General features: G+C 41.3%; 40 protein-coding genes. 19 read left to right on the top strand and 21 right to left on the bottom strand.

What is annotated here, in order from left to right:
* Nucleotides 1-35: 35 nt before the first annotated feature.
* Nucleotides 36-1,238, top strand: coding sequence for an IS256 family transposase (locus AC5FX4_RS18490; RefSeq protein WP_493605020.1), 1,203 nt, complete (start codon nucleotides 36-38; stop codon nucleotides 1,236-1,238).
* A 147-nt stretch (nucleotides 1,239-1,385) separates the two neighbouring features.
* Here AC5FX4_RS18490 and AC5FX4_RS18485 read toward each other — a convergent pair whose 3' ends face one another.
* From AC5FX4_RS18485 to AC5FX4_RS18465, 5 genes are all read right to left on the bottom strand, one after another.
* Nucleotides 1,386-2,384, bottom strand: coding sequence for a cytochrome d ubiquinol oxidase subunit II (locus AC5FX4_RS18485; protein ID WP_493607892.1), 999 nt, complete (start codon nucleotides 2,382-2,384; stop codon nucleotides 1,386-1,388).
* The gene (locus AC5FX4_RS18480; RefSeq protein WP_493607891.1) at nucleotides 2,377-3,720 is read right to left on the bottom strand and encodes a cytochrome ubiquinol oxidase subunit I; all 1,344 of its coding nucleotides are present in this window, start codon (nucleotides 3,718-3,720) and stop codon (nucleotides 2,377-2,379) included. The genes AC5FX4_RS18485 and AC5FX4_RS18480 overlap by 8 nt, the downstream gene beginning before the upstream one ends.
* A gap of 15 nt (nucleotides 3,721-3,735) precedes the next feature.
* Nucleotides 3,736-4,281 (bottom strand): GbsR/MarR family transcriptional regulator, encoded by a 546-nt coding sequence (locus AC5FX4_RS18475; protein WP_493607890.1) that lies wholly within the window; start codon nucleotides 4,279-4,281, stop codon nucleotides 3,736-3,738.
* A 170-nt stretch (nucleotides 4,282-4,451) separates the two neighbouring features.
* A complete protein-coding gene (locus tag AC5FX4_RS18470; RefSeq protein WP_493607889.1) occupies nucleotides 4,452-5,390 on the bottom strand; it encodes an acetoacetate decarboxylase family protein in 939 nt (312 codons plus the stop codon).
* Nucleotides 5,391-5,534: 144 nt separating this feature from the next.
* A complete protein-coding gene (locus AC5FX4_RS18465; protein WP_493607888.1) occupies nucleotides 5,535-6,671 on the bottom strand; it encodes a Na/Pi symporter in 1,137 nt (378 codons plus the stop codon).
* Nucleotides 6,672-7,339: 668 nt separating this feature from the next.
* Between AC5FX4_RS18465 and AC5FX4_RS18460 the strand changes: the two genes are divergently transcribed.
* From AC5FX4_RS18460 to asd, 14 genes are all read left to right on the top strand, one after another.
* Nucleotides 7,340-9,445, top strand: coding sequence for a DUF7507 domain-containing protein (locus AC5FX4_RS18460; protein WP_493607887.1), 2,106 nt, complete (start codon nucleotides 7,340-7,342; stop codon nucleotides 9,443-9,445).
* 185 nt (nucleotides 9,446-9,630) lie between these two features.
* Complete coding sequence (locus AC5FX4_RS18455) at nucleotides 9,631-11,577, top strand: sensor histidine kinase (RefSeq protein WP_493607886.1); 1,947 nt, start codon at nucleotides 9,631-9,633, stop codon at nucleotides 11,575-11,577.
* 64 nt (nucleotides 11,578-11,641) lie between these two features.
* On the top strand, nucleotides 11,642-12,148 hold the full coding sequence (locus AC5FX4_RS18450; protein ID WP_493607885.1) for a YcgN family cysteine cluster protein: 507 nt from the start codon (nucleotides 11,642-11,644) through the stop codon (nucleotides 12,146-12,148).
* Nucleotides 12,149-12,406: 258 nt separating this feature from the next.
* A complete protein-coding gene (locus AC5FX4_RS18445; RefSeq protein ID WP_493607884.1) occupies nucleotides 12,407-13,675 on the top strand; it encodes a sugar MFS transporter in 1,269 nt (422 codons plus the stop codon).
* Between the two features lie 391 nt (nucleotides 13,676-14,066).
* Nucleotides 14,067-15,956, top strand: coding sequence for a methyl-accepting chemotaxis protein (locus AC5FX4_RS18440; protein ID WP_493607883.1), 1,890 nt, complete (start codon nucleotides 14,067-14,069; stop codon nucleotides 15,954-15,956).
* Between the two features lie 226 nt (nucleotides 15,957-16,182).
* A complete protein-coding gene (locus AC5FX4_RS18435; RefSeq protein ID WP_493607882.1) occupies nucleotides 16,183-16,935 on the top strand; it encodes a DUF3450 domain-containing protein in 753 nt (250 codons plus the stop codon).
* A gap of 10 nt (nucleotides 16,936-16,945) precedes the next feature.
* Nucleotides 16,946-18,313: a MotA/TolQ/ExbB proton channel family protein gene (locus AC5FX4_RS18430; RefSeq protein ID WP_493607881.1), complete on the top strand. Its 1,368-nt coding sequence runs from the start codon at nucleotides 16,946-16,948 to the stop codon at nucleotides 18,311-18,313.
* A 2-nt stretch (nucleotides 18,314-18,315) separates the two neighbouring features.
* Nucleotides 18,316-18,843, top strand: a complete 528-nt coding sequence (locus tag AC5FX4_RS18425; RefSeq protein WP_493607880.1) for a MotA/TolQ/ExbB proton channel family protein — start codon at nucleotides 18,316-18,318, stop codon at nucleotides 18,841-18,843.
* Nucleotides 18,844-18,867: 24 nt separating this feature from the next.
* The gene (locus AC5FX4_RS18420) at nucleotides 18,868-19,278 is read left to right on the top strand and encodes an ExbD/TolR family protein (RefSeq protein WP_493607879.1); all 411 of its coding nucleotides are present in this window, start codon (nucleotides 18,868-18,870) and stop codon (nucleotides 19,276-19,278) included.
* 9 nt (nucleotides 19,279-19,287) lie between these two features.
* The gene (locus AC5FX4_RS18415) at nucleotides 19,288-19,893 is read left to right on the top strand and encodes an energy transducer TonB (protein WP_493607878.1); all 606 of its coding nucleotides are present in this window, start codon (nucleotides 19,288-19,290) and stop codon (nucleotides 19,891-19,893) included.
* Nucleotides 19,894-19,914: 21 nt separating this feature from the next.
* A complete protein-coding gene (locus AC5FX4_RS18410; RefSeq protein ID WP_493607877.1) occupies nucleotides 19,915-21,225 on the top strand; it encodes a tetratricopeptide repeat protein in 1,311 nt (436 codons plus the stop codon).
* A gap of 166 nt (nucleotides 21,226-21,391) precedes the next feature.
* On the top strand, nucleotides 21,392-23,080 hold the full coding sequence (locus AC5FX4_RS18405) for a beta-helix domain-containing protein (RefSeq protein WP_493607876.1): 1,689 nt from the start codon (nucleotides 21,392-21,394) through the stop codon (nucleotides 23,078-23,080).
* 78 nt (nucleotides 23,081-23,158) lie between these two features.
* Nucleotides 23,159-25,843, top strand: coding sequence for a TonB-dependent receptor domain-containing protein (locus tag AC5FX4_RS18400; RefSeq protein ID WP_493607875.1), 2,685 nt, complete (start codon nucleotides 23,159-23,161; stop codon nucleotides 25,841-25,843).
* Nucleotides 25,844-26,472: 629 nt separating this feature from the next.
* Nucleotides 26,473-27,585 (top strand): aspartate-semialdehyde dehydrogenase, encoded by a 1,113-nt coding sequence (gene asd, locus AC5FX4_RS18395; protein WP_493607874.1) that lies wholly within the window; start codon nucleotides 26,473-26,475, stop codon nucleotides 27,583-27,585.
* A 485-nt stretch (nucleotides 27,586-28,070) separates the two neighbouring features.
* Here asd and AC5FX4_RS18390 read toward each other — a convergent pair whose 3' ends face one another.
* Nucleotides 28,071-28,577 carry a DUF4240 domain-containing protein gene (locus AC5FX4_RS18390; protein WP_493607873.1) on the bottom strand — a complete coding sequence of 169 codons (507 nt, stop codon included), beginning with the start codon at nucleotides 28,575-28,577 and terminating at the stop codon, nucleotides 28,071-28,073.
* 127 nt (nucleotides 28,578-28,704) lie between these two features.
* Between AC5FX4_RS18390 and AC5FX4_RS18385 the strand changes: the two genes are divergently transcribed.
* The gene (locus AC5FX4_RS18385; protein ID WP_493607872.1) at nucleotides 28,705-29,229 is read left to right on the top strand and encodes an RNA methyltransferase; all 525 of its coding nucleotides are present in this window, start codon (nucleotides 28,705-28,707) and stop codon (nucleotides 29,227-29,229) included.
* 9 nt (nucleotides 29,230-29,238) lie between these two features.
* Here AC5FX4_RS18385 and AC5FX4_RS18380 read toward each other — a convergent pair whose 3' ends face one another.
* Complete coding sequence (locus AC5FX4_RS18380; protein WP_493607871.1) at nucleotides 29,239-30,147, bottom strand: hypothetical protein; 909 nt, start codon at nucleotides 30,145-30,147, stop codon at nucleotides 29,239-29,241.
* 385 nt (nucleotides 30,148-30,532) lie between these two features.
* On the opposite strand from AC5FX4_RS18380, the gene AC5FX4_RS18375 reads away from it, so the two are divergent.
* A complete protein-coding gene (locus tag AC5FX4_RS18375) occupies nucleotides 30,533-31,744 on the top strand; it encodes a tyrosine-type recombinase/integrase (RefSeq protein WP_493607870.1) in 1,212 nt (403 codons plus the stop codon).
* A gap of 96 nt (nucleotides 31,745-31,840) precedes the next feature.
* Here AC5FX4_RS18375 and ydiJ read toward each other — a convergent pair whose 3' ends face one another.
* Nucleotides 31,841-34,888, bottom strand: coding sequence for a D-2-hydroxyglutarate dehydrogenase YdiJ (gene ydiJ / locus AC5FX4_RS18370; RefSeq protein ID WP_493607869.1), 3,048 nt, complete (start codon nucleotides 34,886-34,888; stop codon nucleotides 31,841-31,843).
* 151 nt (nucleotides 34,889-35,039) lie between these two features.
* Here ydiJ and AC5FX4_RS18365 point away from each other — a divergent pair, with 151 nt between their 5' ends.
* Nucleotides 35,040-35,249: a PGPGW domain-containing protein gene (locus AC5FX4_RS18365; RefSeq protein WP_493607868.1), complete on the top strand. Its 210-nt coding sequence runs from the start codon at nucleotides 35,040-35,042 to the stop codon at nucleotides 35,247-35,249.
* A 98-nt stretch (nucleotides 35,250-35,347) separates the two neighbouring features.
* Here the strand turns inward: AC5FX4_RS18365 and ppsA are convergent, their stop codons facing one another.
* The gene (gene ppsA / locus AC5FX4_RS18360) at nucleotides 35,348-37,723 is read right to left on the bottom strand and encodes a phosphoenolpyruvate synthase (protein WP_493607867.1); all 2,376 of its coding nucleotides are present in this window, start codon (nucleotides 37,721-37,723) and stop codon (nucleotides 35,348-35,350) included.
* Between the two features lie 144 nt (nucleotides 37,724-37,867).
* On the opposite strand from ppsA, the gene ppsR reads away from it, so the two are divergent.
* Nucleotides 37,868-38,677, top strand: coding sequence for a posphoenolpyruvate synthetase regulatory kinase/phosphorylase PpsR (ppsR, locus tag AC5FX4_RS18355; RefSeq protein WP_493607866.1), 810 nt, complete (start codon nucleotides 37,868-37,870; stop codon nucleotides 38,675-38,677).
* 28 nt (nucleotides 38,678-38,705) lie between these two features.
* Here the strand turns inward: ppsR and AC5FX4_RS18350 are convergent, their stop codons facing one another.
* The 12 genes from AC5FX4_RS18350 to AC5FX4_RS18295 form a co-directional block, all read right to left on the bottom strand.
* A complete protein-coding gene (locus tag AC5FX4_RS18350) occupies nucleotides 38,706-40,061 on the bottom strand; it encodes a class II 3-deoxy-7-phosphoheptulonate synthase (protein ID WP_493607865.1) in 1,356 nt (451 codons plus the stop codon).
* A gap of 1,212 nt (nucleotides 40,062-41,273) precedes the next feature.
* Nucleotides 41,274-42,053 (bottom strand): aldolase, encoded by a 780-nt coding sequence (locus AC5FX4_RS18345; RefSeq protein ID WP_493607864.1) that lies wholly within the window; start codon nucleotides 42,051-42,053, stop codon nucleotides 41,274-41,276.
* A gap of 16 nt (nucleotides 42,054-42,069) precedes the next feature.
* A complete protein-coding gene (locus tag AC5FX4_RS18340) occupies nucleotides 42,070-42,783 on the bottom strand; it encodes an iron-containing redox enzyme family protein (protein WP_493607863.1) in 714 nt (237 codons plus the stop codon).
* A 140-nt stretch (nucleotides 42,784-42,923) separates the two neighbouring features.
* On the bottom strand, nucleotides 42,924-45,371 hold the full coding sequence (locus AC5FX4_RS18335; RefSeq protein WP_493607862.1) for an AMP-binding protein: 2,448 nt from the start codon (nucleotides 45,369-45,371) through the stop codon (nucleotides 42,924-42,926).
* On the bottom strand, nucleotides 45,368-47,599 hold the full coding sequence (gene pabB / locus AC5FX4_RS18330) for an aminodeoxychorismate synthase component I (protein WP_493607861.1): 2,232 nt from the start codon (nucleotides 47,597-47,599) through the stop codon (nucleotides 45,368-45,370). The genes AC5FX4_RS18335 and pabB overlap by 4 nt, the downstream gene beginning before the upstream one ends.
* 68 nt (nucleotides 47,600-47,667) lie before the next feature.
* Entirely contained in the window at nucleotides 47,668-50,325 is a 2,658-nt protein-coding gene (locus tag AC5FX4_RS18325) for an aminotransferase class III-fold pyridoxal phosphate-dependent enzyme (protein WP_493607860.1), read from the bottom strand.
* Nucleotides 50,326-50,448: 123 nt separating this feature from the next.
* On the bottom strand, nucleotides 50,449-51,594 hold the full coding sequence (locus AC5FX4_RS18320) for an acyl-CoA dehydrogenase family protein (protein ID WP_493607859.1): 1,146 nt from the start codon (nucleotides 51,592-51,594) through the stop codon (nucleotides 50,449-50,451).
* A 154-nt stretch (nucleotides 51,595-51,748) separates the two neighbouring features.
* On the bottom strand, nucleotides 51,749-52,078 hold the full coding sequence (locus AC5FX4_RS18315; protein ID WP_493607858.1) for a DMT family transporter: 330 nt from the start codon (nucleotides 52,076-52,078) through the stop codon (nucleotides 51,749-51,751).
* Between the two features lie 58 nt (nucleotides 52,079-52,136).
* Entirely contained in the window at nucleotides 52,137-53,513 is a 1,377-nt protein-coding gene (locus tag AC5FX4_RS18310; RefSeq protein WP_493607857.1) for a condensation domain-containing protein, read from the bottom strand.
* A 39-nt stretch (nucleotides 53,514-53,552) separates the two neighbouring features.
* Nucleotides 53,553-55,229 carry a class I adenylate-forming enzyme family protein gene (locus AC5FX4_RS18305; RefSeq protein ID WP_493607856.1) on the bottom strand — a complete coding sequence of 559 codons (1,677 nt, stop codon included), beginning with the start codon at nucleotides 55,227-55,229 and terminating at the stop codon, nucleotides 53,553-53,555.
* Nucleotides 55,230-55,454: 225 nt separating this feature from the next.
* A complete protein-coding gene (gene pabC / locus AC5FX4_RS18300) occupies nucleotides 55,455-56,270 on the bottom strand; it encodes an aminodeoxychorismate lyase (protein WP_493607855.1) in 816 nt (271 codons plus the stop codon).
* 732 nt (nucleotides 56,271-57,002) lie between these two features.
* The coding region (locus tag AC5FX4_RS18295) for an outer membrane lipoprotein-sorting protein (RefSeq protein WP_493607854.1) at nucleotides 57,003-57,671 on the bottom strand (669 nt) is incomplete at its 5' end.

Genomic DNA, 57,671 nt, shown 5'->3' with positions numbered 1-57,671 from the left:
TCATTTCAGTATCATTAAGAAAACAGGAATGACACATGACCAAAGACTTCGATTTAGAACAAGCCATTAAAGCCCTTCAGTCAGGGCAAGATCTGACAGGCAAAGATGGCTTCTTAACCCCTCTTATCAAACAGATCACCGAAGCTGCCTTAAAAGCAGAGCTGGAACAGCACCTTGTAGATGACGAGCAGCCTAACCGTAAAAATGGTTCTAGTAAGAAAACCGTTAAGTCTTCAGTGGGCACTTTCGAACTGGATACCCCGCGTGACCGTGCAGGCTCATTTGAGCCAAAGCTAGTTAAGAAAAACCAGACTAAGTTAACTGATGAGATCGACCGCAAGATCTTATCCATGTTTTCGCTTGGCATGAGCTATCGTGATATCCGCGGCCATGTTGAAGATATGTATGGTATTGACGTTTCTGAGGCTACCATCACAGGCGTTACCGACTGTTTGATACCCGAATTGAAAGAATGGCAGCAACGACCATTAGATGCGCTCTATCCGTTCGTCTGGCTTGATGCTATCCACTACAAAATTAAGGAAGATGGCCGCTATGTCAGCAAAGCGGTGTACACTATCTTAGGCTTAAACGTCGAAGGCAAGAAGGAGCTGCTTGGTCTGTATCTATCCGAGTCAGAAGGCGCGAACTACTGGCTATCTGTACTAACGGATCTGCATAACCGTGGCGTTGAAGATATCCTGATAGCCTGCGTGGATGGCCTGACAGGCTTCCCTGAAGCTATTGCAACTATTTACCCAAATACAGAAGTTCAGCAATGCGTTATTCATCAGATCCGCAACTCTATGAAGTACGTCGCTTCCAAACATCAAAAGGAGTTCATGGCTGATCTAAAACCAGTTTACCGCGCTGTGAGCAAAGAAGCAGCAGAGATGGAACTTGAGCGTTTAGAGTCCAAATGGGGTCAACATTACCCGATAGTGCTCCGTTCTTGGCGAAACAAGTGGGCAAACCTGTCCGTTTATTTTAAGTATCCAGAGTACGTTCGCAAGGCCATCTATACCACGAACGCTATTGAGGCTGTACATCGCCAGTTCCGTAAACTGACCAAGACGAAAGGTGGCTTCCCAAACGAAAACAGCTTGCTTAAGCTACTGTATGCTGGGATATTGAATGCTTCTAAGAAATGGACAATGCCAATTCAAAACTGGAATATGACATTGTCTCAACTGGCGATTCATTTTGATGGGCGCTTGGATGATGTCTTAGATATCTAGCCAAAATTAGCTGACACAGAATTCTGAACGCCCTCAACAAAATGGATAAAAAAGGCAGCATTCCAACAATGCTGCCTTTTTGGTTTGGGCTATATCGCCTACAAGTGTGTATGAAATTCTTAGTTTTTGTTTTACTTAATTAAAATGTCAGTAGTATGAAAGTGGCTGAACTTTCCCCCAAAATACACGATATGAAAACGCGGTATACGCCATGATAGTGGGCACAACAATGACGACGCCGTAAAACAAAAAGCTGAGCGACTCGGGCGCGGCAAGCGCGTCAAATATAGTGAGTTTTCCCGGTACTATGTAAGGGTAGAAGCTGTAAACAAGACCAAAAAAACACAAAATAAAGATGACTGAGGCGATGACAAAAGGTAGCCAAACTCCGGCGTCAGGCCTATTTTTTAAGTGAACTAATACTCTGTCTAGCAGCACGAATAATGCAAGGCAAATGATGGGCAATGGTAGTATCAAGAAAAAGACGTTTGATTCAAACCAGCGCTCATAAACGCTGTGATTTATAACTGGATTGATAGCGGACACTGCAACGACGCCTAAAAACGCAATTCTGGCAAATATCTGGTTCCAAGCAATGGCTTTTTGTTGCAGCTCGCCCTCGGTTTTTAACACTAGCCAAGCAGCGCCTATTAAGGCGTACGCAGCACAAACCCCAATGCCACTTAAACACGCAAACAAAATTGTCAGCGCACTGTGTTCGAATGACATAACATACAAACCTAGCATATAGCCTTGCATAAACGAGGTGATGATTGAGCCGATTTTAAACAGTTTATTCCACATCGACTTTCTGTTGGTTTTGACTTTTGCTCGAAAATCAAAAGACACCCCGCGGATGATTAGTCCAATAAGCATGAAAGTAATGGGAAGGTACAAAGCTTGTAAGATCATACTATGAGCAACGGGAAACGCGATGAGTGCCAAGCCTACAGCTAATACCAGCCAGGTTTCATTGGCATCCCAAAATGGGCCAATGGAGGCTATCATGGTATCTGCCTGTTGCTCGTTATCGGTGGGAAGTAATATACCCACACCTAAGTCATAACCATCTAAAATTGCGTAAATTAGCACAGCAAGTGCCATTAGCGATGCATAAACATAAGAGAGAGTGGTTGGCTCAAGCATGCGATAGCTCCTTCACTGTTAGCGGTTCAAATTCTTCTACTTCTACTGACTTGTTAGCGGTGTAGAACACCGTGCGTACGTAGGCAATTAAAAGCAACACATAAACAGTGAGATAAATCGCTAAAGAAACTGCGACATTCTGAGGTGGCACATTGGTAACCACGTCCGACACGCGAAGCACTCCGGAAACTATGTAAGGCTGTCGTCCTACTTCTGTGACGTACCAGCCTGCGAGTGTGGCTATCCAGCCTGAAAAACTCATAGCTACCAGTACCTTAAGCTGCCAATCGGTAAGATAACTATGACGCCATAAAACGTATCTAAAAGATACTGCGACCAAGATCATGAGCATGCCCATGCCGACCATGATCCTAAAGCTGAAAAACACGGGCTTCACGGGTGGGTGTTGTTCTTTAAATTCGTTGAGTCCTTTGATTTCACCATCTTTCTCATGAGTAAGAATAATACTCGCCAGATTCGGTATTGCGATTTCATAGTCATTTGAACGCGTTTGCTCGTTCGGTATTGCAAATAATAAAAGCGGCACGCCTTTTTGTGTTTCCCAAGCGCCTTCCATTGTAGCGACTTTTTGAGGTTGATGCGCTAGCGTATTAAGTCCGTGCAAATCGCCCACAAATATTTGTAGTGGCGCCAATATCGCCGCAACAGTTAAAGCCACCTTGAGCGTGAGTTGTGGTGCACGTTTGTCGTCTCCTTTAAGCAAACGATAACTGCTTACCCCTGCAATTAAAAAGGCGGCGGTAAGCCCACTAGCTAACAGCATATGTGCTAAACGATAAGGAAATGACGGATTAAAAATCACCTCAAACCAGTCAGTTGGAAAAATCACACCGTCTCTTATTTCGAATCCTGCGGGTGTTTGCATCCAAGAGTTTAAAGATAAAATCCAAAATGCTGATAGGGTAGTGCCAATTGCCACAATTAACGTCGCCATGGTGTGAATCTTGGGGGGCACACGTTTCATGCCAAAGAGCATGACGCCTAGGAACGTTGCTTCCATAAAAAATGCGGTCAGCACTTCATATCCCAACAAAGGACCGGCAATATTGCCGACCTTTTCCATAAACCCAGGCCAATTTGTCCCAAACTGGAAAGACATAGTGATGCCACTGACCACACCGAGTGCGAATGTTAGTGCAAATATTTTCACCCAAAATCGATAGGCACGAAGCCAAATAGGGTGTCCGGTTAAGTCGTACTTTATTTTGAAGAAAACTAAAAACCATGCCAAAGCAATGGTGATAGTAGGAAATAATATATGAAAGCTAATATTGGCAGCGAACTGTATTCGTGACAACAGCAAGGTATCAAGCATGACGCACCTCAACGGCTAGGACTTCTTCAATAATTTATCCTTCAAATCAATCACTTTGCTAACAGACGAACCTAGTTTCATTAGTGTTTGCAATTGTTCTGGGGATAGGCGTTGTAACTCTGCAGACCATTTGGTGACGGTCTCTAATAAATCATGAATAGATTGGATCTGTTGCAGGGCGTACTCCTCTTCTTTAGACTCTGTACTGTCTAAAATTAAATCGCGCAATAATGAGAGTGTGGGGTCAATTTCTCTTTTTCTACGTTCTTCAAAAACGCGATTAGCAAGATCCCAAATACTGCCACTTGGCGCATAATATTCTTTTCTGTCACCAGGAATATGCGTTACTTTGACAAGCTGCCAAGATTGCAACTCTTTGATCCCCATGCTTACATTACCTCGGCTTATCTTAAGCGATTCGGCAATTTCATTGGCTGTAAGCGGTCGTTCGTGAATAACAAGTAAACCGACCATTTGGCCAATAGTTCGGTTAAAGCCCCAGCGACTACCCATTTCCCCACAGTGGAGTACAAAGTTTTCAATTTTTGGTGAAAGAGTCATAGTTATAAAGTTTCAATAATTACTGAAACTTTAATATATAGTGGTCTGAATTTGAGATCAAGCGCTATTTTGGGACTGAAGGGCAAGATAGGTATTTGTTTAGAAGTCAATTAAATCACATGTTATTGCACAAATATGAAGAGCCTGAGGGGCAGGCTCATATATACTTGTTAGTTAGCGTATAAAGGTAACGCGACGCCTTCAACCTGTGTGTACTCGACTACAGCTGCAGGTTCAAACAGTGTTTTACGAAGTGCCTGTGATGTTTTACTGGTAGATGAACCAACCCAAAAATACCCAATAAACGGTTGAACCCAACCATTATTAGTACTCAGAATACCTTTTAGTTGTGCTTGTTTGTTCGAGTTTGGATTGAGCTTTTGTGGTAGCACATTATCGCCTTCACTTAATAAGGGGGTCTGTGTACCAATTTTCCGCAGATAACTAAACTCCACAACGGGTGCATAGCTGGGCAAGTCACCAACTTGTATATCGACATAATGCTCACCGATCCAGTAATTTATCTCTGCCTTTGATTTGGGGTAACCCCATATCTCTATCCCAGCTTTAATAGCTAGATCATTATTTAATTTTAGATCTTGGTTGTACATGGCATAGTCCGCAGGTAAACCTAACGCACTATTGCTTGCATTGGCCTGTGCCATTATTTGCTGTGCAGAAAGCAAGTATGTCATCTTTTCAAATTTAGTGGCATGTGGTGGCAGACAAGGTAAATCTAGAAGAGGCGCGGATTTTCGCTTGACGCCAATCGTGTTGATTGTTTCTGCATAAGCGCCAATCGGGCTGTTGGTAATATCCTGAAAATATAATACGCCGATACCCTGATGGGTGTTTTTGCCATCGCACATTATCTCAATGGGTTCGAATTCATTGTGATCTATAAATTGCGCTGCGTGCTTTGTATTAATCACTGCCAAAAGTGCGGTTGTGAGGTTGCCAGAAACGTGAAATGGCATTGCCACTTTTGAACCATCGCTTAACTGAACTTGCTCTGTGATTGGGAAACGTTCTTCAAGTGTATTCCCAAAAGCGGAGAGTGTGCATAATGACAAAGCGATCGTGAGTGCTGAACGACTAATTACGGTCATACATTTCCTTACTAGTTATTGTTTGTTCCTTTTTGTGGGATATATAAACTAGCATGGTTTTTAACCACTTTGAAGTCGCTAATTGTAATGAAAAACGCCGCGATGGTATGCGGCGTTTAATACAAATGAATGATGAGCGACTACCTATCGAACTGCCATCAGAATTAGGCCTGGCAGTATGAAGAACGAGCCGACTACATATCCCAGTGCTGCAGGTTTATTATTGGCACCGATATGGGCAAGCTTTTCTGCGCAGATTAGCGGTAACTCACGTAACATTGGTAATCCATAAATAAGAGTTACGGCGAGTACATTGAACAATACATGGACTAATGCAATCGTAAGAGCCACCTCAGCGGCTGGGCCTGTAATTGATGTTGCTGCAAGCAAGGCTGTGATGGTTGTGCCAATGTTAGCGCCAAGCGTGAAAGGGTAGATCTGTCTAGTAGTAAATACACCACTGCCAGCAAGTGGGATCATTAAGCTTGTAGTAGTTGACGATGATTGAACCATTACTGTAACCAATGCGCCTGATCCTATCCCAGTCAGAGGGCCTTTACCCAGTGCACTGTGCAATACATCTTTTGCTCGTCCAACAAGTGCTTTTTTAAGTAATTTACCTAACGCGGTTACAGCAAATAAAATAAGCATGATACCTGCAACGACCATTGCTATACCGAGTGTTTTACCGTCGAAGAAGCTTAATGCATCTTTGATTAACCCAACTGTGGGTTTTACGAGCGGTTTTATGAAGTTATAGCTCTTTAATGATAGGTCAGTATCGCCAACAAAAAGATGTGACATGCTAGACGCAATTTTCTCTAGTAAACCGAAAATTAATTCTAAAGGCAGGAAAATAGCCACGGCGATAAGGTTAAAAAAGTCATGCACAGTAGAAGCTGCAAACGCACGTTGAAACTCTTCTTTGGAACGGATGTGTCCAATTGAAACCAGTGTATTGGTGATGGTTGTGCCTATATTCGCGCCCATCACCATAGGTATTGCGATGCTGATTGGTAATCCACCGGCTACCAGACCAACAATGACAGACGTAACGGTAGAAGAAGATTGTACTAGTGCTGTTGCTAGAGCTCCTAATAAAAGCGCAACAAATGGATTGGTGGCAAAAGCAAAAATCTCTTTAGCGCCTTCGCTTCCGCCTGAAGCAAGTTTAAAACCGCCACTCACGGTGCCCACTGCAACGAGTACCATATAAACTAACAGTGCTATAGCAGCCCAATTTAGAACTTTATTGAAAGGGGAAGTTGCGGTATCACGCATATACATTCTCTATTTTACTACTCATCAATTATGACAATTTGATGATGTTTTTATTTCAGGGGCGGCGATTAGAACACTCGTTTATTACAGAAATATTTCAATGCGTGTTTTTTTTGGAAAACGAAGAGGAGCAACGTCTTCAATTATGCTTAAAAGTAATTCTTTAATCTTAATTTATGGTTGTGTCAGAATTATTTATAAATTTATTCATTGTCCCCAAAGTCTCCAGTTATGCAAAATTCAAATTAGTTAATCCCGTTGTACTGAATAAAATATCCTAAAGCCATGCCATTGGAATGGTATGAGAAACGAGCTAAATCAGCTGTATTTATTGTTGCTATATATGAAATTAAAACATTGTAAAACACGATTTTAACGAAAAATTTCACGTTCCAATTCAATGAAGATCAAAAGCATGTAAATCAAAAGTTTTTTAATTGTAATTAAACTTTTCTAATCTATTCTCCTTTAAGATGAATTAACGCTGAATATGGCAGTGTGCTGGGTATATTTTATTCTTTCAACTCTCATGTTTGAAAAATAAAGGAGGTAATACAAAAAGGTGGTTTTTATATGTTAGTCAAATTTGAGCGCTTGTTTCACTGATTTGTGCGCTGAATCTTTGTGGAATGCGCGCATATTAAAAATGGTCATGAAGGAGTATATGAATGTTTAATACGAGTATGAGAAAGAAATACACAGGTCTAGCTTTAGGCTTTTTAACGCTAGCAAGCGGGTTTGTTAGCATTGGTGCACAAGCAACAGGGACCGAATTTGCAGGCTGTATGGAAGAAACGGCAGGTTTTGCAGTCCAGTGTACTGCAAACGATGTAAAAGTTGCAGGAGTAGCGAGCAATCCAGATGGTACACCCAAGTTAGAAATATTAGACGATGGCTGTGCATATCAAGGCGATACGGTGCAATTTACTGCGACTTTTGATGTAGAGACAACATCTAAAGAACGGCATGATATTGGTATTTATTTTGTAACTGATGGTGACCCAAATAAGGACGGAGCAGTAAGTGGTCAGTGTAGTATTTCCACTTTACCTTTCCAACCTTCTCCGCCTTGGTTAGACCTTGATGGGACAAATGATCCTTTCCCTGGCACGAATACCCCGTCTGGCATTCAGGATGAGTGTGGTGATATTAGCAAACCGGATTTTAATCCGCTTGCACCAACTTTCACACTTACTGCCACCTGTGTAGACCCTGACAATGACGGCCAATTAAATTTGCCTTACTGTACAAGCTGGAGACAATCGGGGGCGAATGAACTCTGCGTGAATCCTAGTGATGCATTTCCTGGATCACCGTCAAAATGTAAGTGTGATGACACATTTAATATTCCAATCGCAGTCCCACCTGCTGAGTTATTGGTGACTAAATCGGTCAACCCTGACACGCTTGTGGAGCCGGGCGGCACAGCAACATTTACGGTTTCTGTTACAAACGTAGGCATTGACCCTTCAAATAATGTGACGCTTAACACATTGAATGACAGCATTTATGGCGATATCACCACAGCGGGTCATGACGGTATTTTAAGTACCACATGTAGCGTACCTCAAGTGATCCCTGCCGATGATCGCAATCCCGGTGGTATTGATACTTATACTTGTCAGTTTACAACAAGCATTACTGGTAACGCGGGTGATGTTGAAACTGATATCGTGACAGCGACGGGTGTTGACGACAACGGTAATACTTTAAACGGTGAAGATACTGCGCAAGTAACTCTTACTGATTCAATTCCAAGTATTACTTTGGATAAGACTGCTAACCCGACTTCGCTACTTGAACCAGGCGGTATGGTTACATTCTCCGTGGTCATTAATAACACCAGTCCAGCAAGCTCCGACCCTGTCACTATTACCTCTTTAGTTGATAACATTCATGGCGACTTGAACGGTCAAGGTGATTGTTCTGTGCCTCAGCTAATTAATGTCGGGGCAAGTTACTCATGTTCTTTCCAAGTCAATGTTGCTGGGAATGCGGGCGACTCTGAAACAGATACAATTACTGCGTTGGGTGCAGATGATGAGGGTAACCCTGTCAGCGCAAGTGACTCTTCAACTGTCATTATTCTAAATACGCCTTCGAGCATTGAAGTTATTAAAACTGCTCAACCACTGGTGATAGACGAGCCAGGTGGAAACGTAACCTATACGTATACTATCAATAACACTTCGAGTGTTGATACTGTAACGATTGATGAGGCAGACGATGACAAGCTGGGGTCAATTAATGGTCAAGGTACTTGTCAGTTGCCTTTAGTGATTGCACCAAGTGGGTCTTACAGTTGTACTATCACAACGTACGTGTCTGGAAATGGTAATACGTCTGTGACAAATGTAGTGACAGTGTCAGGATTGGATGATGATGGTGAAGTTGTCAGTGGTGTAGATGACGCAACGGTCAACATTCAAAATACGCCGCCCGCGGCGACTGTCGTTAAGCAAGCTACACAAATATTGGCGACTTATACGGTCACCGTATCTAATGATTCTGATGCGGAGTCTTTGACAATATCGACTTTGATGGACGATAAATTTGGAGATGTTACCGTAGTTGCAGGAGATATTCAGTCTACAACTTGTTCTGTACCACAGATCATTTCACCAGCGACGCAAGCTGGTGATAGCTATCAATGTCAATTTACAGCCATTGTGACAAGTTCACCTCATGTGAATACAGTGACAGCAACGGTATCAGATGATGATGGCTCTCAGGCGATCACACCGAGCGATTCAGCAACTGTGACGTTTGAATAGTCAAAACGATAAAAATACGAGATGTGCCATGTTTGGCACATCTTTTCCTAACGGGAAGTTATTTAAAACTAATTCTTTAGTATTGAAAATGGCTTTTTAATTAGGAAATAAATGCAATCTCTCCACAATTACTACATTTTCCTCTCATACAATTTGTGACAATTGCTAATCGTCAGTCAAGCGGTATGAAACTACTCCAATATTTAATGCTATTTATGTGTGTCTGCTATCACTCGTATGGTGATGCACGTACAATTGAGCTTACAAGCGATCAAGGCGTATACGAAGTAAATAGCCTTGGAGAGTTTTTTTACGATTATGAGCGTCAACTTTCTAGTTTAAGTCAATTGAAAGCCCTACCGCATGTGCTCAAACCATACACAGCACAAAAGCCTAATGTTAAAGGATACTGGAAATGGGCCAAGCTAACGCTGAAAAACAACACAGAACAGCAAAACTGGTATGTGTCTTTTGGGTTTGCAAGACTACCAATTTTAGAAGTGTATTGGGGAGAAACGAAGCAGACGCTTCTTAAGCTGGACGAAACTAGTCGCTTTTTTGATCGGCTGATAACACACCCGCAAATGTATGTGCCTATAGAGATAGGCGTAGGCGAGACTAAAACGCTCTATATCAAGTATCAAACATTTGCCAATGCACCTGCGAATATCCGTTTATATAACTATGATAGCTATATTCAAGCATCTCAAAATAGCTTAATAAACAATGCGGTAATAGCAGGTATCGTGATTGCTATATTATTAATCGTACTGGTCAATTTATACTTTAACCCTAATTGGACCAACGCCTTATATGCCATTTGGACCAGTTTGTTTTTCCTCATTGTTATTGATATGGCTGGGTTAACGTATCAATACCTATGGCCTGAATCGGGTAATATCTCCAATAGCTTTTCAATTTTGCTCATGGCAATTGTGCCCGTTTTTCATCTGTTGTTTGTAAGGCGGTTCCTGCATTTAAAGCTCTATCATCCTCGTTTAGATAGCGTATATAAAGGCTGTATCGCATTATACATTTGCTTAGTGCCAGTCGCGCTGTCAATCGGTTCGGTTTTTTATAACCTACTGGCAAGTTCACTCATCATTCCTATTTTTCTTTATACCTGTCGCTGGTCTTTACATCAAAAAGCCCCCGGTATCGGCGTATTCTCAATTAGCTTGTTTAACCATGTTTTATTTGTAAACGTGCTCACCATTGTTGGGGCGAGTTTTGGTGATGCATTTGGCTTTTTTGACATAGCAACGTACATAAAAATAGGATACTTGATAGAGGTATGCCTATTCACTGTAGCGATGGCTATCCAGCATAAATCGGTGCAAAAGCAATTGGTGTTTCACTTACAAAGCCAAGTAGACTCCCTAAATCAATCTGTCATTGAAGAACAAAACAACACAAAGGTTCAATCTGAACGAAGCAAAAAAAATGAACAGCGTTTGTTTACTGATCTATCACATGAATTAAGAACACCACTGACAGTCATGAAGATTCAGGTGGAGTCTTTAGAGCATAACATTGTAGAAAATGTGCACGACTCTTATAGAAAGCTGCACGAAAAAATAGATGAACTGAATGAGTTTATTAATGGTTTAATGCAAATCAGCGATGCAACTCACATAGGCAAAAGTTTAAAGATCACGTCCACGAAACTGACACCTTATATCAATGAAGTTCATCATCAGTGTCTTCAGTTACTTGATTTAAAAAAGCATAAACTTAACTTAAATTGCCAATTGTCTAGTGCTCAAGTGATAGATATTGACACACAAGCAATGACCAACGTGATAAAAGAAATTGTGAGCAACTCTGTTAAATATGCCGGCAGTGATGTTGAAATCACGATGAGTTTTATTGAAACTCAAGACAGTTTAGTCATACGCCTTGAGGACAGTGGCAAACCGTTAACTTATGAAGCACATCAATTACTTTTTGAACCACTGTATCGAGAAGAGCCTTCAAGAAAGCGCAACGGCAGTGCCAAAGGCATGGGCTTGGCAATATGTAAGAAAATTATTGTAGCCCATGGCGGCAGCATCACATCGCACAATGGTTTGCTCGGTGGACTGTGTATTGACATTGTCTTACCCAAAACGAAAAGCGTTGAATATGCCTGATCTTTGCGTCATGCCCTGTAATTAAGTAGACTTCACAGTATTAATGAGCCGTTAAGTAGTAAAAATGAACGAGCAACACTTTTGGCAAACAAAAAGCCTAGAGCAGATGACCCAGCAAGAATGGGAAGCAATTTGTGATGGATGCGGTAAATGCTGCTTACATAGCTTTATTGACAGTGACTATGAAGAAGATGATGACTTCACCAGCACTGACTTTCTTCGAGAGGGGGAAACGCTGATATACACTAGCCTAATATGTCAGTATATCGATGAGCAGACGTGTGGCTGTACGCGATATAATGAGCGTCAACAGCTAGTGCCTTCTTGCGTTAAGCTCACCAAAGAAAACTTAAAAGATATTTTCTTTATGCCACAAAGTTGCAGCTATAGGCGGCTGCATGAGGGAAGGGGATTAGCAAGCTGGCATCCTCTACTGAATGGTGGAAGTAAAGAGAAAATGCATCAGCTGGGGATCAGCGTTAAAGGTCGAATTACGAAAGACAACCAAGTTTCTCTAGAGCACGATTTTGAAGATTATGTCACAGATTGGCCAGAGTTTGATTGTGATTAGCCCTCTCCATTATTAAAAATTTAGCTAGGGATGTGAAAATTTAAAAGCCAGAGGTTGCCTAGCTACTTTCACGCAAATTTTAAAATGTAAGCCGTATTACTCTGTGTATTAACTTTGAGTTGATAATAGAAAAGGTGCTTTGGGGTTATAAAACACACTAAAACCCCCCCTGAGTTAGTGGAACGTTCCGCATTCAAGGCGGTGTTTTTCTTTTCATAGCATGTAAAATCATAAAACCCGTATATTGGAGATTTACTTGTGAGTGAGATCAACACAAACCAAAATTATGTTGCTCAAGGTGAAAACGAAGACAAAAACTATCTATTACCTTTATCAGCAATGACGACCCTGTTTTTTCTATGGGGTTTTATTACCGTATTAAATGACGTTTTAATTCCAAGGCTCAAGAGTGTCTTTGACTTAAACTATACAGAAGCGATGATGATTCAATTTTGCTTTTTTAGCGCCTACTTCATCGTTTCATTACCTGCAGGTGCATTGGTCAAAAGACTAGGCTACAAAAATGGTATTCTCACGGGTTTAATAGTTGCGTCTATTGGCTGTTTACTTTTTTACCCAGCGGTTGTTGTTCATGAATATTTCCTGTTTTTAGGCGCTCTGTTCGTGTTGGCTTCTGGGATAACTGTGCTTCAGGTTTCTGCTAACCCTTATGTCGCAGCCCTTGGTCCAGAAAAAACCGCATCTAGCCGATTAAACTTAGCGCAAGCACTCAATTCCTTAGGAACGACCGTCGGCCCATATGTTGGCGGCTTATTGTTTTTTGGTACAGCAGGGGCACTCGCGGCTGAAGCTGGCGCTGAGTCGGTTAAAGTGCCTTATTTGATGCTTGCTGGTGCATTACTGGCTATCGCGATAGTTTTTGCATTCCTCAAGTTGCCAACTATCGAATCACACACACAAGAGCAAGACTGTAAAGCGAAAGGGCACAACCTAATTGAAGCTAAGCACCTTGTCATGGGGGTTGGTGCGATATTTTGTTACGTCGGTGCAGAGGTTGCGATAGGTAGCTTCTTAGTTAATTATTTTGCACAACCAAACATCGCTGGACTCGAAGAGCATGCTGCAGCAAAATTGATTAGCTATTATTGGGGAGGAGCGATGGTAGGACGCTTTATTGGTTCCGCGGCTTTACAAAAGATTGCACCTTCAAAGGCGCTGACGTTTAACGCTCTGTGTATAGTGGCCTTGCTGATGACTACGATGGTATCCCAAGGCTCTGTGGCGATGTGGGCGGTATTAGCAATCGGCCTATTCAATTCAATTATGTTTCCAACCATTTTCTCTGTTGCGATTGAAGGCTTAGGGTCACTGACAAGTAAAGGCTCAGGCTGGCTATGTTTAGCGATTGTGGGGGGGGCACTAGTACCGTTACTTCAAGGCGTATTTGCTGACAATGTTAATATCCAATACAGCTTTATTGTGCCACTTGTTTGCTACTTGTATATCGCATGGTACGGGCTCAATGTTGTCAATTGGTCGTCACTTTGGCATAGGAAAGTGAAATAGACCTTCCATTCGAACCCAAAAAAGCAAGCTTTGGCTTGCTTTTTTTGTGCCCGTGCAAAATAAACCAACTTTTGAATACGTATTCATACTGTTTAATGTATGTAAATCTATGGAACGTTCCATATTTGGTCTTGTTTACAATATTTTTTGATAAAAACACACATGTCATTTTGTAGCTATACTATGAGGGTAAGTAACATCTTGAAGTTTGCTCTTTTTTTATTCGATTAATCGTATTTTTTCATTTTTCCCTAAAAAATCTCAGATACTGACCGATAGCAAAAGACAAACCTGTTTAATTTTGTTAAATACGAGTAAAGCCTACTGATGTCAGCGTGAATAGCAATAAACACAGTAGGTCATGCAGAAAAGAAATAATAATAGGCGCAGAATGTTCAAATCGTTTAAGTTCACTACCAAGGTAACCATAGCTGCATCTTTAGTGCTGGTATTAGTGTTGGGGTTATTTACTGTTAATAACTTCATCGCAATGCGTAGCCAGACGCAGCAGCAACTCACACTTGTGTTACAAGAAATTTCCCAATCTGTTTCTCAAAATATAGCGAATTGGCTTAATGATAGACTGGCTATTGTTAGCTCGGTTGCTTTAGGGCATCGCGCTTCGGATTCAAAAGAACAGATCTTACGACGTTTAGCGACAGCGGATGCCGCTGGTGATTTTAAAAACGTTTATATCGGTATGAAAGAGGGGACTTTTATTTTAGATGATCCAAGTATTGTGTTGCCACCAGACTATGATGCAACCACACGCCCTTGGTATCAATTAGCAAAAGAAAAGAATGGTACGGCATTTACCAACCCTTATATAGACGTAACAACTAATGAGTTAACCATCTCCGCGGTTGTACCCGTATCAAGTGGAAGCCAGCTATTAGGTGTTGCTGGTGGCGATATTGATATGGCCACGATTACTGAAATAATCAATGAAATAGATTTCTTAGGCTTTGGTTATGGGTTCTTATTAGACTCAGAAGGGCGAATTCTTTCACACCCAAACACGAAGTTAAATGATAAACCGATGTCTGATCTCTTTGGCAAAAACCTTGAACTTAAGGCGGACTTTGTTGAAGAAGAGATTGATGGCACAGCGCGTTTAATTTCGTTTGTAAAAATGAAGGGCATAAAAAACGTAGATTGGTATCTAGGCGTTGTGATCAATGAAGAAATAGCCTATGCGTCTGTGTCTTCATTTAGGAATATGGCAGCGATATACATGCTTCTTGGTGTGATAGTCATCGTGTTTATGCTTAAATTCCTGCTGAAATACTTAATGCGTCCTGTCGACCATCTTAACGAAGCAATTAAAGATATTGCACAAGGCGAAGGTGATTTAACACGTCGCTTGCAGGTCGAAAACGATGATGAGTTTGGTGAGTTGTCTAACTACTTCAACTTGTTTATTGAAAAAATACATGTATCCATTGCGCAGGTAAAAGATACAACGATTACTTTGGAACACTCCGTAGAAAGTTTAATTGCGCAAACTCAGTCAACATTAAGCATGTATAGCGACCAAACCAAGCGCACAGACAATGTGGCAACAGCGATTAATGAATTGTCATCAAGTGCGGTGGAGATCTCTAATAATGCGACGCATGCCTCTGAACTTGCCACTGAAGCAAATCGCTTAAGTATAGATAGTCAAACAGCGCTTAATGCCAATATCTCAGAGATCGCGTCACTGAGTGATAAAATGGCACAGGCACAATCGACAGTTGATAGTTTAGATAAGCATTCAGCCAGCATCGGCCAGGTACTGGAAGTGATCAAAGGTGTTAGTGAGCAGACAAACTTGCTAGCACTGAACGCCGCGATTGAAGCTGCACGCGCAGGTGAGGCGGGAAGAGGTTTCGCAGTTGTTGCTGACGAAGTGAGACAACTGGCGCAAAGAACTCAAGAGTCTACCCAAGAAATTCAAAATACCATCAGTGAATTGCAGCAAGGCTCAGCATCGGCTGTTGCGGTTATGAAATCATCTTTAGAAGATTCAGCGAAGAGTGCATCGCAAGCGAGCCAAGCTGGAGAGAAAATGCATGAAGTGAGTAATGCAATTGATTCCATTGATGGAGTGAACCATGCCGTTGCGAGTGCGACGCAAGAGCAAAATACGGTGATCCAATCATTGGATAGCGATATTCATCATATAAGCGATTTGTCAGTTCAAGGCTCTGAGAACTTAAATGCTACACTCGGTGAGTGCAGGCAATTGCAAGCACAATTTGATGAGTTAGAAAAAATGGTTATGAAGTTTAAAGTTTGATTTTAATCTATCTACTGCTAAGAAAAGCCAGCGATATTTGAGCTGGCTTTTCTGTTTTTTAAATCGGTAAATTGTTGTTAAGTTCAAAATAAAAGCGCCCCAGCTCATTTCGTGTACCTTTTATGGCTATTGTCATTATTCTGTATTATTTGCGCAACACTTCTGTCATCAAACGCCCTTAAACTGCACCCAATTTAATTACTAGCAAAAACTTAAGGTGTATGCGATGAAGTGCGTTAACCCCCTGTTGTTAGCAGGTTTGCTTGCAACTGCGTCAAGCGTTCAAGCGAGTGACTTAAATCAAGTCGTAGAAAAAAGTAGTGCAATTAATGAATCTGCACAAAAGACTCAAACTAAAATAGATTCTATTGCTGACACGATGCAATCGCGTTTGCAAAAGTTCAAAACACTCAATAAAGAGATCGATGGACTTGCGGTTTATAACGCGCAACTGGACAAACAAATCAAAAATCAACTTGATGAAATGAATGCTATCAACGCGTCAATGGATCAGGTTTCGGTTATTGAGCGTCAAATTACACCTTTAATGCTCCGTATGATCACAGGCCTAGAGCAGTTCGTTCAACTTGACGTACCTTTCTTACCTGAAGAGCGTAAAGAGCGTATTACTACGCTAAAAACAATGATGGATAGAGCGGATGTTACTTCAAGCGAAAAGTTCCGCCGAGTTCTAGAAGCGTATCAAGTTGAAGTGGATTACGGTCGTACAATCGAAGCGTATACGGCACTGCTGAACGTAGATGGTCAAGAGCGTGAAGTCGACTTCTTACGTATCGGTCGTATGGAACTACTGTACGTAACAAAAGATGGTTCTCTTGCTGGCAGCTGGGATCAATCTGCAAACAAATTTGTAGCACTTGAAGATACAAGCATCAGCCAAATCAAAAAAGGCATACGCATAGCGCGTAAGCAACTTGCCCCAGATATGTTATCGCTTCCAGTTCACGCGTCAGAATAAGAGGTTCATCATGAAATTTATCAAGCAATTTAGCAAACACGCTGTTCTGGCAGCAACTTTAGCGCTTTCAACAACTGCGGTAGCGGAAGAGGCATTAAATTTAGACTCTTTGCTTAAAACACTAGAGCAAGGTCAAATTGCTCAAAACAAACAAAACCAAGCACGTGAAGCTGAGTTTAAAGCAATGCAAGATCAACAAGTTGCCATGCTTAATCAGCTAACACAAAAGCGCAACGGTGAGCTAGCACGTTCAGAGCGTTTAGAAACGCAGTTTGAAGAAAACGAAATTAAGTTACAAAACCTGACTGATACGTTGTCAAAGCGCATGGGTTCTTTGAAAGAGCTTTTTGGTGTGCTTCAGCAAGTAGCTGGTGATTCAAGCAATAAATTCCAAACCTCAGTAGTGTCAGCTCAGATCCCTGGTCGTAGCGAATTCATGGATGAAATGGCAAAGAAAATGGGTTCAACATCGCGTTTAGCATCAATCGAAGACATCGAAAAAGTATGGTTCGAATTGCAACGTGAAATGACAGAGCAAGGCAAAATTACACGTTTCAATAACGAAGTGATTGTTGCTGGTGGCTCTAAAGAGAATAAAGAAGTTGTGCGTGTAGGTGCATTTAACCTTATCGCTGACGGCAAATATCTTACTTATAACCCAGTTACCAATACAATTTCTGAACTAACACGTCAGCCAGTAGCTCGTTTCACTGAAACTGCTGCTGATTTACAAGCTGCGAAATCAGGCGTTGTTGAATTCGCACTAGACCCAACCGGTGGTTCTATCTTAGGTCTATTAGTACAAGCGCCTAACACTGAAGAGCAAGTTCACCAAGGTGGTGCGGTTGGTTATGTAATCTTAGGTGTGGGTGTACTTGCGCTACTTATTGCACTTGAGCGTTTTATCTCTCTGATGCTAATGGGTGCAAAAATTAATCGCCAACTTAAAGACAGCACAGCACGTGATGACAACCCGTTAGGTCGTGTTATGAAAGTGAAAGATCAGTACCCAGATGTTGCTTACGACACACTAGAACTTAAGTTAAGCGAAGCCATTTTACGTGAAATGCCAAAAATTACGCGTAACCTAACTCTGATTAAGATTATTTCAGTGGTTGCGCCTCTACTAGGTCTACTAGGTACGGTCACGGGTATGATTAACACCTTCCAAGCAATCACATTGTTCGGTACAGGTGACCCTAAACTGATGGCTGGCGGTATCTCTCAAGCACTTGTTACGACAGTACTTGGTCTAGTTGTCGCAATTCCAACAGTATTCTTATACACGCTACTAAATACACGTTCACGTAACTTGCTACTTATCCTTCAAGAGCAAAGCGCGGGGATCATTGCAGAGCGAAGCGAAAAAGGAGCGTAATCGTGGTCCTATTGGTTGAAGCAATCAATGCGCTACGAGAGTTTTTAGATACAGGTGGCCAGGTTCTCCTGGTCATCGGCCTAATCATCTTCGCCATGTGGTTGCTAATTTTAGAGCGCTTTATGTTTGTATTTGGTCGTTACAGAACATATCAAAATGAACTTCTTACTGCTTGGAAGTCACGTAGTGAGAGAAACAGCTGGAATGCAGAACAAATTCGTCAAGCGCAAATTTCACGTGCTGGAATTCGCTTAAATGCAAACTTACCCTACATCAATGTGATGGTTGCCTTGTGTCCTCTGCTTGGTCTTTTAGGCACAGTAACCGGGATGATTGAAGTATTCGACGTCATGGCAATTACAGGCACAGGTAGTGCTCGTTCGATGGCATCGGGTGTTTCAAAAGCCACAATTCCTACAATGGCGGGAATGGTTGGTGCGCTATCTGGTGTGTTTGCATCAACTTATTTGCAGCGCAAAGCCAAGCGTGAAGTAGAACTGTTAGAAGACAAAATGCTGCTTGACCACTAGGTCGAGCAGTGAGAGGAAAAAGTTATGAGAGCTCCATTAGCTAAAGTATTTCAAGAAGAAGAAGCAGAAGAAATTAACATGACGCCAATGCTAGACGTCGTATTCATCATGTTGATTTTCTTCATCGTTACTGCGTCTTTCGTTAAAGAAGCGGGTATCGACGTAAACCGTCCAGAAGCGGCTACCGCTGTTAAAAAGCAACGCGCTAACATCCTTGTGGCTATTTCAGACAAAGGCGAAATTTGGATCAATAAGCGTCAAGTTGACATTCGTGCCGTACAAGCAAATATCGAGCGCTTGAAAGCTGAAAACCCACAAGGCAGTGTGGTAATTCAGGCTGATAAAAAAGCGACAACAGAAATGTTAATTAAGGTAATGGATGCGTCTCGTGCGGCTGGTGCGTTTGATGTATCAATTGCGGCACAGGAATCATAGGTAATCATTATGCGTTATTTAATAGCACTGATAATAGCAGGTGTTATTACGTTCTTCTTGTTCTTGGGTATGCAAGCGCTTATCCAAGGCGGAGAAGGCGCAATGACCGATCCTGTAAAAGGAAATGTGCTTGATTTTGTTCGTTTGAAAAAAGAAGAAACGGTACAAAAGAAAGAGCGTAAACCGCAAAAGCCACCAACACCAAAAGAACCGCCACCACCGATGGATGCACCGCAAATGCAAAGTAATGATCTCGATGCGGCGGGTGCTGACTTTGATTTCAGTGCAAATGTTGAAGCCAATGTGGATTTGGCTGGCGGGCTTGCACTTGAATCGAGTGACGGCGAATACTTACCAATCGTAAAAGTTGCACCAGTATATCCTCGTCGCGCTTTATCTCGTGGGATTGAAGGCTTCGTGATCGTTGAGTTTGTGGTAACAAAACAAGGCACAGTTCGTGACCCTAAGGTGGTTAGTGCTGAACCTGAAGCGATTTTTGATAGAGCAGCATTAGATGCGGCACTTAAGTTTAAGTACAAACCTCGCGTTGTTAACGGTGAAGCTGTTGAAGTAGCGGGAGTACAAAACAAAATTTCATTCCAAATCAACGGTTAATGAAAGTTTAGAGGTGCGATTATGAAAAGTTTTAAACATTTAGCGTTATACAGTGCGCTGTTCGTTACAGGCACATTTGGTCCGTCTATAGCAGCGTTATTACCATCAATATATGTGAACACAGCGTATGCTGATGGCGAGACCAAAACTAAGCGTGTACCAGCGCTGAGAGAAAAAGTTTACAGTCAGCTTGCCAGAGCACAAAAATTAGCTGATGACGGTGATGTCAAAGCGGGTTTAGAAGCGCTAGATGGTATCAAGGATAGAGCGTCTAGTATGAACTCGTATGAAATTGCCATGATGTACAATTTCTACGGATTTATTTACTACAACGAAAACCAACTTGATAAAGCAATTACTGCGTTTGAAAAAGTAGTTGCGGAAGAAGGTATACCTGAGTCGCTTAGATTATCAACAACATTTAGTTTAGCTCAGCTGGCAATGGCCAATTCTGAATATGAGAAAGTAATAAAGTATTTAGACCAGTGGGAAGCTATAAATACTAAGGTTACGCCAGATAATTATTATGTTCTACGTGCTCAAGCAAATTATCAGTTAAAGGATTATGCTGAGGCTGTTAAGTACATTAATACAGCAATTGGATTATCGGAGTCTAAAGGTGAAGTACCTAAAGAAAACTGGTTGGTTCTTCAACGTGCTCTTTATTATTCGTTAAATCAGCCGAAAAAAGTGACCGAAGTACTCGAAAAAATGGTGAAGCTGTATAATAAGCCTAACTATTGGGTTCAATTAGCGGGTATGTACGGAGAAACTGGTAATGAGAAAAAGCAGCTAGCAATTTTTGAAGCCGCCGAGCAACAAGGGTTTGTTAAGTCTCGCTCTGAGATTATGCAGCTCGCGCAGGTTTATATGTATAACGGTTTATCTTACAAAGCTGCCAAAGTGATGGAGCGCGGGATAACGGCTGGCGTGGTTGAAGATAATGCAAAGAATCAGGTGTTTATTGCTGAGTCACTGGTTCAAGCTAAAGAAGACAGCAAAGCCATTCCTTACTTTGCAAAGGCCAGTACTCAGGTTGAACATGGTAATTATGACCAGCGGATGGCTGAAATATATATCAATCTTGAAAAGTTTGATGAAGCCGCGGACGCTGCAAGAAAAGCGCTAAATAAAGGACAATTAACTTTTGAAGCGAATGCATATGTAGCACTTGGTATGGCACAGTATAACTTGCAAAACTTTGATGCTTCTATTCTCGCTTTTGAACAAGCCGAAAAGCACAAAAAGTCTGCAAATTTAGCCAAGCAGTGGATTAAGTACGTTAAAAAAGAAAAACTTCATAACGAGACGCTTAAACAAGCTTTATTATGATTTTATAATCGCAACACCAAAGCCGCCTTCGGGCGGTTTTTTTATTTCCAAAAATCGAATTGTCATTTTTGTTTCCATAAAGTGTAACCCATTTGTAATACAGTGGATGTACTTTATGTCCAAGCTTTTTATGCGCTTATAATTATTATATTTTTTGGAGATACAAATGAAAATTTCTGGGTTATTCAAAGTAAGCCTTGTTGCTTCTGCTTTAGTTCTAGCTGGCTGTGGTGGCGACATCGAAGTAACACCGACTGTTAATGATACGAGTGTAACTAATTCTAATAATACAACCACTAATAATAACACGGGTGGTGACAGCACTGGTGGTGATAACACAGGCGGCGATAACACTGGTGGCGATAAAGTTGAAAACCCATGTACAGCACGTACTGTTGCTGGCAACGAAGTTCAAGGTGAATTCCAAGCACCACACTGTGTATACAGCACAAGTTTTGCAGGTAAAGCGCTAGAAATTGAAGAAGATATCACTTTCAAAGCGCTTGCAAATGGTGGCGCACATGTATTTGACGGTGCAATCCAAATGGGTAAAAACTGTAATACAACTTTAGGTTGTACGATTGAGAAAAATGGTCCAACACTAAACGTTGAAGCAGGTGCAACACTTGCGTTCCGCTCTGGTGAAGCAATTATACGTATCGGTCGTGGTGCAAAAATCAATGCAGTTGGTACAGCTGAAGCGCCAATTACATTTACTTCTGCGAACGTATTCCCTGAGTTTGATATCGCTGAAACTGGCCCGCAGTTTGCTGACTGGGGGGGTATTATCATCAACGGCTTTGGCTTAACTAACCAATGTACTAATGCGGAACGTGCGGCAAATACTTGTAATGCTGAATCTGAAGGTATTGCTAGCCACTTTGGTGGAAAAAACAACGCGGATAATAGTGGTACTATCAAGTTTGCAAATATCTGGTATGCAGGTTCAGGTCCTCGTGAAGGCGGTGACGGTGACGACTTAAACTCACTAACTCTTAATGCTGTAGGCTCTGGCTCTATATTTGATTACATTCATATTCACCAGGGCTTTGATGATGGTATCGAGTTCTTTGGTGGTGCAGCGAATATCAAGCATATCGTTGTAACTGATACTCAGGATGACTCAATTGACATCGATGCAGGTTGGCAAGGTAATGCTCAGTTCCTTTATTTACAACATGGTACTGTAACAACTAAAAAAGACGTTACTTATTTTGATGAAGGCGAGCAGAAAACAATACCTGCTGGTTCTGTAGGTTATATGGGTAACAATGGTTTTGAGACAGACGGTCAAAAAGGTAAGGGTGACGACTACTCTGAAGTACCTGCATCAAACCCTACGATTGCTAACGTGACTGTTGTAACTACAGACGGTAAGTCAATTCGTGACAATGGTGCTTCACAAGCAGCTAAATTCGACGATGCTATCGAAGGTAAATATTACAATGCACTATTCGTTAAGGCTGAAGGTGCAAACGGTACAGACTGTTTAGAATTCAAAAAAGAAAGTGCTGAAGAAAAAGCAGTTGCTGGTAAGTTAATGTTCAACAATTCTGTAATGGCTTGTGTTAATCACTTTAAAGGTGGCGAAACATTCGCAAGCGGTGGTAATAAAGCTGAATGGTTTGCAAACAGCGGTTCAAGCTTAATCCTAAATAGCGCTGAAGGTGTACTAGCAGCAAATGGTTTTGCGACAAACACAGCTTCTACTGAGATCACGATTCAAGCAAATGACCTTAGTGGCCTAGATTTAAGTTTCTTCGACCAAGTTGATTACATCGGTGCGGTATCAGACAAAGATACAAGCAGCGAATGGTACAAGTGGGTACAAAAATCTCTTGCAGCAATTAAGTAATCTTTCGTGGCTTAAATTGTTTATCACGAAGTAGGCGCAGCTATTGCGCCTTTTTTACGATTTTTGGCAGGATTGAAAATGAATACTCAAATGAAATTAAAAAAAATTGCTTTAGCAGTTAGTTCAGCGATGGTTGTTGGGGTATCAATGCCAAGCATCGCAGCTGAAGAACAGGCAATTGAAGAAGTTGTTGCAGTAGGTACGCGTTTGCAAGGCAGTGCGGCAGCAGTAATTGAAGAGCGTAAAAACCAAGCGTTCGTTGCTGATATTATGGGGGCAGAACAATTATCACGTACCGGTGACAGCGATGCTGCATCAGCGCTTCGCCGTGTCACAGGTTTAACACTTGTTGATGGTAAGTTTGTTTATGTTCGTGGTCTGGGTGAACGTTACTCAAGTGCTCGATTAAACGGTGCATCGGTGCCTAGTCCAGATCTAACTCGTAACGTAGTTCCGCTTGATATCTTCCCTTCAAGTATCATCGAAAGTTTAGCTGTACAAAAAGCTTACTCTCCGTCAATGCCTGCGGCATTTGGTGGTGGTAATATTGATATCCGGACCAAGTCCGTACCTAGTGAGTTTTCTGCGGGTATTGAAGTGGGCATTGGTATGAACTCTAATTCAGATGAAGGTTATACCTACAATCGCCCAAATTCTGGCCAACCGCAATCATTGCATACTGGTGTGTTGAGATATAGAGGCGACTTTAGTCTAAGTTCAATTGTAGACAGAGATTTTATTGAAAGTACACAAACACAGACTAGGGCGGAACAAGCAGCTCAAATAAATAAAGCGTTTATTTTATCTTTACCAAGAGATTTAAAGGTAGCTAAAGAGTCACTTGATCCTAACTACGATATCAAAGCGAATATTGGTAACAGCTTCGATGAAAGTTACTTGGGTGGCACGGTCGGCTTTATGCTAGCTGGTTCATATGACAGTGATTGGCACTATTCAGAGCGAAAAACAGCAGTAACCGATGACGACCCTGCTGAAAATTGTACAACGTCTTTAGCCACCGCTGACGATGCAAAAAGTAATTGTTATATAACAGTAAAAGACTCAAAAGTAACGACTGAGAATGAGCGTATCAGCGGTGTATTTAACTTAGGCTATAAGTTAGATCAGCATAGTGTTAGCTACTCAAAAATTTATCTTGAAGACAATGAAGATGAGGTAAATCTTTCTGTATTGCAAAGCCCTAACGGTAGTACCGTAAGAACTATTGCTGGAACGGGCCAAGCGCAGCGCACTCATAGTTTTAACTATGAGGAACGCTCTTTGGATGTTGATCAATTTATAGGGCAACATACATTCCTCGATTATTGGGGGATCGGTGCAGATTGGCAGTACACTGAATCTAAGGCTGAAACGCGTATTCCAACCAATATTGATTATAAATTTATCGATACATATCAAGACGGTGTTTACAATACTTCAATCGTAACTGGTGATGATAACCGAGCTACGTACTCTTTCACTGATATGGTTGATAACGTAAAGTCTTATGGCGGAAACGTGACGCTACCGTTGAGCTTTGACAGTGTCGAGGTGACACTTAAAGCAGGTTATGATTTCTTAGATAGAGCTCGTGTATACAACACGTCTAGTTTTGCGATTAATAACGATACGGGGATCCCAATTCCTATCAATAGTGATGCGGCAAACGTATTAGGTTTGACGAATTATCTGAGTGATACGTTTGTTAATGATAACGACTTTTTCCTTTCGTTTAATGAGCCAACAGCGCCTAGCGCTGATGACTATATTTCAGCGCAAAAAATCGATGCAGGTTATTTTGAATTTGATGTGTTCTTTAACAACGCTTGGCGTGTGAGCGGTGGTCTACGTTACGAAGATTTCAAACAAGTGACTATCGGTACTTCTAGTCTAATCTTCGATAAAGTTACTCAGGGTATTTATTACTCAGAAGAGAAAATTAAAGAAGGTACAGTTAATCAAGACGATGTATTTAGTTCACTTGCATTAACTTATTTAGCACAGAACAACTACCAAGTTCGTTTTAGCTATGGTGAAACAACGGTTCGTCCTGACCTGAGGGAACTTGTAGCAGTTGCTTATTTTGATCCGCTAACCGACATCAAGACATTTGGTACACCAGGATTGAAAAGTAGTGATTTAAAGAACTACGATGCACGTTTTGAGTATTACATGGACAATGGCGATAACTTCTCTGTAGGTGCATTCTACAAAGACATCGCTAACCCAATCGAAACAGTCCTTCGCGTTGGTGATGAAGATTACAGTGCTTCATTTGTAAATGGTATTGATGGTGAAGTGTATGGCATTGAAGCCGAGTGGTTATATGACCTATCATCACTAGTAAGTGGTACATTTACCTCTGGTAACATTACATTAAGTGACTCGGAAGTGTCTATCGATCCAGCATTTGCAGGTAACTTGACGAATCCGACTAAACGTATGACGGGTCATTCAAAGTACGTTGTAAACTTACAAATGGGCTTTGATTCTGCGGATGGTCAGCACAGTGGTTCATTAGTGTATAACGTATTTGGTGAGCGTATCTTGGCATCGGGGATCGGTGGCCGACAAGATGCATTCGAACAGCCATTCCATTCGCTAGATTTGGTTTATACGTGGTACCCTGACTTTAATTCAAAGGTTAAATTTAAAGTTAAGAACTTACTAAACGAAGAGCAAGAAGTGACTCAGTCTGACCTAATCGTTAGACAAAAAGAAGTGGGTACTTCTGTAAGTGTTAGCTATAGCTACGAATTCTAAGTTTTTACAAACGTTAAAATTGAAAGCCAAGACGAAAGTCTTGGCTTTTTTGTGCCTAATAAAAAATGACTAGCTAACATTGCGAATTCATGACATCTAGCGTACTATTACCTCACTGAACTTATTGAGTTTTGTATTTAATCGCCAAATAAAAGTATAAATCTCATGACTTTAATATATTTGTCATTTTTATACTCTAAAGTTACATGCATTCAAACGGCTATAACTAATAAGCATAAGCAAGCCTAAACAGAGTTCTGAATTGATGTCGTGAACATCAGATTAGGACAACCTTTACATGTTGTATCCAAACCCCGCTCTGCGGGGTTTTTTATTTATATTATTCTTTATCAGTAAGTTACATCTCAACATTGAAATCATCCGGTGTTTTTCTTGTCACATGATGTGCGATATTTCATCTATTAGCAGACCTTTCTAGTCAAAATCTACTACTTGCTTGAGGGTGAACCACTAGCTTGAATTTATCATGGGCATCTTTTATGAATTGCATGAATAATATTTGTCAGAAATTTAGTTAATTTCTCTAGTAGGAACAATTGATATTTGTTATTTTGGACGTCTAGACTCACGCAATGTCTATCTAATATTAACTGTAAGGTATTAAACATATGAAAAAAGTAGGACTCGTAGGTTGGCGTGGTATGGTGGGCTCTGTATTGATGCAGAGAATGACGGAAGAAAATGATTTTGCTCATATCGATGCATATTTTTTTACGACCTCTCAAGCTGGCCAGCTAGGACCAGATTTTGCGGGCACGGCTAAGCCTCTACTAGATGCTACAAATACAGAAGCGTTATCGGACATGGATATTGTTATCTCGTGTCAAGGTGGTGACTACACAAAATCTGTTTATCCAACATTGCGTGCGTCAGGTTGGAATGGTTATTGGATTGACGCAGCCTCGGCGTTGCGTATGGAGTCTGATAGCATTATCGTATTAGATCCAGTAAATAGTGATGTGATCACGCAAGGATTAGAGCAAGGGGTGAAAACCTTTGTTGGTGGAAACTGTACTGTTTCTCTTATGCTTTTGGCACTGGGGGGCTTATTCGAAAAAGACTTAGTTGAATGGGTGAGCCCTATGACTTATCAAGCCGCATCTGGTGCTGGAGCGCGTAATATGCGGGAGCTTATTACGCAGATGGGTGAAATCCACGCATCGGTTGCACAGCAGCTTGATAACCCAAGTTCCGCTATTTTAGAAATAGATAAAATTGTTGCGGATAAAATTAAGTCAGAGTCATTACCTACTGATCAATTTGGCGTACCTCTAGCCGGTAGTTTGATCCCTTGGATTGATGTACCTATGGAGTCTGGTCAATCAAAAGAGGAATGGAAAGCGCAGGTTGAAGCGAACAAGATACTTGGCTCACAGAAAAACCCTATCCCAATTGATGGTCTATGCGTGAGAATTGGTGCAATGCGTTGTCACTCGCAAGCGATGACGATTAAATTAAAAGCCGATTTGCCGGTAGATGAAATCGAGCGCATTATAGCTTCGCACAATGACTGGGTAAAAGTTATTCCAAATGATCGAGACTTAACGGCCAAAGAACTGACGCCTGTGAACGTGACTGGTACACTGAATATTCCAGTAGGGCGTATTAGAAAACTCAGTATGGGCCCTGAATATATCAGTGCGTTTACAGTGGGAGACCAGTTGCTGTGGGGAGCGGCGGAACCATTACGTCGCATTTTGCGAATTATTTTGAATGGTTAGTCATCAAGTCTTAATAATACAATAATCTTAATGTAATTTTCTTATTTTAGATTAAGTCGTCCCTGAGTTAGGGATGGTTTAATCTAATTCTAAGGAAAAGAAATGAAAGGTTTTATTTAAGTATTAGCGGCTAGCGCACTTGTTTTCGCTGCTCAATCTCAAGCTGCAGTTGTATTTAACTGTTCGGGTTATGTAAAAGATGTATATTCTATCGGTAACAATGAATATGAAGTAAGATATTCGCGTTACGATGATGGCGGCTTTGAACTGGAACCTGTCATTATCTATCCCCAACAAACTTATCTTCTTGGTCAGGTTCTAGAAGCTATCCGTCAATGGAAAGAAAACAAGGTTAAGTATGCTTTAGTTGTTGAGAATTGAGATGGTGGTAATAGAAAGTGCCATGATGGTGAAAGTGGTAACGCTTTACTGGCAATCACTAAATACTGATTACTTAAAGTGAGAAAGGCGCAACGTGCGCCTTTTTAGTTTTGTTGCCAATATCTTCCAAATAGCTTAGGATATTTTTCTTTTAATAACTTAGGCTTATTTTTAAACTTCTTACCTTGAGGCTGAAAATTAACGACATTGTGGTAGGGGAGTTCTTCACCGCTAAGTTCTTCGTAAAGTAAACCGGCCACAAGATCAAGTTCGTCACAATATGGTACAGGTAAGCTATCTTTAAAAGGCATGCTTTCGTAGTCATAAAGGACTTCTGGATTGGTAAGTATTGCATTTAGGTTTTTATTACCTTGACTTATCAACCAATTACAAAAGTCTAAAAAGTCATATTCGCTATTGCAGCCACAAATAATATAGGCAAATTCCCAATTATCCCAATGCCAAAGATGACGCAATTGAGAAGTATATAATTTATCAAATTCGGCTATTTCGCTCGCTTCTTTTGTAGCTAGAATTTCACGTAGCGCATTGTTTTTATCATCGCTATCTTTAATGTTTTCAATTATTTGCCAAAAAGCTTGTTCATTCATTGCTTATTGTCTTCGTGACCAGAGTAAAGGTGAATAATACCACATCAAGTTTCTTCTATGTAACACCCTAGACGACGTCCACTGATTGCTGTACATTCTCGTCTCGTTTGATTATTAGGGTAGTAAAATGTTCGACAAAGGTTTTGCTTGTATAGGTTTGACTAATCCAAAGAGCCCAAGCAATGTTGGAGCTGTCATGCGCGCGGCAGGGTGCTACGGCGTAAACTCCGTTTTTTACACTGGTAAACGCTTTGAGAACGCGCGAAAATTTACAACCGATACAAAAAAAGTTTATCAAAACATACCCTTGATTGGCGCTGATTCACTATCGTCTGTTATTCCTTTAGGTGCTACGCCGGTTGCAATTGAATTGATTGAAGGTGCAAAACCGCTTACAGAGTACAAACATCCCAAAAGTGCGTTTTATCTATTCGGGCCAGAAGATGGCTCTTTAGATAGAGAAACACTTAAGCAATGTCACGACGTCATTTATGTACCCACGCAAGGTTGTATGAACTTAGCAGCAACGGTTAATGTTGTGCTTTATGATAGGCTGCTGAAATCAGGCCTTAAATTTGATAATGATGAGATTATCAGAAGTAGCCGTGACAACAACAATAATATTATCTTGTCAGATTTACTGGACAAGTAACTTTCATTGTTACCAATTACAACTTTGTACTTTTTCATACCATTCTTTTTTTACGAGTTGTTTAGTGGGGGTAGGGTCGATATTTTTTACATCGATTCCCATAGGATCAGCCAAGTATTTTTTTATGAGTAACTGAAGCTGAGGTCCGGCTAATTCGTCAAATGCGGAAATTAGATTTTCTCGCATAGCAGGGTCCAACTTAGCGCCTTGTGCATGAATGTAGCCTGCGTTTACCCAATAAAGATATGCTTTTTTGGAAGCGTCAGAATATTCTTTTGAGAGTGCGGATAAACGCGGGTATAGTCTTTGGTAATTGACATATTGTTCTTGAATCACAAACGTGAGCAGTAGGTTTATACCAGAATTAATGTGTCCGGAATGATTATTCGCTACTTGAAAGCCTGCAAGCGCAGAGCGGAAATATTCATTAGCTTGTGAGAAGTTAGCTTGATCCATAGCGATTGTACCCAAGTTATTATCTATCGTTGCGATAGCTCGCTGTTCTGACATACGAAGAGCAACATCTCTCGCTTCTTTGTATATGGAATTGGCCAATTCATAGTCGTGCTGATAACGAGCAACGATAGCGCTGCTGATGAGTAAAGATACGCGCTGTGAACCTTTGCTTGCATGCTTTAAAGCACAAGCGAACGTATGGCGTGCTGAATCAAAGTCATTAATTTTACGAAGCCAAATCCCAATGCCACTCAAGATAGACACAAGCTGCTCTCTAAACTCGGGCTGACTATCAAATTTGAATAATGTGTGTACGATTGGTTCCACATGGTCCAATTTATTTAGGGTGAGTGAAAGGCGCATTTTCAACACGTAATATGATACTTTCTGTTCATCACTAAGCAAGTTCAAATCATAGATCTCAGCCAACGTATTCTCAGCCAATACAGGATTTGAACGCATGAAATATTGTGCACGATCAAGCTTATATGCGTAATCTTTATTGGATGCGGGACTGGATTTGCAGACCAAAATAAAAAGTAACGTAATGATTATAGTAACAAAGTTATACCGCAAAATGACTCATTTGATAAGAGGCGTTATATATCTATTATTATAGAATGCGCAACAATTAGTTCAAGAGAAAACTCAAGCATGAACAGAGCCCAAATCCATGTTGGTATTTATATCTTATAATTTATATTATGTTAAATACTCTTTTGCATGACTTCAATATGACTCGATACAGCAAAAGAGCAATTTTGACTTTATCAGATCGTAGAACCCTTGCAGATCTCATGTAACCCGATAAAATGTCCAGTACTAGACAATATCGGACATAATAAACATGTTAGTGCCCTTGGCAGATACCCTAAAACAACTGCGCTATCAAATTGCACATATTGAAGATAAAACACTGAGTCAGGAATACCCTGAATTGGAGAAATTTTTACATACGTGCAGCAAGGTCAATTTTAATGTTAAAGCAGATGTGTTGTTTTTATATCAATTTCTTTATGTATATGGACGAAAGTCAGAAGCGACCTATAACCGTTTTCGAAATGAGTTAGAGCGGTTTTATTTGTGGTCATGGCTTATCAAACAGCAATCAGTTTTTGATCTTAAGCGTGATGATATTGAAGCATATGTTGATTTCATGGTTGAACCTGAAATTAGTTGGTGTTCTTCGTCTGTGCAGTGGCGATTTAAAGATAAAAACGGAGTGCGAATTGTAAACCCCAAATGGCGCCCTTTTGTTGCAAAAGAATCGAGTGTGAGCCAACAAACGTTAGCCGCAATGTTTACGGCTTTGAATGTATTTTACAAATTTGCAATTTTGGAAGAAAAAACGACCACCAACTTTGTACCGGTAGTTAAAAAAAATAGTCCTTATCTCGTCGTACAATCTCAGATTAAATTACCTGATACATTGAGCAACTTACAGTGGGAATATGTATTTGGTGTTACTAAGGACATGTGCGCTCAACAACCTGAATTAGAACGTAATTTATTTACTCTAGCGTGCTTGAAAGGTTTATATCTGCGCATTTCAGAACTCTCAGATAGACCTCAATGGTCGCCTGTCATGAGTCATTTTTGGCAGGACCCAGATGGATTTTGGTATCTACGTATTATGGGTAAAGGTAATAAACTGCGTGATGTCACATTAAGCGAAGATTTTGTTGAATATTTAAAACGGTATCGTATTTACCGTGGTCTATCTCCCCTGCCGCGCGTTGATGAGCCACACCCATTAGTACATAAATTGCGCGGTCAAGGGGGCATGAATGTTCGACAGTTGAGACGAATTGTTCAACAAAGTTTTGATTTGGCGGTTGAGTCGCTTAATAAAGATGGGTTTTCGGATGAAGCCGAACAATTGAAAGCTGCAACTACGCATTGGTTACGCCATACTGGCGCTACGCACGACGCGCAGCACCGCCCGCTCAAACACTTATCTGAAGATTTGGGACATGCCAAAATAGCGACTACGGATCAAATTTACATTCAGACCAATATCAAAGATCGTGCAAAGTCAGGCTCAAAAAGAAAGCTATAACTTTAGTGGTGCCCTACATTTCTTGAAGAACATGGTTTTAATTATGTTAAATTGGCTTATAAAGAATATTTATAAGCCAACCTTATACAAAATTAATTAGATTGACCTGGCAATAAACTCGAGTGGGTGTAACGGTTTCTTGTTTTCAAATCGCTTAACCTGACTTCTACAAGAGAACCCTGTGGCAAGCAATTTTTCGGGCTCTGTTGCCTCTACATGTTTTTGCCACGACATCTCATAAAGCGAACGGGAGTTATCCTGGTTTTGAACTTCATGACCATAAGTGCCCGCCATGCCACAGCAACCCGTTGCTGGTGCTTTTAGTTTAAGGCCTAATTGAGAAAATATACTCTTCCAAACATTGGTAGTATTTGGTAACGCCGTGCTTTCAGTACAATGAGACAGCAAAGTATATTCTTCAGCATGCTTAACATTAAGTACAACCTGAGACCAATCTTGGTCTTTCAACCATTCGTGCGCAAGTGCAACATGAAATCCTAGGTCATCAGAGTTTAAAATTTGTTTGTATTCATCTCGATAGACCATAACTAAAGAAGCGTCTACACCGATCATTGGGATGTCGTATTGTGCAACATCAGATAAAAACTCGCTGGCATGCTTTGCTGTTTTAACAAATTCTTTGAGGAATCCTTTTACATGCTGAGCCTTGCCGTTGGGCACAAAAGGTAACACGATCGGGTTTTTACCTAGCGCTTGAACGACATCAACCAAAGACGCAACAAGTTCAGCTTCATAGTAGCTTGTAAATGGATCTTGGACGATGAACACACTATTCGCGCGCTCTTCATCTGACATTATATTTAGCTTAGCTTCATCAAAATCAAACTCGGATTTAAGTCGAGTTTGCAAACTTGGAATACTCAGTTGAGGTGCATCGATATAGCCGACTATGTTTTTGATCAAACTTGCCGAAATCTTATTGCTCATAAGAGGATTAACAACCGACGCAAATTTGGATAAAAACGGTGCCATTGATTCTACATTAGCAACTAAATAATCTTTGAGCGGTCGGTTATAGCGGCTGTGATAAAAGTTTAAAAAGCGTGCCCTAAAGCTTGGCACGTCAACTTTTATTGGACATGCGGTTGTGCAAGCTTTGCATGCCAAACATTCATCCATCGATGCTTTCACTTCATGTGAAAAATCGTATTCACCTTTGTTCCGAGCTTGTGTATTGCGAAACCGTTCCCACCACGTGGTGTCATTTTCAGCTTTAATTAATTGCTTCTCGGTAGATAAGAGATCAGTTCCAGCACTTTCTTGTAACCTTAACCACTCTCGTATTAAGCTTGCTCTGCCCTTTGGTGAGTGTCGTCTGTCTTTTGTTACCTTGTAAGATGGGCACATCGGAGACGCTTCATCATAATTAAAACAAAGCCCGTTACCGTTACAGTTCATTGCATTTTCAAAACTGTCTTTAACTTGAATATCTATAGATTTGTCGAACCAAGCACGCTTTTGGCCATCGACGGAAACCAAGTTTGCATCACTTTCTAGCGGTGTACAGATCTTACCTGGGTTTAACCGGTTATCTTTATCAAATGCAGATTTTATTTTACGCAGTTCAGTGAAGAGTTGGTCGCCAAAAAATTCAGGCCCATATTCACTTCGGTAGCCTTTGCCGTGCTCTCCCCACATTAGACCGCCGTACTTAGCAGTTAATGCAACGACTTGATCTGAAATTTTTCTAAGCAGTTTTTCCTGTTCAGGATCACACATGTCTAATGCTGGTCGCACGTGTAACACGCCGGCGTCAACATGGCCAAACATACCGTAATGTAAGTTATGCGAATCGAGCAATTCTCTAAACTCTGCAATAAAGTCTGCCAAGTTTTCAGGTGGAACGGCGGTATCTTCGGCGAAAGCGAGTGGCTTTTGCTTACCTTTTGTATTGCCTAATAGGCCAACTGACTTCTTACGCATAGCGTAAATTTTTAGAATATCTTCTTTGTTGTTAGTAAGTTGATATCCGATCACGCCAGCTTGTTTGGTTTGAATTAGTTCATCTAGCTTATTACACAGTGTTTTTATTTTGTCGTCCATTTCATCGGCAGTTTCACCGTTGAACTCAACCATGTTAAGACCCTGCATATCCACACCAGGAACATCAGTTATTAAGTCCGATACTGAATGCCAAATGATATCTTCTTTTGCTAGGTTAAGTACTTTACTGTCGACTGTTTCAACTGAGGTAGCTTGCGCGCCAACCAAGAATGGCGAATTTCTGAGCGCGGAATCAAAACTATCGTATTTTATATTTATCAAAGTCTTATAGGGGGCAATTGGCGTGATGTTCAGTTTTGCTTCTGTCACAACACCCAATGAACCTTCAGAACCTGTAATTATTCTCGACAAATCAAAGTGCGTAAGATCATTGTCAAAAACATTTTCTAAGTCATAGCCCGTGAGAAATCGATTTAAACGCGGAAACTTTTCTAAGATGAGTGCGCGGTTGTTCTCACAAGACTCAAGTACTTGTTGATAAATGAGTGCCGTACGGTTGTCTTGTTGAGCAATTAACTTCGCTTTCTCTGTGGCTATTTTACTGGTATTTAATTCTGTACCGTCAACAAGATAGGTTTTGAGGCCTAAAACATGGTCACTTGTTTTACCATAAACAAGCGAGCCCTGCCCCGATGCGTCTGTATTAACCATACCGCCTATGGTTGCACGGTTACTTGTCGATAAGTCTGGCGCGAAGAAAAAGCCGTAAGGTTTCAAAAAATCATTAAGCTGATCTTTAATAACACCAGCTTGAACCCTGACCCATTTTTCTTCCACATTGATTTCGATAATCTCGCGCATATAGCGAGATAAATCGATAACGATACCTGGTGTGAGAGATTGGCCATTAGTACCAGTTCCGCCACCACGCGGGCCAAAACTCAACGACAAAAATGGGTCTTGCGAAGCGCACTGTAAAGCGGTTTGAATATCTTTGTTATTCTTTGGAAATATAACCGCTTGCGGGACCTCTTGATAAATACTGTTATCCGTTGAAGTGACTAAGCGAGTTGCGTAGCTTGAATCGGTGTCCCCGACAAACCCTGCATCCTTAATTGTTGATAGATAATCATTGATTAATTGATTGGCTGTATCTTGCTGACTTATTTTGGCAATCATGACGGTTTACTATTTTTGCTTTGTGCGTATTGTAACATGCTGTGAGATTTAAAAAATTGAGAAATTTAATCTTTGTTACATATTGCCTAAATTTTGACATACCCTTTCGGCTATAGTTGAAAGTAGTAGAACTATTTGTGGGTATAGCGCATTGAAAAAATTAGCGACACTCCTTTTGGGAGTCATATTTATATTGTTGGCAGTTGTGTTTTTTGTTGTACCAGGGCCATCGATAGTGTTTCTTTTAGCTGCGTTGGTGTGCTTTTCAATTTACTATCCTAAAGCTCGTACTCTTCTGAGAAAAGTGCAAAGAGCATTCACAAAAGCGTGTTATAAACTTGATGGCATAAAACAACGATAAATATTAACCAGTTGATTTATATCGTTTAATGTATCTTTCTTTGAAAATAAAAAAGCCGGCGCACTGAAGTGGCCGGCATTTATTTTTAACTAGGCAACTTAGTCTTTTAGCTTATCAGCTAAGTACAACCAAGTTTCTAAAACAGTATCTGGATTTAGCGAAACAGAATCAATGCCCTGCTCTACCAGCCAAGCTGCAAAGTCTTCGTGATCAGATGGACCTTGACCACAAATACCTACGTACTTACCTTTCGCTTTAGCCGTTTGAATTGCCATTGAAAGTAGCTTTTTGATTGCAGGGTTACGTTCATCAAACAAGTGTGCGATTAGACCAGAGTCACGGTCTAGGCCAAGTGTAAGCTGAGTTAAATCGTTTGAACCGATAGAGAAACCGTCAAAATACTCTAAGAACTCTTCAGCTAAAAGTGCGTTTGATGGTAACTCACACATCATGATCACTTTAAGACCGTTTTCGCCACGCTTAAGACCGTGTTGCTCAAGAAGCTCAATTACGTGTGCTGCTTCTTCAAGTGTACGAACAAATGGGATCATGATTTCAACGTTAGTCAAACCCATGCCATTTCTTACGCGCTTAATTGCTTCACATTCTAAAGCAAAACACTCGCGGAAATCTTCCGAAATATAACGAGACGCGCCGCGGAAACCGATCATTGGGTTTTCTTCTTCTGGCTCGTACTGCTGGCCGCCCACTAGGTTTGCATATTCGTTCGACTTAAAGTCAGACATACGAACAATGACGCGCTCAGGCGCAAAAGCACAACCTAGTGTTGAGATACCTTCTACTAATTTTTCAATGTAGAACTCTACCGGTGAAGCATAACCAGCGATGATGTCATTAATTTCAGCTTGTAAATCAGCTGGTTGCGCATCAAAGTTAATGAGTGCTTTAGGGTGTACACCTATCATACGGTTGATGATAAATTCTAAACGCGCTAGACCGATGCCTGCATGAGGTAGCCTTGCAAAGTCGAATGCTCTGTCAGGGTTACCCACGTTCATCATGATCTTCATTGGTAGGTCAGGCATTTCATCAACACGTGATGAAATTACTTCGTACTCTAACTCACCTTCGTAAATGTAGCCTGTGTCACCTTCTGCACATGAAACTGTTACGCTTTGGTTATTGGCTATTAAGTCCGTAGCGTTACCGCAACCAACTACTGCTGGAATACCAAGCTCACGCGCAATGATAGCTGCGTGACAAGTACGGCCACCTCGGTTAGTTACGATTGCAGCTGCGCGCTTCATGATTGGTTCCCAATCAGGGTCAGTCATATCAGTGACAAGTACATCACCGTGTTGCACTTTGTCCATCTCTTCGATTGAATTAAGAACTCGTACTACGCCTGAGCCAATTTTGTGACCGATTGCGCGACCTTCAGCGATCACTGTTGATTGTGCTTTTAACTGGAAGCGCTCCATGACGTTCGCATCTTCGTTTGAACGAACTGTTTCTGGGCGTGCCTGAACGATGTAAAGCTTGCCATCGTTACCGTCTTTAGCCCACTCGATGTCCATTGGACGACCGTAGTGTTTTTCGATGATAACAGCTTGCTTCGCCAACTCTTGGACTTCTGCGTCAGTGATAGAGAATTGCGCTGACTGAGCTGGATCCATATCAACAATCTCAACTTGCTTACCGTGAGACTCGTCGCTTGAGTAAATCATTTGGATTGCTTTAGAGCCGATGTTACGACGAACAACGGCTGGTAAACCTTTCGCTAATGTTGGTTTGTGAACATAAAATTCGTCAGGGTTAACAGCACCCTGTACAACCATCTCACCAAGACCATAGCTAGAAGTTACGAAAACAACATCTTCGAAGCCAGATTCAGTGTCAATACTAAACATTACGCCTGATGACGCTTTATCAGATCGAACCATGCGCTGTATACCAGCTGACAGCGCAACACCTCTGTGATCATACCCTTGGTGTACACGGTATGAAATCGCACGGTCATTAAATAGCGAAGCAAATACATGCTTAATAGCAACCATAACTGCATCAATGCCACGAACATTCAGGAACGTTTCTTGTTGGCCAGCAAATGATGCGTCTGGCATATCTTCAGCAGTAGCTGATGAGCGTACAGCGAAAGAAACGTCAGAATTGGTGTCACCGTGGAGTGTGTTGTAAGCGTCGCGAATTGCTTTGTCGAGGGCTGGTTGGAATGGAGTATCAATGATCCATTGTCGAATATCGGCGCCAACCTTGGCGAGGGTGTTGACGTCATCGACATCAAGGGTATCTAAAATGGTGTGGATTTTTTCGTTTAAACCAGATTGGTCAAGAAATTCATTGAAGGCTTCAGCAGTAGTTGCGAATCCTCCTGGCACTTGCACACCAGCGTTTGATAAATTAGATATCATTTCCCCAAGTGAAGCATTTTTACCACCAACTCGAGGTACGTCTTGCATACCTAACTCTTGATACCAGAGAACGTAGTCTTGCACGGAACTGTCTCCAAAAACAAATTGTATTAAATGTGAGAGATTGTTTGACCTTTTGTGAAGGTCGAGGGCATTCTACACTGGTATATACACCTACGTAAACCGCGATAGGGAAAATTCGTCTAATTAAACAGTACAAAGGTAAGCATGAGAACGGCATTTTATATTTCAGATGGCACGGCAATAACATCAGAGGTCTTTGGCCACGCAACGTTGTCGATGTTTCCCGTAGAATTCAATCATCAAACAATCCCGTTTGTTGAAACAACTCAAAAAGCTGAAGAAATCAAAGCATTAATTGATCTAACTGCAGAAAACAGCGGCGATAAACCGTTGGTCTTCTTTACATTTGTGAATCATGAATTGTCCGATATTATTTTGTCTTCACAAGGCATTTGCTACGACTTCTTGGCGCTCGCCAGTAAGGTTGTAAAAAAGGAACTTAATGTTGATCCGGTACCAAAGATTCATCGTACTCACTCAATTCATGAAGCAAGTTATGATTTTCGTATCGAAGCGGTGAATTATGCTTTAGCTAATGATGATGGCGCAAATATTAAAGATTATGAACAAGCCGATATTATTCTTGTCGGCGTCAGTCGCAGTGGTAAAACCCCGACTAGCCTTTATTTGGCGCTACAATATGGGATCAAAGCGGCTAATTACCCCATGACTGAGGACGATTTGGAAAAAGGAAATTATCCAAAATGTCTTATTCCCTACAAGCATAAGTTGTTTGGGCTAACGATAAACCCGGAACGTTTGGCCGCAATACGAGAAGGCAGAATGGCAAATTCTAAATACGCGTCGTTGCGCCAATGTCGTATTGAAGTGCGCGAAGTCGAAATGCTATTTAAGAAACACAGAACGCCTTTTTTGAATACGACAAGTCATTCAGTGGAGGAAATTTCCGCGAAGATAATTTCTGAAACAGGTTTAAAACGCCGTAAGTATTAAAAAAGGCCGCGACTGCGGCCTTATCTATTTATGCTTGTGAGCGTGAATCTTTTAATAGATCCGCTACAAGGAAGCCAAGTTCAAGTACTTGGTCAGCATTTAAACGAGGGTCACACTGAGTGCGGTAGCGCTGAGCTAGGTCTTCATCAGAAAGACCATATGCGCCACCGGTACATTCAGTAACATGTTGGCCAGTCATTTCAAAATGTACACCGCCTGCGTATGAGCCTTCAGCTTTATGCACCGCGAAGAACTGGCTGATTTCACGTAAAATATCATTGAAGCTACGTGTTTTATAACCAGTACTCGCTTTAACTGTATTGCCATGCATCGGATCAGAAGACCAAATAACCTTTCTACCTTCCTCTTGTACCTTACGAACAAGTGCTGGCAGTTTTTCAGGTAATACATCGGCACCCATACGCGTGATTAAGGTTAAACGACCAGGTATGTTGTCTGGGTTTAACGCGTCGATGAGTTCAATCAATTCATCTGGTTTCATGCCTGGACCAACTTTTACACCGATAGGGTTTTTGATACCTCTGAAAAACTCAATGTGTGCATGATCTAGTTGACGCGTACGCTCGCCAATCCATACAAAGTGAGCCGAACAGTCATACCAATCGCCACTCAAGTGGTCTCGGCGTGTTAGCGCTTCTTCGTAACCTAGCAATAACGCCTCATGAGAAGTGTACAGATCGGTTTCTTTTAAACTAGGCGCGACAGCTGAGTTAATGCCACACACTTCCATAAATTCCAGTGCATCTTGGATTTTATCCGCTAATTGCTGATATTTGTCACGCAGTGGATTGGCTGCTACAAAGCTCATATTCCAGCGGTTAACTTTATGGAGATCCGCCAAACCGCCTTGAGAAAATGCTCGTAGCAAGTTTAGTGTTGCGGCGCTATGGTGATACGCAGTCATCAAACGATTTGGATCAGGTATACGTGCTTCTTCAGTGAACTCAAAACTATTGATAATATCGCCACGATATGAAGGTAACGACAATCCATCGATTGTTTCGAAGTCTGATGAGCGTGGCTTTGCGTACTGGCCCGCCATACGAGCAATTTTTACGACTGGACATTTTCCGCCGTATGTCAGTACCACTGCCATTTGTAACAGTGTTTTAAAAGTGTCACGAATGTTTGCCGCATTAAAGTCTGAAAAAGACTCGGCACAATCTCCACCTTGAAGTAAAAATGCTTTACCTTCGCATACATCTGCCAATTGCTTGTATAGACTGCGAGTTTCTTCTGCAAATACAAGTGGTGGCGCGCTATTGAGTTGTTTTTCGACAAGCTTTAGTTCAGCTTGACTCGGGTATTCAGGTTGCTGAACAATCGGGAGTTCTCTCCAACTGTCAGGGTTCCATGGTTTCATTGTTTTTCCTCATTCCAAGTAGTATTACTTCAAGGGCCAAAGTAACGTATAGCGTGTCTTGCATCAAGGAAAATTTACCAATAAATTATCATTAGAACACATCATACGGCTGACTGAACTAAACGTTAACCTCAGCTGTTGTAGAAATGATTGAAGCTTTCATATTGCTTGGCAAGAGCTCATTAGCAAAGAGGCTTTCGCCTCTCGACTGATAAATTGTATACGAAAAATGAAAAGAACACATCGTACGAATAAGCTTATAACAATCACTCAGCAACTGAGTTAAATGAAATATTAGCCTGTCAAGACAACAACAAAAATCTGTGATTTTTATCACATCTAATCAAACAGATTGGCTGTAGTTATTGCATTGAACAATATTTTCGGCGGTATTCGTCATGCTTGTGTTCCATCTCGAACAATTATGTTATTCCGAAAATTCTTATGCCATTATTAGGTGGGCATTAAAGTGTATAAGCGATAAATTATTGAAACGTTTGACTCTGCCTACCTCTTTTCCAAAACGTACATCAATCCAATATTTATATACCTTGTAGGCTTATATAACAAAACGCTATGGCCATAAGCGACATAGTAAAAATTCCGCCAGCTTTGCATAGCGTCTTAGCACACTAAAACAAGCAAACAGACTTCCATATACCTCAAAGTAGTCAATCATAGCCAAGGATGGCGATTGAGAGTCATAAAATCTTTTAAGTATGGAGGCTCGCTTGTTGTTGTCTTTATGAAATATGTTTAACGGTCGAAAGGCCCATTACGAAAAATTGATGCTTGCTCCTTCTTTAAATTTCTCTGTTTGAACTAAGTATTTCGAAAAAAAGAAAGAACTGATAGTATTAGTAAAAGAACACATCATACTGAAATAAAAACTCATCAACCCCTCAGCTTCCGATGAAAATTCTATTAAATCTATTACAATCAGTATGTAAGCAATAACTAACATACTTTGCGACGATAAGTGTCACGAGCTACTACTATTTGTAAGATGTGTTCTTTTTTATGTACTTAAAACTCACCCGTTGAACTCGCCCTATTAAATATACCTGCTAGAACGTAAGCAGATGTCTGCTGATAAGCATGGAAGGGGGAGAAACACTTTAGAAGTGTATAAAAGGCAGTAATTTAACATAACGTAAAAGCTTGTAAATCACTGACTTTTATACTTATTTTTTTAGTGTTTTTAACTCACAGTCAAACCGTAAAGTTGTACTCTCTTTGCGTACGCCTCGCATAGTAAGCAAACCCTGCTTTTGAACGCTTATCCTGAAGGATCCAATCGTGTGCTTCTCTTGCTAACTCCGGGCTAACATCTTTTATTTCACCCGCAGATTCGGCAAGTAGTTGAAGCTTTGCAGCTCGCTCACATTGTATTGCTAGCATACAGGCTTCTTCGATTGTCTGCCCTGCAACCACTAATCCATGATGGCATAACAATGCAGCTCTTTTATCTCCGAGTATGCCAGAAATAATTTCACCTTCTTCGTTACCCACAGGTACGCCAGGCCACTTCGCTAAAAATGCAACATCTTCATACAACATGCATGCATCCATATGAGATATCTTGAGCGGTCGCTCTAACATGGATAGCGCTGAAACATGAGGCGGATGCGTATGGATGATACACCTCACATCAGGTCTTACTTTATAAATCCATGAATGAAAACGATTTGCTGGATTTGGCATGCCATCTCCTTCAATCACTTCCAAGTCCTCATTCACTTTGAGTAAGTTATCAGACGTTATTTCATCAAAGCCATAACCAAATGGCTGAGTAAAATATTCGCCAGGTGATTCGCCACGTGCCGTTATCTGGCCAGCTAGTCCCGAATCATGACCTTGTGCAAACAGAATTCGGCAAGTTAGTGCAACTTTTTGCTTTTCATTCCATTCGCCTTCAGGCAGTTTTTTCGCAATATCTTCACGGCTTTTTGCCATGATAGATTGCTTATCCATACTTAGTGTCGTGCTCATGTTTCCTTCCATACTGTTACGAGAACTCAATACTAGCACTTTCTAGTTTAGCTGTGTGACGAACTTGATTTTCAATGGCATCAAAAAATGCCATGCGCGCATCTATCATTTCCTCACCCGCTTTGATCATATTGTCCAATTGGAACTCATTCATACCCGCAATTTCTAGCATGATATCATTCAAAGTCTCAGCGTGTCCGTCATCACATTCAATGTGTAATAGTAAGAAATGAATTTGTTCATCCGGCACACCGTGATGTCTAAAGCCGGCGACCAAGCTAGAATAGAGGTCTGGCACTATTGCCTCTGCACCAATACATAGTGCACCTAATCCGAATGCTGGGTTTAATTCACGACAATGCTTAAACATACAATCTATAAGTGCTTGAGTTTCATGTGTAATTTTGCTCGAATCAAGTTCGATACCAAAACTATCAAGCATATTTCTATAGATGATGTGATGCGGTGTTGGGCTACCCGGTTCTAAACCTAATTCTTCGAATAAGTTTTCAGCCAATTCCATTACCTGGTCATTTGACGGCAAGTTTGCCATCATCGCACAAAGATAGCGCGTAAAGTATGCACTGTATAAGCCTTGTTGTAACAAAAATGCTTTTAGTTCATCTAGTGAGATTGAGCCTTCTCGACATCTTACCAAAAATGAATGGTTATTTAGTCTTGTTGAAAGCGCGTTAATATTGTTCTCAAGCTTACTTATACTCTGCGTCATTTTCTGTCTCCGTCACTAATTTATTTTTGCTTCTATCCTTCGAAAGAAGAGCGTTATATTAAAAGTTATTACTCACTTACATGAAGTGTTCGGTGGCTAAGCTTCGACTCGTCGACTTAGTCACCGCTGTCTATTCATGATTACATCACTGATTCTGGAACTACGCGCTTTAAGCGGTAGCGCTGCAATTTACCAGTGACCGTTTTTGGTAATGTATTTACATACTGAAATAGATGAGGATATTTCCATCTCTCTAGATTCTGTTTTGCATATTCCTTCAACTCTTTGGTGAGTAGCTCGTGATCTTGTCGGTGGGTTACTACAAATGCTTTCGGCCTAGTCGTTGTCTCATGATCACCCACGGCAACAACCGCAATTTCTGCCACATCCGGGTGACCAAGAAGTACATCTTCAATATCTTGTGGAGATACCCATTGACCTGACACTTTAATCACATCATCTGCACGGCCGATGTAACGAAAATAGCCATCTTTATCACACTTGAACATGTCGTTCGTACAATACCAACCATCTTTAAATCTCGCCTCAGTTTCAGCGGCATTGTTTTCATAACGACTTGGCAATGTAGGGCCTTTTAGCCAAAGTGTGCCAATATCACCGTGCGTACAAATGATGCCACGCTCATTCATGATCTTGGCATCAAAGCCTGGGACTATTTTTCCAGTATCACCAAATGCTCGATTCGTACCAGGAATGTTTGTCAGATATGTACTAAACGCCTCCGTAGAGCCTAAACTATCTAGGATCACGGCATTAAACTTTTTCTGCCACTTACGATTAAGTTCGATCGGCATGCGGTCACCCGCAGATACAAAACAACGCACTGTAATAAAGTCATTTATGCTGAGGTTGTCGTGAGTTAACAAGAACTGATACACCGTTGGTACCGCATAAAAAATGGTCGGTTTGTAAAGCTTGATAGCCTCAACAATGTCATTAATAGATAAGTTATGAGGCGACAATATTGCCGTTGCACTATTGTATAAAGCGTTAAAACAGTTATGTAATCCAAACGCAAAGCTCATTCTTGATACTGAGAAAGTCCGGTCACTACTGTTAATATTCAACACTTGTGCAGCGTAACGTTCAGCAGCGACCACAAAATCTTGATGACGATGCAAAATAAGCTTAGGAATACCCGTTGTGCCCGATGTGAACATGCCTATTGCGTAATCAAATGGTCGCGTTCTTGCCGGGGCCCAATTCATCACTTCTTTTTCGTCGGCTCTTGTGCATATTGGCGCGATTTCCATGATGTTCGCTAGTAATGAAATTAACCCCGTAGGTAAGTGTTCACTTTCACTTGCAAGCTCAAAAAATTCGTCGTCTCCAAATACGATGTCAACGTTCGCTGACTTCAATGCTTGTGCGATAGTTTCAGCTTTTAGCAGAGGATTAATAATAATCGCGGTGCAACCCGAATACATTAGTGACAACACTGCGATGCTGAAATATGCGCTATCGTTAGCAACAATACCTACACGTGTACCAGGTTTGATATCCAAGTTAACGATATTAGACACACAGTTTTGGATTGAATGCTCAAAGTCACCATATTGCATGTCACCCAAAGAGTGGTGAATAGCCACTTTGTCTTGCTTAACTGAAGCTGCGATCTTTAAGAGTTTGTCAGTAAAGTTGAGTGACTCAGTATGCTTTTTTTCATGCGCAAATAATATGGCATCAACCGTTATATCGTCTTTCCATGTTTTTGCATCGAGTACTTGTGCTTCAATCGTTGTTAAAAATGAACGCGCTAACGTGTCATCTTTGCCTTTACCATCCAATGTTGATAAAGCTAACTCTTCACGTTCTATAAACTCGATAAGATCAACATCCTGATCGGCTCGTGAATTTACAAATGCCAGATCAAGACCAAGCGCTTTAGCGAGCGCTGTTACAAGGTCTTTAACGAGTACCTTGAGGCTTGGCGTTGTAGACTCTAAAGATGTTTTTTCGCCGGTAATGTTAGCCAAATAACTTTCAAAAGGCATAAACTCTAACGACAGATTCTCTGGAATATGCACTTTAACCGTACGACCTTTCATTTCGCATGAGTAGTCTAACAGGCTAAAAATAAAACGATTTAGTGGTGTATCTAGTTCATCTTGATAATGCCCAACTGGACCTAACACGTTATCTATTTTAATTTCTTGCACGACGCGACTGTCGGCATCACCCGGTAAATATTTAAGTACCCTTGCATAGTACTCTTTATTCTCGGCAGGTTTGATTTGCGTTTCAACTTCCCAGTGCACAGTTTCGTGATGGTAAATCCCGAGCGTTGTCAGTCGTTGCTCGATTTCCACCAAGGCTTCATTTACGCCCGCATTGCTGTCATGATTGTAAACTGTTAGCTTTTCAAGCTCTGCTGTACTCAGCAACACATTATTCTTGGTGGCAATTTCATTTAGACTTTTAAACACAACATTTTTGCACGCCACTTCATCCGAATTTTGTCGAATGATGACAGAAATACGTTCGCTTGTTTTGTCTGTCGCTAAGGTTAAAATCAAGCGAGCCATCGCATAATTTAACTCACCAAATACTATATGATGTTTGTTCACGCTTCTAACCCTTCTTCCTCTGTACAAAGTTGCGCTTCTTCACTTTGCGTATTAATTCCTTTTGATGCTGCATCGACCTGATCATTGGACGTAACACCTATCACTTGATAACGATTTTCGTCACCCGTCGCATATTTTGTTATGGCCCTCATCAAGGCACGACCTTTGATCAAGATCTCTTCAAACTCTTCCTCTGGATCAGATAGCCAAGTGATCGCACCACCAACACCAATCTCTAACCCATGTTCGCTCGCTACCAATGTTCTAATCGCGACATTCAATTCAGACGCGCCATTTAAAGACATGTAACCAATTGAACCCGAGTAGATCCCACGAGCAGATGATTCTAGATGATCGATTATTTCAAGCGTTCTCGTCTTAGGAGCGCCGGTCATTGACCCTGGAGGGAAAGCAGCACCGAACAAGCTTGCCAGCGTTTCTTGATCCTTCAATCGGCCCCGTACGGTTGAGACTAATTGATGCACAGACGCGTAGGTCTCAATTTGCATTGGCTTTGGAACCCAAACTGAACCGGCCTCACACACTCGGTTTAAGTCATTTCTCAGTAAGTCAACAATCATCAAATTCTCAGCGTGGTCTTTCTCGCTTTCAGCCAAATCTTTGATAAGTGCAGCATCTTCTTGCTCTGTTGCGCCACGCTTTCTAGTGCCTTTGATGGGTTTTGCTTCAACGACTGAATTTCTGCCGACGCTGACAAACTTTTCAGGCGATGAACACAACACTGAAAACTCAGGGCAGTGTAAATAAGCCGAGCGTGGCGCTGGGTTAACTTGTCTTAGCACATTGTAAAGCGCAAATGGCTCGACGTTCAGGTTTGAACGTATACGATTCGTTAAACATATTTCATAGCTTTCACCCTGTAAGATGTATTCCTTACAATGCGCTATTTTTTCAATATATTCTTTGTCGCCATCTTCTAACACAAATTCGATATTCTGCTGAGATTGAGTATATTTTTCCAACAAGTTACTTGTACTCGTCGATGCATTAACTCCCTCTTTTTCAACAGTTTTAATTTTGGCGCATGCCAACTCTATCCAGGCTTGAGCCTCGCTTTGGGCGCTACCATTACGTGCATCTTTTTCAATTGCGACGACATAAACAAGCCCAGTTTTATGGTCAAAAGCTATAAAGCGGTCTGCAAAAATACCCGATGCATCTGGCTGTTTTGAGCTGTATTTATTGTCTACCGATTCTGTTTCAACCTTCAGTTCATAGCCTTGGAAACCAACCAAACCACCACAAAAATCAAATGGTAAATCTTCAGCACCCACAATTGTTGCAGCCAAAGTTTCATTTACAAACTCTTGATAAGGCTTGTTAAATTCTGTTTTTTTACCATGAGTATCTAAAGTAATGTTCTTAGTTTCAACGTCATAGGCAAACCAAAACGACTCAACGCCACCAGCATCACCCATAAATGAAAAGCGTGCTTCGGCATTATTTATCGAACTAGAGTCTAACCAGAAACTGTACTTTGATTTCTCGTAAAACGTTTTGAATATATCAACCGTTTTCACATCCACATCGAGTATTTCGAAATGACAATGCCACTGTGTTTTGTGTAGTTGTCCTTCATTTCCTTGCATTTGAGGCACTTTCTCAGCAAGTAGCGCTGGCTTTTTGCTCTGCGCATAGTGTTTGTCGACCAAGTTCTTGAAGTTTTCTACTATCTGGCGACCACAATTGGTGTACACAGATTCAGGGTGGAACTGCACACCCCACATAGGCCGAGTTCGATGCTCTACACCCATGATCATGCCATCTTCCGTAAATGCCGTTGCAATCAACTCCTCTGGCAAAGGTTGATATGCAATCAAGGAATGATAGCGAACAATTTCCAATGGATTTGGCAAATTCGCAAAAACACCACTACCACCATGTACTATGTCACTTGCTCTGCCATGATACGGTACACCTGAGATCTCAACTTCACCGCCCATACAAGCCACAATTGATTGATGACCTAAGCAAATGCCTAACAAAGGTTTATCTGTTGTTTTTATTATATTTTGGCAAATGCCGATGTCGCTTTCTCTATATGGAGTACCCGGACCCGGCGAGATGACGATGGCATCAAATTCTTCAACATTAACCGTTTCATCGTTATTTTTTACAACCACTGGCAGCACACCAAACACTTCGCTAATGTACTGATACAGGTTAAACGTAAAACTATCGTAGTTATCTACAATTAAAATTTTCACAGTCTTTCCTTAAACCTAAACACAACCTGAGAAAGGAAGGTTATTTAAAAAATGGGATAAGGCGCTTGTTATACAAGCGCTTCAGCTTTGTCCTCGTGCTCCGCCGATTCAATCGTATCAACGTAGTCATTACCAGATGGGGTGGACGAGTAACCTAATGGCTTAAAACCTTGGTTTCTTGCCACATCCAGTACATAACGTGCTTGTGAATAGGCAATAGATTTGCCTTTACTAAACTGCCCTTCACACCCTTCCATTGCCAAAGCAACCGTTTCTGACAAACACGCTAAGTTAATGCCCGGTGGTAAACCAACCATATTGATATCGCCATAGCGTACCGCATCCGGTTGAATGACTAAGCCACCTTCAAGCACTTCCGCTTTTTGCCCAGGGGTCACAATGAAGTCGAACGGACGGGCTGTATCTACAGCTATCGCGCCTTCTTTGAGAAATTCAGTACTCAAGAAAGCTTTACCTTCACTGGTTGCCGACACAACAAAATCAGATTGCTCTAGAGTTGACTGATAGCTATCGCTCGTTCTTAGTCCCATAGAAAGGATTAAGTCATCAGCCAAAAGCGCTTCTGTTACTTGTGTAACCGCCTCTTCTGGCGCTTCGTTTAACGCGCCAATGTAGCTTGCTAATTCAGGCTTCGACGCATTTATATATTCTTGAATATTGTCGATAACAGAGCCCGGCTGCGCATTTTGTTCTGCACTAAACGCCAACTTACATAAAATAGGCACCAATTCGACCAGTAAACGCCTTTCTGTGCCTGGGCGGCCCATCAAGATGATGTTGTCACACCAATGAGACAATTCACTGACCATCAATTTACCAACAGCACCGCGTGCACCGATGATACTGATAGTTGACCCAATTAAGTTATGGTTTGCCGCTTCAATAACTGTTTCTGTGGTTGCCAATGCAGTGAGACTGTTGCCTGTGGTAAACGATAATCCATCGATATCTTCAAGATTTTGTTCACCGCCGCGTGTAATAACAGAGGTATATGCACCTAAGCCAAAGAATTCCACTCCTTCGCGTCTTGCAACAGCAATAAAGTCTTTCATCAAGTTTACTTTTTCAGCTGCTGGCAAGTTCATCATATCGCGCGCTTGGATCGGACTCATTAGCATCAAGCCATCGGCATAAGTGTGTTCATCAGAGACTGTAAATTCGAGCGCAATTTCTGGTGCATAATCTACCGCCCCTACTTCCATGATCAGCTCACACAGCTCACGGATCTCTTCTTCACTGTAGTTGCTGTGCACACTCTTCGGCATCATGCGTATACAATCTTCCACTACGGTAAAATGCATAAAGAAAGCAAATTTCTTACCACGTTTTTTGCCTGTCCCAGCGTAATGAGTGGGTGCCGTTTGGCCCGCTCTTGCAGCAGGATAATACTGGTCAACACTTGGTAAGTCCGATAATGGTTTACCAACGAGTCCTGCCAGTAGAATGTCGTAACGACCATTTTTCACGATATCACATACGTTCTGCACCGCCATGAAGAAGTCTTTAATATCTTGTTCGCTGGTATTCAATGGTGGTTCAAATCGGATCGAGCACTTGTCAGATAATAACGGCATGACCATCATATTATGTTCGTTTAACAAGTAACTACAGAACAACCAAGCCAGTGAGCCGCTATTTTGCATGTAAGTAACAAAGTAGTTGGTATCACCTTGCGTGTCCTTAAACTGCAACGCTCTCATTAAACCAGCACCACGGCAATTAAAGATACCGGGATATTGTTTCGCTAAGCGGTCACACTCTTCATCCACTAAGTTTGAGATTTTTCTTACATGTGCGAGTGCCGCACCATTATCTTTTTGCAATTCTTGGATGACCGCTCTACCCACCGCCGTCGCTAACCCATTGTTGGCGAACGTCGAGCTATGTTTTCTATCGAACTCAGGCGTTGAAACCCAGTTCGAATACAGTGCAGCCCCTGTTGGGATCAAACCACCGCTTAAAGACTTTGCAAGTAATAGAATATCTGGCGTGATCCCCAAATCCATTGCCGCACACATATTGCCGGTACGGCCAAGGCCAGTTTGCACTTCATCAAAAATGAGCGCCGTACGTGTTTTTGAACACAATTCTCTTGCACGTTCAAGCCAGAGTGGATCGGCAACATTCATACCGCCTTCACCTTGAATTGGCTCAACAATAAACGCGGCATATTCTTGTGTTTCAAGTTCACGCTCTAGTGCTTCAAAGTCATTTAATGTCACTTTGAAGAATGAATCATCTGAATTGCGTAAGTGATCAATATTATGACGACGCGAGTTGGTCGCTAATAAAGCCGAATAGGTTTTACCATGGAATGAACGGTCTACAGATAGAATTTTCTTTCTGCCCGTTTTAATACGCGCTATTTTAAAGCCAACTTCCACGGTTTCAGCACCACTGTTGGCAAATGTTACGTGCTTCGCCCAACCACCAAGTGCATCAACAAGCTCTTGAGCAAATACCTCGGTTTCTTCCTGAAAGATAGGTTGAGTGAACACAGGAGATTTATTCTGCAAATGTTCAGCAACCGCTTTTACGCAAAAATCTGGGTTGTGACCAAAAGGCAATGCGCCGTATTGTGACAAGTAATCACGTACCACTCGACCATCTTTGGTGTAGACCTTATTGTCTTCACACTTGGCGATAGGTATATCCAGTTCAAGTTTGCCCGTTAAAAATTTTCGATAACTGTTAATTAGTGACACTTCTTTTTCCCTTTGCCTATATTAAAATTAAAACGACGATTTGGCATGTGCACTGACGCATATAAGCATGCCTGCTCACCTTCAAACGAGTAACGTAAAGTTACTGAACATCCACACAGTCACTTATAAGTGACTGTGGCATAGAGTGTGGCGAATGAAATCAATACGCTCACCTCGAGATAACGGGTGGAAGTTCAAACAATTGGCTACTTGAAGAAGATATCGAACGTCTTCATTGCCTAAATACTTCATGCCACCTAAGCTCATCACCGCTAGTTGATTCGCGCGTTCAATACACTGCGACACCATGGTGCGTACAGCCAATGAGGAAGCAACCAAGGCTTCACTTGGCATTTGCGTATCAATTTGTGCGGCCATGCCTTCCAGTGCAAGCGCTGCGGTTTCAAGTTCGATTGCAATTTGGCTGACATCTGTTGAATTAGCGGGGTTGGCTTCAAAGCACAGTGCAGCTAAGCGTGATGCTGCACCAAGATAAGACGCAGCAACAATCACTTGGAAGCTACTCAAACCGACCAATTCTGTGACTTCAATTGCTTGCTGTGTTTTCTCAGGTTCCGCACCTGTTTCCATCAAGGCTACGTTTTCTTTACTCACCTCTAGACCTCTAAAGGCAAGTTCATTACTGCTTGTAGCAGTCAAGATTGAAGCCGGCCAAAACGGTATTTTTTCGATGTTCTGCGCGTGCATGTTATCAACGATGAGTAACCCTCTTGATTCAGGCTCTTGACCGTTTGGATTTGCGATACCGACTAATGCAAGGTCCGCTAAATCAGTCATAGTGCAAGGCTTTTTACTACCCGTGATCACAAACTTGTCGCCGCTTTCATTTGGCGTACAAGTCACTGACGAACTTAAAATGTTTGCCCCTGGACGCGCTTCTGCAAAGCCAGAGCAAAATACCAAGCGGTCATTTGCTACATTACTTAATGTCTGCTCTGTCACCGCAAGTGACGTATCCATCGCTTTGTTTAATGCATAAGTCGTGTGGTTATGCATTGTCATCATGATTGCAAGCGATGGGCTTAAACTACCAACATAACGATGGACGCGCACTGCGGATACTAAGTCAGCCCCAGAACCACCTAGGTTTTTATCAATCATCAAACCTGGGTTCGCACAGTTTTTGAAAATTTGATATAGCTCACGGCCATCGCTTGCTTCAAACTCAGCCATTGATTTTTGTTCTAACGCGGCGGCTAGCTCTGGAATCAGTTGATCAGCAACTGCTTTTTCCCTATTTAAAAACATAATTTATCCTTACCCATAAGTGTTAATTGACCCTGTTTTGGCTAATTCATGACACAAAAAGCCCCTAGGGTTTTTCAGTAAAACCAGTTTTCTTTTTAAATTGCATACCGAAAGAACATTCGGTATGCGTATTTGTTTTGTGTATTGCCTGAGCTTAGTGAGCGGCTGTTTTTGAGAAGAAATGGATAACCATAACTCCAATGATGATCATTAACAGGCCAAGCAAGGCTGGCAGATCAGGGATCTCCTTAAAGAACACAGCACCGATAATGGTGATCAATACGATACCAAGGCCTGCCCAAACACCATAAGCAACACCAACTTGAATAGAAGAAAGTGCAACCGAAAGGAAGTAAAACGCTGCGCCATAGCCAAGCACTACCACAATTGAGGGACCAAGCTTGGTAAACTCTTCAGACATTTTTAATGCAGAAGTTCCAATTACTTCTGACAGAATTGCTAGACCTAGAAATAAGTACGGCATAAGTTTTTTCCTATATTAAGTTTATAATGTGTAAATAAATCTATGTGTGCTGTGCGTATTAAACAGCGTCCGCCACCTTGGCTTCTTTTGCAGGTGCAGGGACCGTTTTTGGCGGCTCCACTACGCTACAGATCTCGTTCAAGATTTTAGTAAACGGCTCTACAACGACGTCTTTCATAGACTGTGTAAAGCAACGAGAATCGTACACCAACGTCAATTTCAAGCGGTTTCTAAACGTGCAAAAGAAAAATCCGAGTCTGAGTGGACCACCCACGTTTGGAAAGCTAAAGAAGTCAGTGACTTCTGAGTTGCCAAAATCATATGAATCGAAATTGAAAACGCCCAAGTTTGAGATCAGCATGTTGCTTCTAAGTTTGTCGTCTAACACTGACGTCACATATTTCGTACGCAAGAAAGGCGGTAACATCAAAAAAGCGCCAACCCAGAGTTTTTGCTGATACCAGTCTTCAAAGATCTTTCCATCTTTAAGACCCGTTATATAGTCGGTAACATCTCTGATGATCTCGGTTTCAGGCTTGTTGGTGTCAAAGTCTTTAAAGTGGTTGATACTAAACGCATCGTAAGACATAGATACCGAGGCTTCGTCCGAAAATTGACGCATGGTTAGCACGTCTAGCAACTGAAAACCTAAGCGCTCAGTGTCATTATTAAACTTATGCTGATATTTGATCATGCCTAATACAAACAACACATGAACCGACGTGTTGTAATGCTTAGCCGCCTTTTTCAGCTTATCTAGCATGTCATCCGGCAAAGCATCCGAGTATATCGAACGAGTCGCCTCTTCCCTCGGATTCGGTAAGTTCAACCCCGTTACCTTAAACCCAGGTTTAGATAGAAAGGCTTTAATGCCGCGACAGAATATTTTCACCCGTTCGCTAAACGGTAATTTATTTAGATAAACACGACCGACATCGCGACGATTAACGACATACTCGCTTCTATCTATCGGCTGTGAGTGCGTTAAAGCCGTATAGATTTTGGCAATATCCTTAAACAGGTTATAACCCGATTGAGCATCAGCTGACGCATGATGAGATACACTTTGTAAGTAGTATTTATCACCACCTGTGTAAATCAGATAAAAGCGCACTAATCGTTCCGCAGTAAAGTCTGCTTTGCGACACCACGTATGCTCAGCAATTTTATCTTTAATTTCTAGTTCCGAAAGGTGACTATAATCACAGCGTTCAATAGATATAGGTGTGCCTTCTGGAAGCGCCACCCAATCAAATCCAAACAACCTCGGTTTTATACAACACTTCAGAATGGGTTGTTTATCAATGGCAATCGCAATCGCTTCTTTTAAACGTGCAAAATCGATGTCGCCAGTTATCTGAATTATTTCTGCTGAGTGGGAATTCATTAACTTCCCCCAAAGCAAATAGTTTATGTTTAGATGAGTGAGTTTCATTTTATTACCTTACTCTAATTGTGAGCGAGAAATGCGTCATCAAACCACGCTGATCTCTTTAATTCCTTGGTCTTTATTCTTATCAAAGTGCTCACTGACATGACTCTTTAAGCTTCTTTTTAGTACTTTACCGGTTAAGCCACGGGGGAACTCATTCAAGGTAAATACAAAGTGTTTGATTTCCTTTGCCAAATCAAACTGCTTAATAGCCGATACAATAGAGTCGTACTCGTCTTCTTTTACATCTGAATGGATCACACACGCCACACTTGGGTTGTCATCACCATTGAGGTGCAGACCCAGCACACACGCATTTAAAACACCCGCTGCTTTTATTACTTGTTCTTCCATGGCAAGCGTTGAGATTGGCCCACTATTGGTTTCAATTAGGTTTACACCTCTATCCATGTGATAAAAGCGGCCACGACGGTCTTTGTAAACAATGTCTCCCGTCCACCACCAATCATTGTGGAACACACCCAACTCTTTCTCGCTATTGTTCCAATAGCCTTTAAACATAGTTGGGCCGCTTACCACCAGTCGCCCAGGCTGATTCACAGGCACCTCATTCCCATACTCATCGACAACATTGACTTTTAAGCTATTGTTGACTGGGCGACCTAGGTAGCGGCCAAAACGGTTACTATATGACGAAATACTTCTCATCAGTGCCGGTACGCCCGTTTCTGATGAACCAAGTAAGTCAATAAATAAAGATTTCATGACGACTTTGCCGAAGACACGTAACAATGCACCTTTTTGTACAAATGCACGTTGGTGAACTTCATAACTAACATCAGCAACAGACACCCACATTTTGATCGTATCTAGCCTGTAATTATCCAACCCCTCGTTGTACATTTTTGCGTAGTTGCCGGCAAAAGCGATGAAATTGTTAGTTTTGTACTTATCAATATTCTCGAGGATAAATTTTGCAGAGTAATCTTTGACTATCCACCGAGTGGTATCACACGACACTAAAGTCACTAAAAACGCACAATGTGAAATCCAGTGGTTACAAGGCATAACAAGCATTGCTTGCTCATCTTTAGAGGTAAAAATGGCTTTTGAGTTTGACAGTAAAACAGCCACTAAAGTCGAATCTGTGTGCGTAACAGGCTTAGGAATACCGGTCGTGCCTGATGTGTGTGGAATAAGAACAACATCGTCAGGGCTTAGCTTAATGCCATCGAACTCATCGGATTGTTCTTGCGCCGCATCTTCAACGTAGCAACCGCGTTCATCTAGATTTTTGTCATCTAAACTAATGTAATGCTCTACTTGCTGTGTTGGATAGCTGTCACCCCATATGCAAGACTCAGTAACGAGAATATTCACACCAGTTTGCGTTAAATATTCGTCTAGCTCCGTCTTATCAAAGCCACCATTCATTGGCACTGCAATGCCACCAGCTCGCGCAATGGCCAAGAACCATATGTGGTATTCCATGCTGTTATCCAGCAAAATACCCACCCTATCATAGCGGTTTATACGGTATTTGTTTTTTAAGATGTTGCTATAGATATTGGCTCTTTTTCTTAAATATTGTGCCGATAGCCCTTTACTGTTGTCAGTAGAGGTTTCCGACATTTGAAAAAATATACTCTTGTCGCCGTGTAGTTCACTCGCTACATCAATTAGATTAGAGACACTAAGTCTTTCCCCTTTTTGTGCAAGCATCCTTTTTATCGATGATAAATTGCCATGATAAGACATTTTCGCTCCAAAATATCAACAATGATTGTTTGTGGTTAATTACAGTTAATATCACTAGAGGATGCATTTGACAGGTAGATAAGTTAGGTAAGCGAGAGTTGCTTTTCCCTAATCCTTGCAAATACCTATTCCTTTATGTACTCATCTTCTAGTAAAAAATATGATCCATTTAATCTTTTACTTCGTATTTCACAAATACATGAAATACGCACCAAACTTGGCTTGTTAGTTACAATCGTGGAGATTTTGGCTAACAATTTCTTTTATTAATGGGCTAACGGTGAACACCTTATCGCCGATTTGTGACAAAGGCATTATGCCTAGTAGTGAGTTACAAATAACGACAGAATCAGCACCAAGTAGCTCATCTTTAGTGATGTTCTTAACACAAACAGGGTTTTTAGCCGCTTCTTGCGTTTCAATTAACTTACGTCTTACCACACCACTGACGCCCGATTTATCGAGACTGGGTGTATAAAGCACACCATCCTTTTCAATAAACAAGTTAGACATCGTCCCTTCAATAACAAAGCCATCGCAATCCAACACAATGCCTTCTTTTATCTGTGGGTCATGCCACTCAGCTCTTGCGATAACTTGCTCTAAGCGATTTAAATGCTTTAACCCCGCCAAATTATGATTGTGTGACAACTGGGTTTCGCAAAAAATGGCTTTCACCCCATCAATATAGTCTCGTTCATTAGCGACATACTCTGGGCCTGACATGACGATAACGGTTGGTTTTTCGTTACCGCTAAATGCATAGCCTCTGGTGCCAATACCCCGAGTGACGATGATTTTTAAGACTAAATTGGGGCCCGTATTTTCTATTGTTTCGACCACATCCGCTTGCAAGCGATTGAGATCAGGCAACACAATCTTCAGCCTATTACAGCTATGGATGAGTCTATCCATATGCATAGCCCAGAGCTTTGGCGTGCCATCGCTGACCTTGATAGTTTCGAAAACTCCGTCTCCATAAAAAAGGCCTCGATCTTTAACACTGATCTCGTCTTTTTGTTGTCCATTTACAATAATCACAATCTGCTCTACTTAGTTATTTTTATAAATGCTCGTCATGGTAAAAAAGTAACTAAAATGTAATGCGTTCTTCGCATTTATGAAATGGTTAGCACTTTCTTTACCACAACACCTTGAGTCGTTATTTGAATCTACAAGATAGTGTTACGACTTTAAAATCCAACAACTGCAAGGAATTGTATTTTACATACAGTAACTTAATGCGTTTCTGCTTTCTTTTTGTTCTAGGCGGACCATACTAGCTAATAAAATAAATAAGTCAACAGACGAAGGAACAAAAACTTAACAATTCACTTACTTTTAATATTTGTAACTATTCAAGTTAGACATCCTTGGCGCGAACTTTTTTATGCACTCAAACTTGAATGTTCTCAAATGTAAGACGTACTTTACTACACTCTCAATCTATCTAAAATCCCCGTTTTATAGACATTAGTATAATAGCTCCTATGAGCTAAACTGGTTTGTCTCACATGTGAGACAAAAGTCTATAGTAGAAGATTCATTTATCACTTTACTTGTCTCATGCATGAGACAAACATGAATCTCAAATGAGTTGACAAAAAACAGTGCATAAGCAAAGTGGTTTGCCTCATATGAGAGACAAGCTTGCTGTACGATTTATGCACATATTAATGAATAGGTATGTTAACCAGAAATTGCGGTGGCTAGGATTTTGTAGCAATAAAAAAGCGCCCAAGTTTAGGCGCTTTAGCTGGTTAGAAAAGTGAATTATCGCACACGCTTCAAGGTATTTTGACTGAAGTCTTGTTCATCCAGTCCTGTTCTAAAGCGGTAATTGGCCATCAATAATACGGTACTTTTGCCGTTAAGATGGTTCGTCATTTCTAGTCGATCTGGACGCCAGAATTTGCCCTGATATTGTTTGTAATCACTTGCTATCAGTGTTTTTAGCAAACTGTCTTTACGGTCGTAGTACTCAGTTTTAATCGGTTGATACATATCTTTATCTAGCCATACGACTTGACGCGGGTAGCCTGAGTACTTATCGACTGGATAGTACTCTAAAACAAAGCAAGCACGACCATCTACTGTTTCGTCACGTAAATACTTGTACTTGTATTTCTCCACTTCAAACGGAGACATATCTTCGTACGAAAACTCACTGCCCATGAATGGCCCTGATTTATTACGTGACGAAATGCGTTTAATGCGTTTTAACGCAGGTAAATATAACCACTGGTCATCCGGTTCAATTGGGTGAGAAAAGTTCAAAAATGCCGTGCCTTTTACATCCAGTGGTTCATCAAAAATGATCAGGCTTTTATCACCCTCATCTTTTACCTCTAAATTTTTACTGCGAATTGCACGGCGACTTTCTTGACCATGCTTATTACGCAAAATCATTTCTACTTCTGATTGAGAGTCGCCCCAGCCACT

The sequence above is a fragment of the Pseudoalteromonas sp. ATL1 genome (assembly GCF_058933015.1).
The sequence above is the reverse complement of the archived record's forward strand: the minus strand, read 5'-3'. Positions and strand labels throughout refer to the sequence as shown.

Bases quoted from the DNA above. Each gene is read 5' to 3' on its own strand.
- AC5FX4_RS18490 (WP_493605020.1), top strand. From the start codon at position 36: ATGACCAAAGACTTCGATTTAGAACAAGCCATTAAAGCCCTTCAGTCA.
- AC5FX4_RS18485 (WP_493607892.1), bottom strand. From the start codon at position 2,384: ATGCTTGAGCCAACCACTCTCTCTTATGTTTATGCATCGCTAATGGCA.
- AC5FX4_RS18480 (WP_493607891.1), bottom strand. From the start codon at position 3,720: ATGCTTGATACCTTGCTGTTGTCACGAATACAGTTCGCTGCCAATATT.
- AC5FX4_RS18475 (WP_493607890.1), bottom strand. From the start codon at position 4,281: ATGACTCTTTCACCAAAAATTGAAAACTTTGTACTCCACTGTGGGGAA.
- AC5FX4_RS18470 (WP_493607889.1), bottom strand. From the start codon at position 5,390: ATGACCGTAATTAGTCGTTCAGCACTCACGATCGCTTTGTCATTATGC.
- AC5FX4_RS18465 (WP_493607888.1), bottom strand. From the start codon at position 6,671: ATGCGTGATACCGCAACTTCCCCTTTCAATAAAGTTCTAAATTGGGCT.
- AC5FX4_RS18460 (WP_493607887.1), top strand. From the start codon at position 7,340: ATGTTTAATACGAGTATGAGAAAGAAATACACAGGTCTAGCTTTAGGC.
- AC5FX4_RS18455 (WP_493607886.1), top strand. From the start codon at position 9,631: ATGAAACTACTCCAATATTTAATGCTATTTATGTGTGTCTGCTATCAC.
- AC5FX4_RS18450 (WP_493607885.1), top strand. From the start codon at position 11,642: ATGAACGAGCAACACTTTTGGCAAACAAAAAGCCTAGAGCAGATGACC.
- AC5FX4_RS18440 (WP_493607883.1), top strand. From the start codon at position 14,067: ATGTTCAAATCGTTTAAGTTCACTACCAAGGTAACCATAGCTGCATCT.
- AC5FX4_RS18435 (WP_493607882.1), top strand. From the start codon at position 16,183: ATGAAGTGCGTTAACCCCCTGTTGTTAGCAGGTTTGCTTGCAACTGCG.
- AC5FX4_RS18430 (WP_493607881.1), top strand. From the start codon at position 16,946: ATGAAATTTATCAAGCAATTTAGCAAACACGCTGTTCTGGCAGCAACT.
- AC5FX4_RS18420 (WP_493607879.1), top strand. From the start codon at position 18,868: ATGAGAGCTCCATTAGCTAAAGTATTTCAAGAAGAAGAAGCAGAAGAA.
- AC5FX4_RS18415 (WP_493607878.1), top strand. From the start codon at position 19,288: ATGCGTTATTTAATAGCACTGATAATAGCAGGTGTTATTACGTTCTTC.
- AC5FX4_RS18410 (WP_493607877.1), top strand. From the start codon at position 19,915: ATGAAAAGTTTTAAACATTTAGCGTTATACAGTGCGCTGTTCGTTACA.
- AC5FX4_RS18405 (WP_493607876.1), top strand. From the start codon at position 21,392: ATGAAAATTTCTGGGTTATTCAAAGTAAGCCTTGTTGCTTCTGCTTTA.
- AC5FX4_RS18400 (WP_493607875.1), top strand. From the start codon at position 23,159: ATGAATACTCAAATGAAATTAAAAAAAATTGCTTTAGCAGTTAGTTCA.
- asd (WP_493607874.1), top strand. From the start codon at position 26,473: ATGAAAAAAGTAGGACTCGTAGGTTGGCGTGGTATGGTGGGCTCTGTA.
- AC5FX4_RS18390 (WP_493607873.1), bottom strand. From the start codon at position 28,577: ATGAATGAACAAGCTTTTTGGCAAATAATTGAAAACATTAAAGATAGC.
- AC5FX4_RS18385 (WP_493607872.1), top strand. From the start codon at position 28,705: ATGTTCGACAAAGGTTTTGCTTGTATAGGTTTGACTAATCCAAAGAGC.
- AC5FX4_RS18380 (WP_493607871.1), bottom strand. From the start codon at position 30,147: ATGCGTTCAAATCCTGTATTGGCTGAGAATACGTTGGCTGAGATCTAT.
- AC5FX4_RS18375 (WP_493607870.1), top strand. From the start codon at position 30,533: ATGTTAGTGCCCTTGGCAGATACCCTAAAACAACTGCGCTATCAAATT.
- ydiJ (WP_493607869.1), bottom strand. From the start codon at position 34,888: ATGATTGCCAAAATAAGTCAGCAAGATACAGCCAATCAATTAATCAAT.
- ppsR (WP_493607866.1), top strand. From the start codon at position 37,868: ATGAGAACGGCATTTTATATTTCAGATGGCACGGCAATAACATCAGAG.
- AC5FX4_RS18350 (WP_493607865.1), bottom strand. From the start codon at position 40,061: ATGAAACCATGGAACCCTGACAGTTGGAGAGAACTCCCGATTGTTCAG.
- AC5FX4_RS18345 (WP_493607864.1), bottom strand. From the start codon at position 42,053: ATGAGCACGACACTAAGTATGGATAAGCAATCTATCATGGCAAAAAGC.
- AC5FX4_RS18340 (WP_493607863.1), bottom strand. From the start codon at position 42,783: ATGACGCAGAGTATAAGTAAGCTTGAGAACAATATTAACGCGCTTTCA.
- AC5FX4_RS18320 (WP_493607859.1), bottom strand. From the start codon at position 51,594: ATGTTTTTAAATAGGGAAAAAGCAGTTGCTGATCAACTGATTCCAGAG.
- AC5FX4_RS18315 (WP_493607858.1), bottom strand. From the start codon at position 52,078: ATGCCGTACTTATTTCTAGGTCTAGCAATTCTGTCAGAAGTAATTGGA.
- AC5FX4_RS18310 (WP_493607857.1), bottom strand. From the start codon at position 53,513: ATGAAACTCACTCATCTAAACATAAACTATTTGCTTTGGGGGAAGTTA.
- AC5FX4_RS18305 (WP_493607856.1), bottom strand. From the start codon at position 55,229: ATGTCTTATCATGGCAATTTATCATCGATAAAAAGGATGCTTGCACAA.